Genomic DNA, 57671 nt, shown 5'->3' with positions numbered 1-57671 from the left:
AGGAGACACTGCGATGACCGCAGATAGCACAAACGAAGATAAATGGGCAATCGGTCCGAACTGCCCGCCAGGCGCAATGGTGATTGGCGAGGATGGCGAACCCAAGTTCACTCCATACGGAATGGGATATATCGCGGTAGAGGCCGCCAAATCCAAGGGCATGGCTCTAGAGGATGCGGCGACCTACGTCGCAGAGACATGTGCCCGCACATACGGCTCCTATCTTGAGAGCGGAATTCCCATGGAGCGGGCGCAAATTCTTGCAAACCGCGTGTTTGAGTAAGCCAAGATGAGGCTCGAGGATGTGTATCGGGGTTCAGGACTTGAGGGAGGCGCAGCATGAGCGCCAATCTCCCCGTCCCCGCCGAGTTTTCTGCAATCGCGACCATCTGTGTTGCAACCGAAAGCACCATTGGTGGCCGAAAGTGCCTTGCCGTCGATGGCCGTTCACTTCATGCCGGTCTGAAGATCGGCAAGGACTTCTCGACGTGGATCAAGGGCCGCATCGAGAAGTACGAATTCGCTGACGGAATGGACTTCGAAACATACGATGATTTGAGCTCCCCCAATTTGGTGAGCTCAAAATCAAGGGCACAGCAGACCAAGGAATACCGTCTCACGACTGACATGGCCAAGGAACTGGCCATGATCGAGAACAACGAAATGGGCCGTCTTGCTCGGCGTTATTTTCTGTGGGTTGAGCAGGCAGCTATCAGTGCAGCTCTTCCTCTAGGCGCAGGACAGCATGGTGGCATCACCAAAGCCGTGATCACTCGCGCCTTGCTGCCGGTCACCGCCCGGATGGACGCGCAAGAGGCGCGCTTAGCCACGCTGGTCGAGCGACTGGAAACCGCTATGACGGCGTATGACCCATCGGCTGGCTTCACCACCGATTATCGCCCCATGCGCTTCTTCGTTGAAAACGCCGGGGTGCTGCAAAAGGGCCGAGGCGGCCTCATCCGCAATATGTCGCGTCGGTGCGTGAACTGGCTTCTCAGAAACGATCTGGGCGGCAGCATCCGGCATAGCAGGGATCAGGAACGGCACTTGTTCCACGTTGATGCTGTTCCCCGCTGGATGCGGTTCGAAGGCGCAGAAATGATCCGCGCCCACATGGACAAGATGACCGGGCAAGGCACGCTTGCCCCCAAAGGGAAAAAAGGCCGGACGGAATTGTCACCGCGCCCTTTCTCCCGCTCGAAGGAGGCAGCGTCATGAGCGCTCTGACATTGGCGGGCGCGGCGGGTTCGAACAATTATGTCAAGCGGATCGATTACATGGGGCTATTCCCGACGCTGCGGCGGGGCGACTATGTGATCTGGCAGGACGTGGCGGGCTTCGTCGAGGAAGGGCTCTATGTCGTCTCGGCTGGCGGCGCGGATCAGGTCGATCAGGTGCAGAACTGCGGCGGTCGGCTCCGCTTGCTTTGGCCCGAGCGCGACATCGACCCGAGGACACGGGCGCTGAAGCAGACCGCGAGGCCACAGGAAATCGAGATGGAAGCGTTCGCGATGTGCTGCCGAGGCTTTGTAGTTGCCTCAGTGGCTGTTCATAAGGAGGCGGCGCTACTCGGGCGAGAGGCGTTGGCCCCGGTGCAGCGAATGCGCCCTGCCCTCGCCTAAAATCCCAACCAGGCAGTGATCGCGTCGTCGAGCAGCCAGTAAGCGAATACTGCAAACACGACCATGAAATAAATCACTACTGGTCCGCACACGATCAGCAGGAGCGCCGCTGAAGAAAGATCGTGCGGCGCCATCCTGCGCCCATGAGATGCTTGTTTGGGCGCGGTGGTAACAACACGCCTCACTTGGCCGGTAGGTTTTCGCGCCGAGGCCGTTTCAGGTTTGCACTCCCGCAGTTGCGGCATCTCAGCGACCATATCTGCCTGCATCTGACGCCACATAGGCGTTCCACCATCATCAAATTCGTCGTCTGTTTCGTCACGAGATGGGCGCATGTCCGGAGTATAGCATATGGCTGACGTCTATCGCATCGGTGTCGCGATCGGCATGACCGACAACTTCTCTCAGGTCTTGCAGACGCTCGCGGCTAAGGTGCTGGGCGTCAATGTCGCAGCCAAGGAACTCGAAGGCACGTTCGGTCGCGTCAAATTGCTTGTCGCAGGGCTCGGCGGTGTATTCATCGGCAGCGAGATGCTGCGCGGCGTCAACTCAATGGCCGAAGCTGGCGCCAAGCTTCAGCGCGCCCAGACTGCCATGCTTCAGGCAGGCATGACTCAGAAGCAGATCGCACAGGAAACGGCGGTTGCCTACAACTCGATGAGCCAGGTGCGTGGACCGGACATCGTTGACCGCGTGAATGCCATTCGTGAACTGCGCGGCATCGTCGGCACAGGTCCGAACGGCAACGATTACCGAGAGGTCAACGCTGTTCTTCCGAACTACCTGAGGGTCCGCAGCCTCTATGGGGAGCATGGATCGCAGCAGCTATTCCGCACGGTCGAAATGCAGGGAGGCGCACGCTACGACGCCAACGGCAATTTCGATGAGGGGCGGTTTGCCAGGTACCTCGACGCCGCGACCCGGACACTCCAGGCATCGGGTGGAAACCTCAAGCCACAAGACCTTCTGAATGTCATGCAAATGAGTGCGGTGACGGCGCGTGGGATGACGCCAGAGGCATTTTGGAACGCAACAATGACTGCGTCCATGGAAATGGGAGGATACAGGGCCGGCACCGCTTTAACTGCAATGTCTCGGGCTTTTTATGGCGGGATCATGCCGGAGCGGAATGCTCGCGAGATGCAGAGGCTTGGGATCTTCTCGGGCGCCGATGTCAAACATATGGGGCACCTTACCGCAGAGCAGGCGCACGATCTGCGGGCGCAGGGGTATCATGTCGGGCGCGGCGGGGTGGTATCCGTTGGACGGGGTGCAGTTGTTGGCAATGACGAACTCAACGATCCGAACCAAGGTTTCTTTCCCTGGATCAAGGATTATCTCACGCCCAAACTGCAAGCCGACTACAACACGCGCGTTGCCAGTAAGCCCGGCAACACCGAGAGCTTCGACGCCTATGTGCGGGACGAGCTCTACAAGCTTCTGCCAACAGAAACTGGCCGCCGCTTAGCAGCTATCATCGTTCAGCAGAGCACCAGCATTGAACGTGATGCCACACTTCGACAGCAGGCTTCTGGACTACCTGCCTATGAACAAGCACAGCAGAACTACACCCAACAGCTTGAGAACATGCGCCATTCGTGGGCGTCTCTCATGGAAACGCTCGGCCTCCCAGCCGCTAAAGATGCAGCGAGCATCATGCAGGGGATCAGTCGCGGGCTTGATAGTCTAACGAGGGCTGCAGCAGCGCACCCTGAGGCTGCACAATGGATGCTGCGTGTAGGAGCGGGTCTCGGCGTTCTTCTGGCGTTGGGCGGTACAGCGGCGATTGCCGGTGTCGCATTTGGAACCATGGCCGGAGGTATCCGCACAATCGGCGGGGTAGCCAACCTGGGCGTGAAATCGTTAGGGCTGTTGAGTTCGGGATTGAGTAAGATCGGCCTCGTTGCCGAGGGCGGATCTTTGGTTGTCGCTGCAACGGGGCTGACGGCGCTTGCGGTTGCAATCGGCGGTATCATCCTGGCCGTCAATCTGTGGAACCATCAGGATCAGATCAAAGCCGACCACGCTGCGCAGCTGAAAGCGCACCCTGAAATGCAGACGCCCATCTACGGCGATGCACCGCTGAATTGGTCAGATCTTAATCCTCGAACTTTCATGCGCCATTATCTCAACCGCAAGCCCATATGGGAGCATGGGCATTGGGTGATCGATCCCAGCGCCGCGAAGCAGCCGCTATTCTCGCCTCAGGACAGGCCTTTGACGCTGTATCAGCCCTCCGTATCGGGGCCTCGCATGGGTTCACAGTCAGTTCCTCCACGACAGGCCGCCCAAAGCCAAACGTTGCACCTCACGGTCCCCCTCACCCTCGACAAGCGCGAACTAGGCCGAGCAATCCTGCAGATCAACCTGGATGACGCCCGTCGCTCCAACCGGGCTCAGTCGGGCGCGTTCGACGGGCTTGCGAATGCCCAGGTGCCGGGGATGAGTGTGGGGTATTGAGGGAAGAATTCTGTATCTAAATATGTACTTTTAGCCGATAATGTAGTATATGGTTTTATATCCGGAAGTAGTTCGTAAATCTCTTAAAATTGATGGGTGGTCAAATGACAGGCAACTATACCGTTTGCGTGAAAGACTTTGGCGCCAAGGGTGACGGTACCTCGGACGATAGCGCTGCATTCAACGAAGCTATCGCAGCGCTTTCTACGAGCGGCGGCATGATCTACGTCCCCACAGGGATTTATATTGTCGAAAACATCGTGCTCAATGTCGACACGTTGAGCACTCTCGGACATCGGATAGGATTTTATGGAGACGGCTCGGCAAATTCTGTATTGTCTTCGTCGGAAGCAACTAATTCAAGCTTCATCGTGAAAGTTGAGTCGCATCCGTCGGAGGCCGCTAATTCGGTTATCTCGGGAGTAAGCTTCAGAGATATGCAATTCGCCATTCTCAACGGGCTGGGTACGCCGTTCATCTTGAAGAATACCGCATATGCCTCTTTTTACAGCTGCATATTCAGAGGTGGATCCAACACATTCCATTCTGATGGCTCTTTGAGCAGTTCGTTCATCAACTGCCAATTCACAGATGCGCACGACCATGGCCTGTTCGCTGACCCGGGTTCCTTCGCCTATCCCAACCAGCTCTCTTTCTTTCAATGCGTTTTTGGGGCGAACGGAATAACCGGTTTGTATGCAATCAATCCAGGTGGGATCAGGGTCTTCGGAGGCAGCATCGAGGGGAACGGTATCCGCAACGGAGATAATTCATGGGGAGGCGGCGTTGTCATCGATAGCACCGGAGGCGCCGGCAACAATAACTGCCTCTCCCTGTACGGTGTCTATTTCGAGAGCAATCGCGGAATGGCCGATATCATGATCGTGCATGCCGACAGTGCCCAGAACATCAACTTTAATGTGTCAGATTGCAGCTTTGGGAGGGGCAACACAATCGATGCGGTTAACAATATATATGTAAACAATGTCACAAGCACAACAGTCACTGGCCTTGTAACAAGTTGCAACTTCCATGAAATAAGCAACTACTCGCCCAGCAGCCAATATCGCTACATAGCCAAAGCTGGGTTGGGCATTACGAATATCATAGATACTGCCAACACATTTGGAAGCATTTTGGCCAACCCGGCACCGGGTGATCTCCTGTATAGCTCTTATGTGACTGAGCAACGTATAGCGAGCGATATCCATACGGGGCCGACCTCGCAAGACGGATCTATCCAAATCCAATTTAGACGCCCTTATGTCACGCCGCCCAAAATATTCGCTCAGATCATTGATGGGGGTCCCCATCTATTTTTCCACAAGGTCACGGCTTTGAGCTCTACCTGTTGTACAGTTCAGGTATTTTACACCGAGACTACTTCGTTTTCCCCGGTTCCCGCGTCGAATGTTACCGTTGACGTGCAAATCTCAGGCACAGTGGCTGGATAGGGTCGATTTTTAATAGTCACTGCGGGCTTTCCTCCATCCTCGGGATGATCGGAGTGCTCAGGCGCGTCGTCCTGCTGCGGGCTCGTGTCGGGATACGGCTCAAACGGCTCGTCGCTCCCCGGCTTGGCTGGGTTCGGCTTGTTTGTCATCGTCGTTTTCCAGAGGAGAGATGACTCAAGTCAGGCGGGGCGCAGGAGTTCCGTTAGGCGCGAGCAAGAAAGGGGGCTGCCGCCCCCTTGTATTACAGCATCCCATACTAATCACTCGGCTTACTTTCCTTGCGCGAAGCACACTCGCTCTCTCGAGAAAATGAAGGGACACGTAAGCCATATTACTACTCTGGGAATATCAAACACGTTCCCTCAGAGAGATACACCCAGCCTCGTTTATAGATCATATAAGCGACAAAATCATCGCTGTCTGAGGGTGATTTATCAGGAATGATCGGATTTTTTTCGAAAAAGTCGCCAAATATCCTTTCGGCTGCCTTTCTTGGCGAATCTCCAGAAAACACAGGGCATTGTTTTTCTAAATCATATTCTATTATTATATTTGCCGAGAGAAGATAGGCAAAGAAATCTATAAGCTCCAAAATGGATTTTTTGGTATCTACTGTCTCGTCCGATCTGGCATTAAGGTCATTCCATATGTTGTAAGCATTTTCTCCTTTGATAAATTTAACTAGAGCCTCGAATTTATCAGACATTTCATTCTCCACCAAAAAGAAATTTTAACTCTTTTACTCCGTTTGAAAGTCTATTTCCTAATACTATCGTCCAATCCCCTGCAGAGCTTGTAATGTTTCTCAGGACCATATCCCCTGAACTAGTTTTGATCTTATATATGATGCCACCATTTGGTATGTTGCTCGAATTTATTCTGATATCAGACAAATCCCCCGAATACCCTGACAGTTTTTTAAAATACCCAGATACAGCGTCGAAGTCTCCTCCCTTAAAAACGAGGGCTCCTGCTTTATCTAAGGCACCCTCAGTCTGAGTCACGATTGTACCATTCCCTATATCTAATGTGGATCCGCTAGTGCGTGGTACAAAACTGGAAAGACCTTCTAACTCTGAGGATGACGCGATGGGGATGATTTCGCTGGATCCAACTGCGCCTAGTGATTCAACAGCAACGTTGGTTTCATTATCTAGAGCGATAGCTAGAAGATCTTCCGCGCCTACCGCCAAAACTTCACTCGCAACCACAGCTTCTCCAGGCGGGGTCAATAGAAGCGCAAGATTAGCTCCAAGGCCGAGCCATCCTTGCCAGGTATTTGGCATGAGACTCTGAAGAAGGTTGCCTTGACCAAAGGTCGTCTTATAGCCATCAGCCAAGGACTGTAGCCCGTCGGAGGAATAGGATTGAAGAGTCTGATAGGCCTGAGCGAGATTGCTGAGGAGAACAGCGCCAGAGTTGCGCAGATCGTCCGTGACATGGCCGAAGCTGTTCTGGAGGAACGAATCGATCTTTCCCGTTGCTTCTGCAGAGGTCGCTATAGCACTCGCCACCTGACCGCGATCCATCGTGGTGCCTAGTGCGTCGGTGTAGGTCGTAAGGCCTGCCTGATCGGCGTCACGGCCGAGGATGATCTTGTAGAAATTCTTTATATCTGCGACCGCCCGATCGGAGTGGGCTTCGCTCCAGCGGTAGTCCTGCACGGACCATCCATTACCGATCATCGTTGCGGCATAGTTGCGGTCCGTAGCAACTGGCGCAAAGCCGTGCACAGTGGAAAAAGTCGAATCGTATTGACCGTCATTTGCGGTCCATTGTGCCAGGGACTGTCGTATCTGGAGGAGATTCTGCGCTCCGCTGGCGAGGGTGTTTTGCTGCCCACGTATCCATGTATTATCGCCAGCATTGGTCGGTCGATTCTGCACATCTGTAATGATCTTGCTCAGATCTGCTGCTGATCCGCTCGAATAGGCGTATGCGGACTGGACCTGCTGGCTGAAGTCGCTGGATCCGGCATTGCCATTCTGGGCGAGATCATAGGCAACGCTCATGATTCCATCGGTTGCCGACATTCCGAGTACCGCTCGAGCCGCCTCTTCGGCGGCATATTGTAGCATTGAATACGGTAGAGCATGCCAGGCGCCGGATGGGGTCTGATAGGTATCGAGGCCCTGTCCGTCTGGCGCGACGACATATGGTATCCCGTTTACGTTCACTGTTTTGATGGAATGCATCGGAGTGATTGTGACCGATGCGGGCATTCGCCCCGCCTCATCACGTGAGGTGCTATTACCGTTCGCATCGCCACCAAGTCCGCCGCCGGAGAAGCCAGGGACATATCCCCCTCCAGAGGTGGGAGGATCACCGTGGACGGTTATGGTCTCGTCGGGGTCTTTCTGACTCTCCGCAGCTTCAAGCATCTTCACGGTCGTGATGTTCTGCGCGCCCTGCGTCGATGTCGATAATATATCGGTCGAGGAGGAGGGCTTAGCCTCTGACGTCGACACCGCAGCGTTTGTCCAGGACGTCATGAGCACGTCCATGGCCTGGAGATGGGCATCGCGGCTGTAGTCGTAAGTTCCGGTTGCAGCCGCTCCATAATCCGCACTTTTGCCGGTCAATGTCAGCAAGCGGGGATCGGAGACCTGGCCGGGATTAAGTGCCGCGAGTTTGTCCCCACTCGTTACAGAAGTACTCCCTGCCCCGTTCAGATATTTGTGCAGCTGCTCGTCAGACAGCGCTGTCGGCGTGACAGGCGTCCAGGATGGAGTGTCTGTCATTTATGTCCCTCGCAGCGAAATGTAACTTTGTGACGCTATTTTAACGAAATATATCTGAGCATGGTCAAGTGTTTTTAACGAAATTTCTTTTTGTTCGCGGCTGTCAATTTCGATTAAACAATAGCCGTGAAGAGCATAATTTGACTGGCTGCGTGGACAGAGAGTCGCTCTCCCACATAGCCGGGATTCAGGTGCGTCTGTTTCGCTTAGGGGAATTGGCACTACCGTTGACACTGAGTGCGGCGCAGCGCCAGAATCTCCCCCATGAAATCCCCCCGTGCTCTGTTGCTTCTGGCGACATTCCCCCTCCTGAGCGGCTGCTACTTCCATAGCAAAAGCCCCGGCGAGACCGACGCGCGGTGCGTAAACCGGCTGCTCGGATCAACGCCCTTCGCCGAGGTTGCGGCGAAATGCGCCTCTGGTCCGATGACGGCGAGCGGGCAACGGATGCTAGACGTATGGCAGGATGGCTATGCGACCAACGTCGCCGCCTCGCAGCACTGGCCGATGGTCATCCCGTCACGCGAGCAGATCAAAGCCTATCTGGACGGTCGTTACGGTGTGGCGCCGGGCGGCTTCCGGCCTCCCACGGAGGAAAGCTGGGACAAGCACCTCATGGCTGTCGAAGCAGGCGAGAGCGCGTTCTGATCCTGATTTCCTCGTACTGCATGGCCATATGGGATAGGGATGTGTGGTTCGTGAAAGACCTGCGCCCATCGCCGAATGCAGGCTGCCCGGACAATCGGGCCTCTCTGAATGACAGGCAGGTTCAATGCTGAGATACCTTCCCCCTCTGGCACTTGCGGCGCTTCTCTCCGGCTGTGCTGGCTTGGGTCGCCTTCCGGGTACGACCGACGTCCAGTGCGTGCGCCAGCAAATGGCGCATGGCAGTTCAACGAATGGCACGCTGCCTTTCGATCAGGCTGCGAGCGCATGCATTCAGGTTGCCGGTCCAGATGGCGGCAGTATGGGCGGTCTCGGCGCACGATATCAGCCCCTCGATCTGCGGTCTGACCCGGAGCTGCAGCGGATGGTTGAGACCCCAGCACTGAATACGTCCGGTTATCCCTATATCCCGCGCAATTCATCAGCGCCGCCTGTCGGCAGGCGTTGGCAGTTGGTGCAGTAGTCTTCCAGGCCGCTTTCGAGCGGCTTTTTTATTGGACGTATCATGGCGAACACGCTCCTGAACATCGAGACGATGCTCGGTTCCGTGTCGCGCCTTGGAGCGACTGCGCCCGTCACGATCGGCTCGGTAACCCTCACTGGCATGGAAGTGCCAAGCGGCGTCACCTTTGGTGGTCAGCAGCAAATTACGATCCATCGCCTGCCAGGTGGCGATCGGGTGATCGATCTGGGCGGCAATGACCCCAACCGGATCGAAATGGAAGGTATCTTCCTTGGCCCTTCTGCCCAGACGCGCACAGTCCCTGGCGAAGATACGGCGCGCAGGGCAGCCGGTGAGGCTCCAGGTCGCCGGCATGTCCATTCAGGTTTATGTGCAGGCCTATCGCTACTCCTACGAGGCAAAAGGCGCGATCTGCCGCTATTTCCCCGTGCTCGAGCTTCGCGGTGAGTCGGCGAACACGAATACCGTTTCCACCTCCGCGCTTTCGCATCTGATTGGAGACGACGCAACGAGCGCCTTGACCTCTATCACCAGCACGGTCGGCACGATCTCCCAGAGCGTCTCACACTTTGCAGGGCAGGTGCAGACAGTCGTCGGGCAGGTTGCCCCTATCGCCAATCTGATCGGCGCTGGTGGCGCGTTGGCTCAGGTGTCTGACAAGCTGCAAATCGTACAAGGCGCGGCCACGGCCGGAACGAACCTGTCAGCCTTGCCGAGTGCTGCCTCATCCGTGATTGGTGGGCTGCAATCTGCTGGCGGCGGCCTGATGGATCTGGTTACGCAGACCGGACAGAACCTCGAGGGGATCACCCTCAACAATTCAGCCTCACTCACGGCTCTTTCGCAGAATGCCCAGCTGGCTAGCACGGCCGTCGATGCAGGCGGCGCTATCAATCGGGCCGCGATCAATGCAGCTACCGCGACAAACGCTGCCATTCCCTCTCCTTCCGTTCATGGCTGATCGGGCGCACCATGCAGACAATCCAGATCACGGCGGCCGATGTGTCGCTCTACCATGTGGCGGCCAGCCAACTGAATGATGCCACGCAATGGTGGCGCATCGCCCAGCTGAACGGGATGACTGATCCCGACTTTACATGGCTCCCCTCCCCCGTCCCCCTGCAGATTCCCAATATCGACCCGACGCAGAATAGCGGTGTGCCGGGACTTGCTTCATGAGCGAGACGATCACCGTTTCCGCAGGGCGCAGGATGGCCCGCAAGCCCAGGGCGCAAATTCTGGTCAATGGCCGTGCCGTCCCGGAAACTCGCCTCGAGCGGTTCGCACTTTCGCGAACGCGGTACAGCCGGGCCGACACGGCAGAAATCAACCTCGCGGTTGATCGTGCGGCGCTTGCGAAGATCACCGGCAATTATTGGTTTGATCAGGCAGTCACATCCGGCACTGCGTCGGCCGATACCGATGTGCAAATCCAGATGCGGGACGAGGCCACGGCCGGCGCGCAACGGGTGACGGTTTTCCAGGGCCTCATGGATCACGTCGAGTGGACTCCGACTGGCACCGCCCTTGTCGTCGAATGCCGGGATTACCTCGCGAAACTGCTCGACCTGCGCGTGCGGGATGCGTGGCTCAACAAGACCGGCGCCGATCTCATGACGACGCTGATCTCGGCTGCTGGCCTCACGCCTCAGGTCTCCTCTCCCGCCAGCATGACCGGTCAATACTGGCAGATCGAACACAAGCGTCTGTCACACAGCGCACATGGCCGTTTTCAGACGGCGTTCGATCTGGCCCGGTATATCGCCAATTCGGCGGGGTGCGACCTGTATGCTTCAGGCAAGACAATCATCTGCAAGCCCTATCCGACCAGCAATGACGGTTCGGCGGCGACACACACGCTGAAATATCAGGATTCTGGGCCGGACAAGGCGATCGTCTCCAACGCCCTGCCATTGAGCTTCAAGCGTGACTACCAGATCGCCAAGGGCGCGGTCGTGCATGTCGTGTCCTGGGACAGCCGGCAGAGGGCCAAGTTCGAGTATTACTGGTCAGCGGAAGGCGGGTCGCCGAAGAAAGCTGCGAACGCTGGCACGCTGCACTCTTTCAAGGTGCCGGGCCGCTCGATGCAGGACGTGCAGAACACGGCCAAGCAGAAATACGACGAGATCGTGGCTCACGGGCGCGAAGTCCATATGACGATCCCTGGACGCATTTCGCTTCAGCCGCGTGATTTCTTCACCCTGACCGGCACCAACTCGACATGGGATGGCCAGAGCTACACGGTTTACGCTGTTTCGAGCACGTTCTCATGGGATAGCGGCTTTGAGCAGGATGTGACGCTGCGAAATCGCGATGTGACACAGGACGAGACTGCTGACGATGCATGACGCAAGACAGATCGCCGCCGCTGCGAGCGGCATGATTGCCAAGACCGTGCATGGCATCATCACCTCGATCGACCCGGTGAACCACGCCGCCAAGGTGCTTGTGCAACCGGAGGGGATCGAGAGCGGCTGGCTGCCAGTCGCTGCCTTGGCTGCCGGTGATATCCGGATTGCTCGTCTGCCGAATATCGGAGAGCATGTCCTGCTCATCCCGATCGAGGGCGATGCCGAGCATATGCAGATCAACGCCTTTCAATACGATACGGCCGTCACGCCCCCTGTTTCACCGCAGACAGGCAAGTTAGCCCAGGCCGGTGAATTGCTGATCTTGGCCGGATGCGGCGCGCCGCCGTCTGGCGCGCAAACAGGTTCAGGATCTCAGGCTGCAGCTGCCGCCGCGCAAAACGCACCCTGGTGGCATATGACGCCGCAAGGCCTCTATTCCGGCGCCGGGCAAACGACCGAAACCATGACGAATGCGGGGCTGGTCTGGCGAATGGGGAGCGTGACGATGACGCTCGGGCCTTCGGGTCTGTCGATCACAGGGGGCACGGTCACATCGGATCGAGACGTGCTGGCCGCCGGCATCAGCGGCAAGTCCCATATCCACACAAACGGCAATAACGGCAGCAATACGGGGGCGCCTGTTGCATGACGGCTATCTCACACTTCTGCGGTGGCGATCTGAACCTTGATACTGCCGGTGGCCTCGCTACGGTCAGCGGCGCGGATCAGACCAGGCAGGCCATTATAAGACGGCTATGCACCAATGCAGGTGATTACATATGGCAACCGGATCACGGCGCCGGCTTGCCGTCGAAGATCGGCTCGCCAGCCAATCTCGGCGAGATACAGGCGCTTGTTGCTGAACAGATGGCACAGGAACCGGCTGTCGATCAGACCCAGCCAATCAGTGTCACTGATCGATAACCCGAGCGTCGGCGTTTATATCTGCAATATCCAGTATGTGGACCTGGAAACGCAGTCCGTGCAGGCGCTCGACGTCACGAATGAGCTCGTATATGGCCGCATGATATGAGATTTTCCGAAATCATGGCCCTAGCTGGCCAGGAGGCGTCCTTCGGGGCGCCTTTTTTTGTGGTGCTGTCACGTTGACTGTGGCGTGTTAGACGCGGGTGGTGAAAGCGTCATGCTTGAGCTACAAACGACACCGAGTTCCTCGTGAGCTGATCGCTCATGCGGTATGGCTGTATTTCCGCTTCCCTTTGAGCTTTCGCGTTGTGGAAGAGATGCTTCTCGCGCGGGGCATAGTCGTCTCGTATGAGACGATCCGTCGATGGAGCCTGAAGTTCGGGGCGGCCTATGCCCGCTCCCTGCGTCGCAGGAAGGCCTGGCCTGGTGATCTCTGGCATCTGGACGAAGTGCGGATCGTGATCCGTGGCAAGCTTAACTGGCTCTGGCGATCCGTGGATCAGGACGGGTATGTTCTCGACGAAATCCTGCAGCCCCGTCGGAACACCAAAGCAGCCAAGCGTCTGTTGACCCGGCTTTTGAAACGGCAGGGTTTGCGCCCCAGTCGCATGATCACTGACAAGCTGAAATCCTATGGGGCAGCAAGACGCAAACTTGGTCTCTCGATCCGGCATCTCTCGCATAAAGGCCTGAACAACCGGGCGGAGAACAGTCATCGTCCCCTGCGAAAACGCCAACGCATCATGCAAAAGTTCCGTTCACCGGGCAGATGGGGGGTCACAATACGAAAGTGCATTTATGTACGCGTGAAGTGCACACATGCGGAACCGGCCGCATTGAGGTTCGTGTCACAATAAAAGATGCAGCCTTTGCCTCTTTATCACTGCGTGGGCAGAACATTAGCACTGCTCACATTGCCGGCGTTGTTCCTGGCTCGTGTTGAACGGCTCGCCATTGCAAGCGCGATCCAGGCGCCAAGGCCGTATCCCCAGAGAAGCCACGCCGCGCCATAGCGTGTCACTGTGTCGTTCCCTGCATATACATGGGGAAACCAGCGGAGCGCAGCACCATCGATTATCATGGCGTCTCCAAGCACAACAAGACATCCCGCAAGAATCTGGTGCGGTTCCAGCCGAGCCAATCGGCAGGTTAACCAGATTGAGAACCAGCTCACAGGAATGCTGGTGAGAAACGTGAGGTTTCCTTGCATTCCGGCGTTTATCGCCACTGGGTAAAACTTGATGCAAAGCGTGGCTGATGCCCAGAAGGAAGCAGCCAGGAGAGCACAAATTACAAATTGCTTTGGGCGCAACATATCCATTCCTCTCATTTGTAGCACCCACTACGTATATTCTTTATGAAGCGAGTGCTACATGATTCTGATGAGAACATTTAAATTTTCCTCGCCGCCTGCATCACCATCGAAATCAAGAGATGAGATGCGATCCCGCAAATTCCAGTTTGCAAGTACTCTTGCTGACTTAGCCCTTGAAGAGGGAATTGCTACACTTGGTCTAAGAGCTATGGCCACGAAGATTGGAACAAGTGATCGTATGTTGATCTATTATTTCGGAACGAGAGAGCAACTTATTGTCGATGTCCTTGAGCAAGTCAGCACAAGGTTGTCCGCTCTACTTTTGCGGATTGATGATGGTTCTCGCTCTTCACCGGGACAATTTCTCATACGTGTTCTTGCAATGGTTCATGACCCTGAAATAGCTCCCTTCGTAAAACTATGGACGGAGGTTATAGCTCGAAGTGCACGTGGCGAAGCGCCATATGATCGGATTGGACCGGGAGCTGTGAAATCATGGACAGATTGGATAGACAGTAAGTTAGCGCCATCGCCAGGCCACACTGATAGCGGTCGGGCCGCTGCGCTTTTAAGCATCGTCGAGGGCGCTGTACTTCTGGAGATGGCAGCCCCAGGAAGCACTGAAAACGTTGCCTCTTTTCTTTCGAAAGCTTTGGATACGATTTCAAGCGGGTCTGATTCAGTTATTGGATCGGGTTAAAGCGTTAAAAAAATCATTCAATTCGCGCAGCAGGTAAACGGCCCATTGCTGACCGAAAATCGGAGAATACCTCTAAGGGAAAGAGCCAGATATATAGTCAGGAACCCACGCTACCTCTTTGTGAAGGCTTCAGAAATTTTGTCATGAGAGACCCACTGCGATCAGGAAGGCACCAACCTTGATCGAAGGGGTGATGTCACGTTAACTGACGTCAGTTAGGCGACGCCCGGGGAATGGGTATTTAGGCGCTGGGAGCGGTCGCGTTGTTCCATTGGGCGAGAGCCCGGACACGATGGATGTGACGCGAAAGAGCGGTGGTAATGGGCGCGGACGGGACGAAGAGATTTCGGATGGCTGAAAAGACAGAGACGAAACGCTGACACCCGCCCGGTGAACGGAACTTCTGCATGATACGTTCGCGTTTTCGCAAGGGAAGATGACTGTTCTCTGTCCTGTTGTTCAGACCTTTATGCGAGAGATGCCGTATCGACAGGCGCATCTTGCGTCTGGCTGCTTCGTAGGATTTGAGCCTGCCCGTGATCATCCGACCGGCGCGTAGCTTTTGCTGCCATGGTGTTTCGGCGGGTCTGCAGGATTTCATCGAGTACATACCCGTGCTGATTCACTGCCCTCCACAGCTAGTGAGGCTGACCCTGAATCACGATCCTGACCTCCTTCAGGTGCCAGATATCGCGGGACATGGCTCGCTTGCGACGCAGGAGCAGGCTCCGCCGAATTTTAGGATCCACCGACGGATTGCCTCATAGGAAACGACTATACCTCGCTCGAGCAGCATCTCTTCGACAAGACGAAGGCTCAGCGAGAAACGGAAATATAGCCACACCGCGTGCGCTATTAACTCGCGTGGAAATCGAAGCCACTTTTAGCTCCTGCAGAACGTTCTCAGCGCCCGCTTTTACCGTGCCAAAGTTAATGCAACAGCACGGCGGCCAGTTCTGAGCCGACACTGCGGGAAGGGCCAATCTAGACAAGTTTTTGTTCCTACACAGTCGAGACCTGAAGGACCCACCCTAGTAGTATCGATACCGGAATGTTTCCTAATCCGCGCCCGGCGCCAAATATAGTGCAAACACCCGCTTTCCACACTTTGTCCGCAGGTATACCGACCCATGTCCCAACTGAAGAGATTACTGAAGACAGCGTTGACCAGTACCGCTCTTGCCGCAATCGGCGCGATGATCGGACTGTGTAGCTCAGGCCGCGCGGCAGAAGTCAATCCAGGAGATTATGAACAGTTTCCCATTAATTCAACTATCGGAGTTGTCTATTACAACTACGTTAACACGGACACTCTGTATTCTGGCGCTACAAAGACCACAAATTTCAACGTTCATTCAAATCTCGGAATTGCGCGTCTCCTTCATGTCTTTTCCCTGACCGACCGCCTGACGATCGATCCGCAGGCACTTCTCCCGTTCGGGAGCATTTCTACCTCAGGGGCGGCAAGTGCGCTCGGCGGAACGACCGGAGTGGGCGATCTTATCCTTACCGCGCCACTGAAATACCGCCTCAATACACAGCACGATACGTTGAGCGGCACGATCTATCTGTACCTGCCCACCGGTAGCTATGACCGCCGACGCCCGCTCAACCTCGGACAGCATCGCGTGTCGCTTGATTTTCAAGGGGCCTACATCCATCATTTCGGAAGACAGTTCGCGTTCGATATGATGGGTGATGTCATCTGGTATGGCGACAACGACCGCTTTAATGAGCTTAATGGTCGGATGGCGCAAAAGCAGAGCTATTTCCTTCAAGGGATCGCCCGATATATGCCAGATCCCAAAACAACCTTCGCACTGGGAATTTCCCAGATCTGGGGCGGCAAGACGCTGCTGAACGGAGTTCCAAACACGGCCGCCTCCGCCAGCACGCGCCTGAACGCGACGGCGATCCGCTTCGTTGCTCCGCACGATCAGGTTCTTCTGCAGGTTGGCACGGATGTCGCCGTATCCAACGGCCTGGCCAGCAATTTCGCTCTTCAGGCACGCTACGCCCATATTTTCTAATTCCGGTCACGTCACGCCATTTATACGAGGTCCTCATATGGAATCCGCAGTAGACACCCATCTTCGCTGTCCGCGCACCATAGCCAAGCGCGTGTCCGATGATTACCAGCCTCCGTTTCCAATGTATGTCGCGCGCGCCGATACGGATCTTGAGCGCGTCTCGATGGGATACTTCGGGGTGCAATACAAGGACGTGGCGCAGCGCGAGGCCGCTCTTGCGGGCTTGCGCAAGATCGTCGGAGATTTCGACCATGTCGATGGACCGGGCAAGCACGATCTGACCTTCCACGAGGACAATCAGGGCTACGGCAATTTCATGGTTGTGGGTTACTGGCGCAACTATCAGAGCTATGAGCGCTGGTGCCACGATCCCGAAATCTCCGGGTGGTGGGCTTCGCCGGAGCGCCTTGATGAGACGATCGGGTATTTCCGCGAGTGCGTGGCGCCAGACAGCCGCCAGTTCGAGACGCTTTATGCATTCCAGAATAATTTCCCGGGTGTCGGCGGTATCATGGACCGCGTCAGCGATGAGATCCAAGAGCATGGATACTGGGGTTCGATGCGCGATCGTTTCGCAATCTCGCAGACCGACGCGATGCTGGCCAGCGGCACGCTGCACAAGGTGGTACAAAAAAGCAACGACGGCAGACGCGTTCTAGTTCACGCGCATGATAATCTCGCGCTGATCCGATCCGGACAGGACTGGAGCGACACCGGCGAAGCCGAACGTACGCTTTACCTGGACCGGATAGAGCCTACATTGCGCAGCGGAATGAACTTCCTGCGTGATCATGGGCAGGAAGTTGGCAATTACAGCAATCGGTATGTGCAATCAATCGATCTGGATGGCAACCTGCGCGATGAGAGCTATAATATCGGTCACTGGAAGTCGCTCGGTCATTTGGAGGATTGGGCGGAGAACCACCCGACGCACCTCAAGATTTTCGGCGTGTTCTTTGAAGTTATCGCCGGGATCCGAGAGCTTCGCCTCTATCATGAAGTCTCGGTTTTTGACGGACCGCACCAGTTTTACGAATATATCAACTGTCACCCGGCAACGGGGATGATGCGGGATGCAGCAGAATGACGATCGAACGTCCGGATCGCGCCAAGATTGCTAAAATCGCACGTGCCCTCGGCCTTGACATGCCGGAAGCCAAACTCGGCGCCTACGAAGCGGTGCTGCAATCCAGCTTCGATGCGTATGACGTGCTTGATGCCATGCCTGATTACCTGCCTGAGCCAACCTATGCGCGGGCACCGGGCTATCGGCCCAAAGGAAATGAAAACTCGTTTGGCGCATGGCACCGCAAGACGACGATCAAAGGGGCCCTAGCCGGACCCTTGAAAGGAAAGCGCGTCGTCATCAAGGACAATATCTGCGTTGCCGGCGTGGAGATGGATAACGGTTCTTCCACCTTTGCAGGCTATGTGCCCGATATTGATGCGACCGTAGTGACGCGCGTACTCGATGCCGGGGCGACCATAACCGGCAAGACCGTCTGCGAGTATTTCTGCTTCTCGGGCGGCTCCCACACGAGCTACCCAGCACCTGTGATCAATCCTCGAAAGGCGGGTCATTCCGCAGGCGGATCGTCCTCAGGAAACGCCGCCGTGCTGGCTGCGGGGGAGGCCGATCTCGCAATCGGTAGCGATCAGGGCGGGTCAGTGCGTATTCCCGCAGCTTTCTGCGGAATTGTCGGCTTCAAGGCGACCCATGGCCTGGTGCCATATACCGGCGCCATGCCGATCGAGCAGACGCTGGATCACCTTGGGCCAATGACTATTACCGTCGCGGACAATGCGGCCTTGATGCAGGTGCTCGCGGGTTCGGATGGTCTCGACCCCCGACAGATCGCGGTGCCATCCGCGCCTGATTACGCCGAAGCTATCGGCAAAGGTGTTAGTGGGCTGCGCGTTGGCATTCTGGCCGAGGGTTTTGTCTGGCCAGGGCTCGATCATGCTGTTGATGCGGCGGTCCGGTCTGCGGCGCGCCTGTTTGAGACACTCGGCGCGACGGTGGGAACCGTCTCGGTACCGATGCATGCGGCGGCAAACGCGATATGGCTTGCGATTGCAACCGAAGGCGCGCAGGCTCAGATGATGATAGGCAACAGCCATGGCCATAACTGGCGTGGCCTTTATATGCCCAGCATGATCGCCCATCATGCAGAATGGCGTGAGCAGGCTGATAAGCTGCCCGATACGATCAAGACGACCATGATCGTAGGCGCCTACATGCATCAGCGCTATGATGGGCGTTATTACGGCAAGGCACAAAACCTCGCCCGCAAGCTGCGGGCCGCCTATGACGAGGCCCTGCAGGATTATGATTTGCTACTGATGCCGACCCTGCCGATCCGGGCCAGCGTGCTGCCCGCACAGGATGCTCCAATGTCGGACAACCTCGCCCGCGCCTTCGAGATGATCGGCAATACAGCCCCTTTCGATGCATCCGGCCATCCGGCAATCTCGTTGCCCTGCGGTGTGAGCGACGATCTGCCGATCGGCCTGCAACTGGTCGGCCGACTGTTCGATGAGGCGACGATCTATCGTGCGGCGCATGCCTTCGAGCAGGCGGTCAATTGGCGCGAGCAGGTTTTCCCATAATCGGGCCTTTCTTTAACGAGCCTGGAATAGCATCTCATGAATAAACACCACGACGACCACGGACATCACCACGATCACGACCATGGCCCCCTGCCGAGCGATGTCGAATTGCGGGTCAAGGCGCTGGAGTCGCTTCTTGTGGACAAGAAGCTTATTGACACAAAGGCCCTCGACGACCTTGTCGACACGTATGAAAACCGCATCGGACCGCGCAACGGCGCGGCGGTCGTGGCGCGTTCGTGGACGGACCCCGCCTATCATGCCCGGTTGATGGAGAACGGCACGGACGCCATCGCGGAACTCGGATTTTCCGGCGTTCAGGGCGAAGAGATGGTGATCGTCGAGAATACACCCGACATCCACAATGTTATCGTCTGTACGCTGTGTTCCTGCTACCCATGGCCGGTCCTTGGCTTGCCTCCGGCCTGGTACAAGGCAGCCCCGTATCGTGCGCGCATCGTGCGCGAACCACGCACGGTCCTGCAGGAATTCGGCCTCTTCGTGCCCGATAGCATAGAGGTACGCGTCTGGGATAGCAGTGCCGAACTGCGCTACATGGTGCTGCCAATGCGCCCAGCGGGTACGGAAGGATGGTCTGCCGAGCAACTCGCTGCGATCATCACCCGTGATTCCATGATCGGCACCGGGATCGTTACCGCATCCGCGTCGATCGATACCGCTCTCGATGAGGCTTTGTGATGAACGGTATTCACGATCTGGGCGGCATGCATGGCATGGGCCCCGTCAACCCGACCGCCAGCGAGCCCGTCTTCTCGGCTGACTGGGAACGGCGCATCTTCGGTTTGTTTATCGCGACCTTCGCGGGCGGTCATTTCAACGTCGATGAATTCCGGCACGAGATTGAACTGATGGATCCAGCGACCTACCTCCGGTCGAGCTATTACGAGCATTGGGTCCATGCCATCGAGGACATTCTCGTCTCGCGCAAGGTCCTGACGCGCGATGAAATTTACGACAAAATGGAAAAGGGACTGTGAGCATGACGATCCTGACGCCCGATCTCGTGCCGGTCGTGGTGCGCACCGGCGCATCTGCCCGCGTCGACGCCGATATTGCACCCAAATTCAGCGTGGGCGATCGCGTGCGCGCCCGCAACATCAACCCGGCAGGCCATACCCGCCTGCCCCGCTATGTCCGCGGGCGCACCGGCGTGATCGTCATGGATCACGGCGTGTTTTCCTTCCCCGACACCATGGCGCATGGCGGAATCGAAACGCCACAACATGTCTACAATGTACGCTTCGAGGCGGCGGAGCTGTGGAGTGAGGACAACCCAGCCCGGGACTGTGTCCACATCGATCTTTGGGACGATTATTTGGAGCACGCCTGACATGCCGGTCAATCTCGCTTCCGCCATTCCTATGGACAGCGCGTCGTTCGGTGCGCCATGGCACGCCCGGATCTGGGGGCTTGCCGTGCATCTTCACCAGCAAGGCGCGTTCACCTGGCCGGAATGGGTAAAAACCTTTTCCACCGCAGTCGCGACCATATCGCCCGAGCCCGGTGAATGCGTCAACGATACCTACTATCGCCAATGGGCGGCTGCGCTAGAGAAATTGCTGGCGTGCAAGGGTATCATGACATCTGACATCCTCGGTGCACGACAGGTCGCATGGGGGCAGGCCCACGCCAACACGCCCCACGGCATGCCGGTTCTTCTAGAAAACGGACAAGCTTCCTACGTTCCTCCTGCAATGCCGAGGTCAACCCCGCGAGGCCGACCGATTTTCGTCAGCCCGCCCACGACCAAATGAGGAACCGAGGTGTCGGCGCATACGGGTCTTCATCAGGGGCGGCAATGATGGGAGGGAGAGCAGGCATGGTCGAACCGGATGATATCGCACGCAACGCCCGTTTCCTGATGGATGGAAACTGGACCGATCCGGTCGTGGATCTGTCGGTTCAACCCTCGGGAGAACGCCGGGTCGAATTTTGGCGGGAAATCATCCTGCGCCTGTTCGCGGACGTTCAGGTATCGTCGATCTCGAAAACCGATTTTTTTGGTACGGTGCGCTCGCAGCGTTTCGAGAATTTCCGCCTATCCAGCATCGCGGCCTCCCGACAGACTGTCAGCCGCCGCTTCCGGGAGGCTCGCAGCGAGCATGAAAACCGCTATTTCGCAGTCCTCATGATGCAGGGGCGTCAGGTGATAGAACAGAATGGGCACCAGACAATTCTAGGTCCGGGCCATGTCGCAATCTACGACGCGACACGGCCGCATAAGCTGTCTTTCGAAGGAGACTGGCGAGAAATCGTTTTCAGCATCCCCCGCCCGGCTTTGAACAACCTGATCGTTAATGCCGAGGACAGAGTGGCCACGTCCCTGAACGTATCAAGTGGCGTCGGCACCGTGCTTGCATCCTATCTAAACGCACTTACAGGCCAGATCGGGACGCTCAGCGAGACCGAGATGGTCCGGCTCGCAGAACCGGCAATGACAATGCTCGCCATGGCGCTTGGTGGAGTCTCAGCCTCAGAGGAGAACCATCAGCGCGTGCGTTCTGTCACCCTCCTGCGCGTAAAGCGTTACATCCAGAACCACCTGCACGATCCGAGGATGGATGCCAGCATGATCGCGGCTGCAAGCGGGCTGTCCATACGCTATATCAACAAGCTGTTTGCAACCGAGAACACGTCCCTGCTGCGTTACGTCCTCGCTCAACGCCTGCAGAGATGTGCCGAAGCCTTGGCTCTGAATGGGCCCGGCAGCGCCAGCATCGCAGAGATCGCCATGCGGTGGGGGTTCAACGACGTCTCCCATTTCAGTAGATCGTTCCGTGTCCAGTATGGAGTTACGCCGCGAGACTGGCGTCGGCGCGGATTCCAGTGAATCAATCCCAAATTACTGCTAGCGTCTGAAGCTTGTTACTACCGCAGGAAAGACGACCGACTGCAATCCACTCCAAATCGGCAGTCGGCGTGGCGCGACTTTAGGTATTCTGATACGTTATCTGAGTGAACGGTACCGAATCCTTCCGCAAGGTGACGTACCCTGATACATTATTATCAATAGTGTAATATCACACGCCGCCCCGTCGGTCTTCCCGCTCTGACTTGTTCCCGAAAACGCTGATCTTCCGGTCGATCCTGCTCTCCCCCGCAACGCGCTTGTGATACAGTTCTCACGGATAAATGCCCGAAGCGCTTAAAAAGGCCCCGTCCCGCCCCCTCACTCAGCTCTCTCTTCCCCGAAGAGGCCGATCTCGCGCGCATCGATGTTGCAGCCAATTGCTGGCTTTTCTATCGTCTCTCCTTGCAGGAAGATCTCTTCGGCGGGACCGCCCTCATCCGGCACTGGGGACGGATCGGCACAGGCGGTCAGTTGCGTGTGGCGCTCTATTGCGACCGGGGGGCGGCCCAGGGCGCGTTTGAGGCTCTGCTCGGGAAGAAGGTGAAGCGGGGCTATCGGGCCCGTAGGGTGAAAATGTGAGACAGAAAGGCATGAGGGCTCTGCCCTCACACTCCCGGCAGGAGGCGCAGCCTCCTGCACCTCGGATTGTTAAGCCTGTGTCGGGTGGGGGATGCAGCTCTTCGATCGGAAGGGGGCGCGGAAATATCTGACGATCGCCGAGCGCAACCGTTTCCTGAAAGCGGCCGAGCTGGCGCCGCGTGAGGCGCGGACCCTGTGCATGACCCTCGTCTGGTCGGGATGTCGGTTGTCCGAGGCTCTGGCCCTGACGGCCGATCGCGTCGATCTCGCGGCCGGGGTACTGGTGTTCGAGACCATGAAGAAGCGTCAGGCGGGGATCTACCGCGCCGTGCCTGTCCCCCCGGCCCTGCTCGACGCCCTCGATCACGTTCATGGTTTGCGCGCGCTTCAGCGCAATCGCGCACGTCATCAGGAGGTGCGGCTCTGGCCCTTGTCACGCATGACCGGCTGGCGGGCTGCGCATGCCGTGATGGAGGAAGCTGGCCTATCCGGCGTGGCCGCATCGCCAAAGGGGCTGCGGCATGCCTTTGGGGTCGCGGCTGTTTCTAATGCCATTCCCCTCAATCTCGTTCAGAAATGGCTTGGTCACGCCCAGCTCTCCACCACCGCCATCTACGCCAATGCTACAGGCTCAGAAGAACAGAATATTCCCAAGCGTATGTGGGGGTAGATAGCTTGGTGCTGGCATGTTGAGCCACCTTGATCACTTTCATCGCTTAGGCTCAGGAATCCTTGCCAGAATATGACGGTAGCGGCGAGGCAGATGGCTGAGAAGAAGACGGTCGGGCATCTGTTGTAGCGTGTGGCGACGCGCCTGCAGTCCTTGAGCCGGCCGAACATGATCTCGATACGATTGCGGTGCCGGTATTTGCGTTTGTCGTAGCTCACGGGCGTCGTGCGGGATCTCCGGCCTGGAATGCAGGGTCTGATCCCTTTTTCCTCCAGCCCGTCCCTGAACCAAGCGGCATCATAACCGCGATCAGCCAGGGGTCCCTTTGCAGCGGGCAGATCGTCCAGCAGGGCAGCGGCCTCATTGTAATCGCTGATCTGGCCTGCCTTCAGGAAGACCCTGATCGGGCGGCCATTCCTGTCTGTTACCGCGTCCAACTTCGTGTTCATGCCGCCTTTGGTCCGCCCGGTCAGGCGGCCTGGACCCCCTTTCTGATTCGCAGGCTCGAGCCCGTGCTGCGCTCCTTCAGGTAGGTCGCGTTGATCATGATCGTCTGGTGATCCAGTCTGCCGGCCGCCAGACCATCCATCATCCGGGCAAAGATCCCCATGGCGCCCTACCGTTTCCAACGATTGCAGAGCATTTTTGTGCGAGCCACACTCTCGCGAAGCTTCCCCCTAGCGCAGCCCGTTGCGGTTCACGAAGATGATCCCGCTCAATACACGCCGGTCATCAACACGCGGTCTGCCATGGCTCCTTGGGAAAAACGGCTCCAGACGCGCCATCTGTCCGTCCGTCAGCCAATACAGGTCGCTCATCTTCAGTCTCCTCAGGGAGCCTGAGTCAGGTTTACCCACTCAAATCAATGGCCCCTGAGCCTAGAGCTATCTATCTGTCATCAAGCCTGTAATCTATGAGGATTTTTGCCACAAAATCTTGAACTTAGGATTATAGATATGACGGACGAGATGCTCTAGATGAAGTACAGGCGCAATCTGGTTATCACTTGTGGGAGGAAAATGTGCGAAAAATATTGACCATCGCGCTTTCCCTTTTCTTTACAGCCAGCGCGAGCGCGCCTAAAAAGCCCCTTCTGGCTTACTACCCTGAAGATCTACTCAAAAAAGGCGAGACCGGCGACGTCACATTGGCCTGTGACATCGACACCAAGGGGCGGACTCTAAACTGCCGGATCGTATCGTCCACGAATGACCACTTCAATGCAGCCGCGTTGAAATTCGCCGGTAAGGCGCGGTACCAGCCTGCCGCGCCGAATGGTTATCCCGTCGTCGAATATGGTCACATTTTGCGCGTTAGTTATCGCTTGTATGATTGACTGGCGGAGGTGAACCGCCCCACCTTCGCGTGACCTGATGCCTGCATCCAGCATTTGAGGGTGCAGGCTTGCATGATTTACGCTTCTGCCAAAAAGCAGACCTTGAATATTGTCGATAATTGAAGTAGCCGCCTCCCCAATAATAATATTTCCTCTTTCGAAGAAGGTTGAGAGATGCGGAAGCATATCTTCGGGGCATTCATTCTAATGCTCTCGGGATGCGCCAGTAGTGGCCTACAGCGTGCGCGACCTGAAAGACCCCTCCAACATGGCCCCATATACCCCAGCCCCCTATTGGACAAAAATATACAAGGTAGCGTCTCAGCAGTATGTGATATTTATATTGATGGTCGTGCACACAATTGTGTCATTACATTTTCTACGCATCCTCTGTTTGCACAGGCTTTTTTAGACTACGTGCGCGAACAGCGCTACCATCCCGCCTCGAAAAATGGACATCCCGTAGTCGAGCACGGCTATACTATCCATATAGGCTTTTCAGTGGCGAAGGATTAGGCGAGAGAAGTATGGACAGCCCTGCCCTCGCTTAAAACCCTGACCAAGCGATGGTCGCGTCATAAAGCATACAGTATGCAATCACTGCGAGCACGATCATGAAATAAACTACTGCCGGTCCTAACACGATCAGCAGGATCACCGCTGACGAAACCTCGTGCGGCGCCATTCTGCGCCCATGCGTTGCTTGTTTGGGCGCGGTGGTCACAACATGCCGCAGGTGGCCGGTAGGTTTGCGCGCCGAGGCCGTTTGGGGTCGCCGCGCCCGAAGCTGCGACATCTCAGCGACCAAATCAGCCTGCCTCTGACGCCACATGGGTGTCTCCCCCCATCATCAAATTCGTCGTCTGTTTTGTCACGAGATGGGCGCATGCCCGGAGTATAGCATCTGGCTGACGTCTATCGCATCGGTGTCGCGATCAGCATGACCGACAATTTTTCGCAGGCCTTGCAAACGCTCGTGGGCAAGGTGCTGGGCATCAACGTCGCAGCCAAGGAACTCGAGGGCACGTTCAATCGCGTCAAATTGCTTGTCGCAGGCTTGGGGGGTGTTTTCGTCGCTAGGCTCAGGACTCATCGCCAGAACATGACGGTAGCGGCGAGGCAGATGGCTGAGAAGAAGACGGTCGGGCATCTGTCGTAGCGTATGGCGACGCGCCTCCAGTCCTTGAGCCGGCCGAACATGAGCTCGATACGATTGCGGCGCCGGTATTTGCGTTTGACGTAGCTCACGGGCGTCGTGCGGGATCGCCGGCCTGGAATGCAGGGTCTGATCCCTTTTTCCTCCAGCCCGTCCCTGAACCCGTCGGCACCATAACCACGATCAGCCAGGGGTCCCCTTGCAGCGGGCAGATCGTCCAGCAGGGCAGCGGCCCCGGTGCAATCGCTGATCTGGCCTGCTATCAGGAAGAACCTGATCGGGCGGCCATTCCTGTCTGTCACCGCGTGCAGTTTCGTGTTCATGCCGCCTTTGGTCCGCCCGATCAGGCGGCCTGGGCCCCTTTTTTATCCGCAGGCTGGAAGCCGTGCGGTGCGCCTTCAGTTAGGTCGCGTCCATCATGATCGTCTGGTGATCCAATCTGCCGGCCGTCAGACCATCCATCATCCGGGCAAAGATCCCCATGGCGCCCCACCGTTTCCAACGATTGTAAAGCGTCTTGTGCGAGCCATACTCTCGTGGAGCATCCTGCCAGCGCAGCCCGTTGCGGTTCACGAAGATGATCCCGATCAATACACGCCGGTCTTCAACACGCGGTTCGCCATGGCTCCTTGGGAAAAACGGCTCCAGAAGCTCCATCTGCTCGTCCGTCAGCCAATACAGGTCGCTCGTCTTCAGTCTCCTCAAGGAGCCTGAATCAAATTTGCCCACCCAAATCAATGGGTCCTGAGCCTAGAGCTATCTATCTGCCATTAAGCCTGTAATCTATGATTGCATTTTTTTCTTTTATTGCCCATGGCTTCATATTCACTGTTCCAGCGGGATTTCTCAATGATTATTTCCAATTGTCAACATATTTAGCTTCTACCGCAACTCTACCTTTCGGCACCGCGATCGTCAGATCAGCGACGTCGGACATCCTCTCACCCGACGATGATATCATATCGTCTATCGGGCATGGCGCTGTCTTTTTTGTAAGATGCACGAATTGCAGCCTCGTAACTCGGCCCTTTTTCGGTTGCCTTGGTTCCACTGATCTGCTCCGGTGGTGTTTCTTCGAAAGACGCACCCAAGCTCGGCTGGGTGGAATTCGGGGACAGATCGGCGCGCTCGAATATGGCTTCCTTCGCTTTTGTATCAGTAACCACACGACCTTCTGGCGTGCGTATTCCAGTGTCACCTTCGCTGTTTCTCACCCAGTTATAGCCGTCGGGAAGTTTCCGAAGCGACGCACCAACAGTACCGTTCTCCCAAGGTACCCATTTTTGCCGCAGGCCTGATCGGGCCGAAGAGGCTATACGCTTGAGCGCCTGAGCGACCGTTGGAGCCTTCTCTATCGCAACGCGAATTCCTTTCCCGACAACCGGGGGAGCAATTATACTAACTGCTGTAAACGCGGCTTCCGTCGCCGCCGGACGAAAATTTCCTTTCTGCGCCTCCAGCCCGGCATCCCATAGGGTCATACCCACCTCCACTGGATAGAACGCCTTCCTGAAGAGCATTTTGTCATCGTCGCTAGGAAGGTGTAGGCGCTTATGGTGGATAAGCTCTATCTCCATTCCATTATTAGTTACCATTCTGAAGAGCAGCGCGTTACCATTCTTGTTTTCAAGTGCGATCAAAGGACCAGAGGATGAATGTACTTCGATGTGTTCATCACCTGCTATCGCGTTAGAGCCCTCTTGGAAATTGGGGGTATGGTGCTTTGCACCGGGTCTGACAGGTGATTCACCCTTGGGATGTGGACACCTCAAGCCCGAGCACGCATGGCCGCTCTATCCCGCAAGACGGAGCGCTACCCATCTGATCTGACCGACGAAGAGTGGGGACAGATTGCGCCTTTGATGCCGCCTGCGAGCCCGCGAGGGCGCAAGCGGAGCGCCGATTTTCGAGAGATACTCAACGCCCTGCGCTATCTGGTGCGCTCAGGCTGCGGGTGGGAGATGCTTCCTGTTCATTTCGGCCCTTGGCAGACAGTCTACTGGTGGTTTCGCCGTCTGATGCGCCGGTTCTTGTTCCGCACGATCCATGACGTCTGCACGATGCTCGATCGTGAAGCTGAAGGGCGTGAAGCGAGCCCGGCGGGCGGTGTGATCGACAGCCAAAGTATCAGGGCGCCTCACGCAAAGACGCGAGGCTATGACGCAGGCAAGAAGATCGTCGGGCGCAAGCGGCATATCGCCGTCGATACCGACGGCCGCCTGCTGATGGTGCGCCTGACGCCCGCGGATATTTCCGACAGCGCCGGCGGCCAGATGATCCTGGACGCGATCCGCAAGCGCTGGCCGTGGGTGAAGCACCTGTTCGCCGACGGTGCCTACGACCGGGCGATGCTCATGGACAAGGCGGCATTCCAGGACTTCAGCGTCGAGGTCATCCGGCGCTCGGACGGCGCGAAAGGCTTCGAGGTTCTGCCCCGCCGCTTGGTCGTCGAGCGGACCTTCGGCTGGAGGACCCGCTGGCGACGTCTCGTGCGGGATTACGAGCAGCGCGTCGATGTCTCCGAGGCCATGATCCACATCGCCATGGGCAGCCTCATGCTACGCAGAAACGCCCACCCGTGAATTTCCAAAAAGGCTCTAACGTGAGAACATATCACGCATTGTAGCAAAACGAATCTACTATTGCTCAGTGATCTAATTCATCATTTATGATATAAATTTATCCAGGTTATCTTCAACGTTTTTTACAGTATACTCAGGATTTCCTGTTGACATTATACTTTCGTATATTGCTTCCTCAATGCTTTCCGCAGAAGCTTTTTCGTAAAAAAATGCCAATGCAGAAGTCAATCTCGCAAATGAGAAATAAATACTACCCGCATCCTTATCGCCACCATCTTCACAAGAAAAATATTTCTCATCATAATATTCAGAAATTTCTTTGTATTCTTCTATTTCCGGAAATTTCTCTTCAAAAATGAATTTTGGAACGTCACTGACAGAAGGCATCAACTCCAACCTAGTATTTACTTCTTTTCGACAATGGAAAAATATTTTTCTAAATAGAGTAATGAAATTACCTCCGCTTTGTACGTATTCATGTAGAATTTTGCTGATGTTTGTCAGTCTCATTTATTGAGTCATTTCATTTGAGTCACAATGCTTGTATGTTTAGGGATTACTAATTGGCATGATAAGCAGACGGGCCTTGTTGCTGCGATTGCAACAACCTTGAGATTGTGTTCCTTGGCATATTCTACGATATCGTTCTCAGCATGGCTTCCTCTTGGACCAGATACCAATTCCTCTCCTTCTTTTCATGACACGCCAGGGCGTAGATATCCATTAGGCTCAAAGATGCTTATCAGCGTTTTCTGGTTCTCTGCTTCGTCCTCGACAAGAGCGATCCCCATCGTAATCCTACCTCTGGAGTTCTGCGGGATCTGGGACTCTAATTCAGATACTCGTGATGAGATGAAGCTCGAGGGTGTGTATTCAAGTGGTGCATGGCCTTTGAGGTCTTCAAGCGTGATAGGATCTTTTCCGAGTTTTTCGTTCGCAACTTTCTCGGCATATGGCCTCAGCTCCTCGACGCTAGTCGTGCCGATGGGGGCTTGGTCGATAAGCGGTGATGTCACGTTAACTGACGGGAGTTAGCCGAAGCCCGTGGAACGGGTATTCAGGCGCTGAGAGCGGTTGCGCTGCCCCACTGAGCGAAGGCGCTGATCCGATGGATGTGGCGCGAAAAAGCGGTGGTGATGCGAGTGGGAGGGACGAAGAGATTTCGGATGGCTGAGAAGACAGAGACGAAACGCTGACACTCGCCCGGTGAACGGAGCTTCTGCATGATGCGTTCGCGTTTCCTAGAGGGAGATAACTGTTCTCTGCCCGGTTGTTCAGACCCTTATGCGAGGGATGCCGGATCGAGAAACCAAGGTTGCATTTCGCTGCTCCATAGGATTTCAGCTTGTCGGTAATCATGCGACCGGGGCGCACCCTCTGCCGCTTCAAAAGCCGGGTAAGCAAACGTCTGGCTGCTTTGGTATTGCGTCGTGTCTGGAGGATTTCGGCGAGAACATACCCGTCCTGATCGACTGCGCGTCACAGCCAGTGAGGCTCGCCACGGATCACAATCCGCACCTCGTCCAGATGCCAGAGATCACCAGGCCGGGCTTTGATGCGACGCAGAGATCGGGCATAAGCCGCACCGAATTTCAGGCTCCATCAACGGATCGTCTCGTGTGAGACGATTATACCTCGCTCGAGCAGCATTTCCTCAATAAGACGAAAGCTCAGCGGGAAGCGAAAATACAGCCATACCGCATGCGCTATCAGTTCACTTGGAAAACGGTGCCGTTTGTAGCTCACTGATGATGCTCTCATCGCCCGCATTTACCATGGCGCACTTAATGTGACATCACCCCTCAACCTCGCCACCGCAAGGCACTGAGTCAGATCTTCTGTCAACGCGGCTTAGAAAATTAAATGAAATCACAGCACTTTACACGGTCTCCATATATAGATGATATTACCATAAGAGAAACTACGGATTTACCTCTTAGCTTTGACATATTATTATTTATTAAAGCAATAATACATTCTAATGCCACGAGATATTCGCCATGATCGATAAAGTCTGTATAATCTGCTATACAATCAGATAAGGGACGCATACCATCTGGTATACTCTCTGCCAGGTCTTTTTGAATGGACAGCTCCTTTGAAACAGACAATAAATTGCGCTCTATATATGATGGATCGGCAATATCACGATTAATATTCTTGAAGTTCACCACTAAGCCTTCGAGTTTTACGGTTTGGGGTTTCTAGGCGTATTTGTAGGGTATCCAGTCACTATACGGTTTTTTTAATATCATATATTACTCGCATATCCACACCCCCTCTGGTTCCGTCTCCCACTATGTACCCTCGATTATCTGGAGGGCCCCCCTTTGTATTTGAATCCGTGACAACCTCAGATACCTCATCCTCAATTTTTCCATCGCTCCATCCAAAGGGGAATTCACTCTTCCCTGGTTTTCCAGTGCCTGGACGGTGTCCTCCTCCATTTTTAGGAGGAGCGTCACCGTCCAGAATATGTTTTCGTCCCTCTGTATCTAATAAAGAATTATCGCCTTCCTTCGGTTCCTGAGGAGCTGTCTTTCTGTCGGGATCTTCGTCATTAGGCGGCGGCGAATCTGCCCCGACGGTCTCAGCCGCTGCTGGTTGCTTGTGCGGCTGAGCGTGAGCATCGTTTCCCCGGTATGACCGGTGGCTTGCAGGCCGCCACTAGCGGCGCTTGTGTTCTGATAAGCAAGATAGGCTTTCAAAGCGATGTCGAGTGTATTTCTTGCTTCTCCCTAAGTGAGTGGCGATTTCAACGCTTCTGCGATATCCCCAGCGGTGACAACGCCGCAGCCTTTTACGAGGAAATCGATGTTGTTTGTAGATCATGCAGGCCGCTTTCATCATCCGCATTCAACACGGCAGACCAAGTGTGACTGCTCGCCTCTAGCATACCAAAATTCTGAGATCAGGAATCCAGCCGGTTAGACAGAGGTTCTTCGGTCTCTGAGCTATGTCGTCATTTTGCGCAAATTGTCACACGAGGGATGGCATCGCGCAGGCGAATCCGAAATCGGAAGATTTCGACCTTTTTACCTGACAACACCTTGCGCTGAGATCGACCTGTGATGGCAGATACTCTAAGTGGAGCGGTTAAAGCGTACCAACGCCAAAAGTCAGAGTGATTCAAAAAATATTTCCTAATGAAAGCCTAAAATATATCCACTCTAAAAATCGTAATAGCAATATTTTATTTAGTTTGACATAATAGAATTCACTTCGAAGTCAGTAAATGTTACCTCGCCTATTTTTATAAGAGTGTCCATAACATCATATATTATTCCATTATCGAGATGGACCGAGGATATGACAAAGGATAATACCTCTTTATATTTATCCTTTTCAATAATCAATTCTTTTCCGAGCTTCACTTCCATTATCGCAATATATTTTCCATCGAGCATTAAGCTCCACCTCTTTGTGGCGCCGCATATAGGAAATTTATTTGTTTTCTCCGAAAAAAAAATCACTGTTGCAAGTGCATCAAATAGAATATTCATTTCAGCGCATCCTCAATCTGGATAATGGCCCGGTTAAATTCGCCTAGATGATCGTGTGGAATCGTCACTATACCATTCTCGAAAATAATGGTGTCGACATTAGTAAAATCTCCTATCTTGCGAACAACGGACGCGGGTATCGTAATGTTAACAATACCAGACGTTTCTTTTGCGAAATCAGAAAACTGCAACACTTCGTCCAGTTCGAAACCGAATTGTTTTCCTGTGGCAAAAGAACTTCCTCCCGGTTCGACCCTAAATCCATTTTTCTCGGATATGTCTATATACTTCTCTGGGCTTACAGCACGATACAACATCATATTTGGATCTTCGGGTACACTTGCCACTTCGTCTAAGTGCTTCACACCGCCTGCCAAATCGAGGCCGATGAGATTGGGCGCCCCAAGCGCGAGCGTAATAGCCGCTCCGGCTTTATCTCCTTGCCTGATTTGATAAGCAGCTTCCGCTACCGATGCCGCAGCACCTGCCCAGCCTAGTATGGCGGTAGCGCTGCTCAACGCAAACTCGGCGCCCAAACTCACTATCGATGTCGCTTTATCGGCGCTGGCAGTTCCTGGCACATGTCTGCGCGCACCGACAACCTTAACCTGCTCGACATTATTGGCGTCAATATAGTCCGATACCGTAGTCCAGTCTTTCGGCCATAGGTAGCTTCCTCCATAGTCACCATCCCCTGACACGTTCAATTTGCTGGAATGGCTCATCAGAAGAGCGTTGCTCCCACCGCCCGAGGACCCATTTCCATCATTCAGAGAATGAGCGGTTTGATCGTCCCCGCCTTGTGGGCCACCTGTAATCTGGGTGTCTCCTGTATCGCTGGGTCCTTCAATATCTGGCACGGAGCTACTCGCATTTTTGTGTAGCCCCGAATTAGATTCTACTACTGTGTCACGCTGACCGATTTTTCAGGATGTCAGTGAATTTTCTTGCCTATATTTGTCATAAGCGGCTGCGCCGACCTCAACAGCGCTTTCTGCCAGTGTCTGTGCGGCGGTCTGAATCTGGAGCGTTGTGTTCAGCTTCCTTGCGTCGAAATCATTATCCAGATGCCCGTTCGCGCCAGCAAGATCGGTGCTGTAATACCCAATCGTGCTGCTGCTCTGCACATCGATAGTGCCCGTGATGACCGATTGCGTGACGCTGCTCTCGCTGTGGTCTTCATGACCCACAGCAAACGTCGCCGTTTTAAGCACATCGCTCGGCGCCTCGTCTTTCGAATATCTGTCTCCTACCGAGACGCTCGTGCCGCTCCAGCGCGAGATGTTGTCCAGGCTCTCCGCCGTCAGGCTGCCGGTATTGAAATGGTTGCGCGCCGCTTCTGCCGTGCTGCTGATTACGCCGCCGGTCAGATGCGTGTTGCCGGACACCTCCACATCAACACCATCCTCACCCGCATCAAGGCCCGACTGATCCTTTCCGGTCGAACGGTATTCGTCCGTGATCGACGTATGCGCCATGCTCGCGCCGCCGCCCGCAGGGCCAAGCCCCGCTCCCGGTGTGGGAACCGTGATACTGGCTCCGCCCGATGTCGCGTTGCTTTTGTAATGCGCCGTATCCTGCGGGCTCCTGATGACCAGATTACCCGTCTTCACTTCGATATGACCGCCGGAGACCGAGGCCCCATTGAGCGTCGTCGTGCCGGGCGTGACTATGGTGACACTATTCGTGCCGTTCACTGTCGTCACAACATGCGTCGTGCTGTCAGACTGGCTGTGCTGCGTCGAACCACCAACAGACGCTGTGACACTGGCGCCTGCATGAGCTCCTTTGGGACCCGCGCCTACACTTGCGACAGCACCAACCGAAACGCCAAAGGAACTGCTCGATCCTTCCTTCTCGCCTTTTTCCACGCCCGATTGCAGCGTGATGTCCTTGCTGGCAGCAAGAACCACATCCTTGCCCGACAACTGACCCGCCGTGACACTGATCGCACCGTTCTGCGCATCCGCAACATTGTCACCACGCGCCACCATGGCAAGCGTGCCACCCGCGCTGGCAGACGAGCCCTGCAGCGTCGTCTGGCTTTGCTGCGATGCCGTCTTGCTGGTCGAGAAACCAACACTCGCCTGCACGCCGATGATGTCGTTCTTCCAGGCACCGCTCGGATAGGCACCCGCCTCACCCACCGCCGTCTGAAGGCCGCCAAGCACTCCGAGCACACCGTTTTCCTGCTTCGATGCCGCAAGAGCGCTATTGACGACCTGCCCAACCACCGAACTCGGTGAAAGCCCGATGCTCTGCCCGATCGTCTTGTCTTTGTGCGCCATGCTCTGTGTCTGGCTGTTCTCCTTGGCCAGCAACGAGACGGACGAGCCCGAGAGCGTCAGGTCGTTCGCAGCGGACAGGGCTGAACCATCGATCGTGAGTGCCTTGCCCGCATTGAGCGCCACACTGCCGCCCAGCGAGGCCAGTACCGACGGGGTCCAGACCGTGCTCGACGACGATGATCTGTCGTCGCGCATGCCATAGCCCAGCGTCCCCTGCGCGCCCTGGCTGCTCAGCGAGATCCCTGCCACGTGATGCGAGGCACTCGCTTCGCTCTGCGTCTTCGTGGCCTCCAGCGTCAGAGTGCCGCCTGCCGAGAGCGTGACATCGCCCTGCGCGCCGATCAGACCCTTGAGGCTCATATCCCCGCCCGACAGACCCGTCAGCGTGCCGCCAGACGTCACATTCGAGCCGCGCTCGACCGACAGGCTCCCCGTGTCGGTAAAGCGGCTATGCGTCAGGAAGCCCGACTTGCTGCCGGAAATGTCATGGCTCGTGCTGTCGGTGACAGACCCGAGATCGAGCGATTTCGCCGCAGACAGCACCATATTGCCTGTGCTGTCGATCGTCGCCCCCGCCGATTTCAGATCGCCCCCAAGGGCCGCCAGAACCGCATTCCCACCCGCGCTGATCGAGCTCGTGTAATTCTGCGTCTGGCTGAATGCGCTGCTGACATTGGCGCCCTTCACCGCCGTGGCCTGACGCACCGTCGCAGCCCCAAGCGTCAGGCTGTTGCCCGCCAGCATCGACAGATCGCCACCCGAACTCAGGCGACCGCCATTGAAGGTGATGTCATTACTGGCCGAGAGGGACGCCGCACCACTCGCCGTGATCGTGCCGACCGAGCCCAGCTGGCCCTGATTGCCGCCATTGACCAGATAATCATTCAGCGTCGCGCTGTTGATGATCGACCCGTTCTGCGCCACCAGACTGACCGAGCCACCTGCCAGCGTGCCCGTATTGGTGATGTCGCCATTGCGCGCCAGAAGGCTCAGGCTGTTGCTGCCCGAAATTGTCCCGCTATTCGTGACGCTCGAGCCCGCAAGCGACACGTCTTTCGCCGCAATCGTGCCACCGCTCAGCGCCACATTGCCCGGCGCCAGATAGAGCTTTGGCGCCAGCACCGTCGCACCATTCACCTGCACCGGCACATACCAGACGATGTTCTGCGTCAGAGACGCCTTTTGCTCATCGCTCAGCGCCTGATATGGATAAAATTATTTACATAATAAGACTTCTCTTTCATGGAAGTTTGATAGAAATTTGTGAGTGTCTTCCACAACACTGTCAACAAGTCCGTAATCAAATACTTCTACGTGAAAATTATCTCTGTATTTATAAAGAACCTTTGATTCTCTGTTTTTTTTTGATACTGAGAATATAACGTCGTCAATCATACTCTCTACATTAATGTTTATGTCAAAATTCCCAGGAAAAACCCTCTCCTCTAAATACGTATAGATATCTTCGCGCCCTTCATACATTCCATCTTTTATAAGATTGAATACTTCATAATCATCCATATTGTACAAATATTCATTATTACGAGCCTCACTGCAGCTTAGTATTGACTCACTTATGTACATTGCATCCCTTAGAGAGCAGAGCTCGGGTTTGCCGAGGAAGTTATTATTTATGATATAATGGAGTTCACCAACCATCCATACTCCAGAGTACTCCTTTTCTATGGTGGTTATTATCGCGAATTTGGATTCGTCTCCTGAAATATGTTTAAGATTATTTCCCACCCAGCGAACTCCTAATTTTATTAGGTACTAACTCTTTCCTCACAACGCCGGAAAAATGTACTCCTCCAGCGTTGTCCTCAAAATAACGATACCACCCATCTTCCCCCTTTCCGAACCACGATTTCTGACTTCTGTCTGAAAGTGCTCCCCGTATCGCATGTTCGTACACCTCTTCAGCATCATGAGGCTCGGGTGATTTCCTTGGGTTATAAGGGGGCGATTTGGGATCATGTGCCGGATTTGCCCGGTAAGGCGGCTTGACGCGATTCTGAACCGTGTCAGGATTATACGGACTGCTATTAAGGGCAGGGCTCTCCGTTTGATCCCATTGCGGCCTACTACCCGCGAGTCCTCCAATTTCGAGATTTTGGGCTTCTAATTTTTCGTTCGCAACTTTCTCGGCATATGGCCTCAGCTCCTCGACGCTACTCGTGCCGATGGGGGCCTGGTCGATAAGCTCCTGCATGCCTTCTGGCGTAGTGAGCAGCCGGTCGACCTCCTGCGCCCGTGCGAGAGCCGCCTCGATATTCGCAATCTCGGCGTCCGTTGGTACCCAGGTGGCGTCAGCAGGTGTGAGCGTTTGCAGGGCCAGATTATGCGGGTCGACCTCCGCCAGCTTCCTCTAGGCACCTCGATATCTGCCGGAGTTCACCTGAGCTTCCCGCAGTGATGTCACGTTAACTGAAGTGAGTTGGCTGAAGCCCGCGAAAGGGACATTGAGACGCTGAGAACGGTCGCGCTGTTCCATTGAGCAAAAGCCCTGATCCTCGGATCGCCACAGTCAGTGAGCCTCGCCCCGGATCATGATCCGCACCTCGTCCGGGTGCCATACATCGTCCGGTCTTGCTGCCTTGCGAGGCAAGGAACGAGCGTAGGCTGTGCCGAACTTCAGGCTCCATCGACGGATCGTCTCATATGAGACGACAATGCCCTGCTCGAGCATCATTTCTTCGACAAGACGAAAGCTCAATGGGAGGCGGAAATACAGCCATACCGCATGCGCTATCAGTTCACACGGAAAACGGTGCCGTTTGTAGCTCACAGATGACGTTCTCATCGTCAGCGTCTATCATGCCGCAGTTAATGTGACGGCACCCCTGAGCCTGACGTGACATCACCACTATTTCTTCGGAATACGAGATGTCTGCATTATTCGCGGAGTATATCCTTTAGAAAAATACACATCACTTTCTGACGATTCGTCATACACCCATTTGCACCAATTTTTTATCAACCATTCTACGCTTATGCTGCAATCATCATATAAGCACTCTCGAGGTAGATTTAGGAACGTTATACCGGACTTATATCCGGTAGTTACGATAAGTGAAAAACCGCTACTGCTGTCGTAATTCTCGCATATCATAAAGTCGACTACGGATTCATAGGGATATTTAGCTGGAAGTCTAAAGACGCCGCCGCGCACCACATATGGTATCCTGAGTTCTGTGAGTCTTGTAAATTTATTCATTATCTTACCTTGAGATCATGACCGCCGGTTTTATCCATTTTTCCTTTGGGATTCAAATTAAAATCAAACTCTCCTAGATGTCTTCCTCTATTTGGATCTATTTTTTCGAATCTCCCGTGCCTCGTATCTACAGAATACAACTCTCCCTTAGGCGTCTGGTATACATCTCTATTATTTATTTTAGATATATTAGTATTTTTCTTCCATCCATTGCTTTGAGCAATTTTGGCCGCCTGTGTTCTCACGAGGCCAACGCGCTCGTTAGAAGCCAAACCAGATAGACTAGCCTCGAATTCTTTAGCGTCGAAAGACGACGCGATTTCCTTGGTGACATTTTTAGCTCCCAGTGCCGCTGCGACTGCAGCAGCTGCGGCAGCCTTTTTTAGATTACCATTCGGATCTTCATCAGGATTGGGCAGTTTTTGTAATTCTGGCTGCGCCTCTGGTGTAGATGTCTTTGACGTATCTCCTTTCTGCTCGGCATTGACCGTCGTATTACCCGAAACCTCCGCCGGAGAGCGGAGATAAACGTAATATTTGTACCCACCATAAACCGTGACTGCAATCGCAGCACCAGCCAAGACCTCTGGGGTCGCAACGGCAGCAACCACCGGGCCTGCAACCGCTATAGCGCCCTTCGCAACAATAGGCGCCGCCTTTACAACTGCCTCACGCCCCGCCTCTACTGCAAACTCGAGTTCCGAGGCCACAGCTTCTCCGATGTGACCCCCGAGATTATATTGCTCGATGCTTGAGGCCTGTGACGCACCGTTGAGCGCATTGATGCCCGTGCTGCCAGTTCCCGCCCCTCCGATCATACCCCCTAACGCGCCAGCGCCGGAACCAATCAGGTTTTCCATCGCCGAGGCGAGCATGACCGCATCGTCAATATTGCCATTACTATGAGCCAGAGCCCATCGGGATACACCCGCCAATGCTGCCGACGTTGCCAGTCCACCCGCTGCGGTCCCTGCTGCAGCTGCGCCGATATTACCCCCTGAGACAGCGGCCACGGCTGTATTCGCCGCTGTCTCAAGCGCGATACGACCGTAGCTGTTCGCGATCCCTTTCTCGCCAAACCCTGCGACGCCAGCCTTTTCCAATTGATCGGCCACAAGCCCGCCGATCTCACCAGCCAACTGGCTACCTAGCCGCTGGGCCTGTAGCTGATTACTTAGCTTTTTCGCATCGAAGGCGTTTTCCAGTGCTGCATTGGCCTTTGAGACATCCGTGATGTAATGGCCCGTGATACTCCCTGCATTGACCGTGACATTACCGCTGATGGCAGACTGGCTCTCGCTCGTCTCGTCATGCGTGCGGCCCCCGCCCATCATGCCCGACGCGCCCGAGGCGAGATTCGTCCCCACAGCACCCAGAATGCCCATCGTGCTGCCCAGCATGTCCGTGCCGAGGCTCATCGACATGCCTGTCTGCGTCGCCTTCCATTGCGACACATTCGTCACGCTGTTCGCAACAAGGCTGCCCGTGTTGAAGTGGTTCTTCGCCGCATCCGCCTTGCTGTCGATCACACCCGCCGTCAGGCTGGTCTGACCCGCCACATCCACGCCGATGCCGTTCTCACCCGCATAGAGTCCTGAGAGGGTCGAGCCCGTCGTGGCAAAATGATCGGTGACTGTCTGGTTAAGTCCACTGCCACCAATACCGGTCTTGTAGCCAAGGCTCAGTTGGCCACCGCTCTGGCTCGCTGTGCTGCGATAATCGGACGTATTCTGCGGGCTCGTGATGTTCAGGCTGCCCGCAGCCAGATCCAGGCGCGGGGCCGTGACCGTCGCCCCGTTCAGCGTCACACTGCCCGGGCTTGCAATCGTCACACTCTGCGCGCCATTGACCGTCGTGTTCACAGCCGTCGCACTGTCGGAAACGACATGCTGCGTCTGCTTGCCAAACGACGCACTCAGGCTGGCGCTATACCCACCAACACCCACACCAATATCGAGACCGACTGAAGTCGATTTCGACTTCATGTCGCTTTCGCTATGGGTCGTATCCCAGCCCGCCTGCAGCGTGATGTCCTTGCTGGCAGCAAGAACCACATCCTTGCCAGACAGACTGGACGCCGTCGCACTCAAAGAGCCGTTCTGCGCATCCGCAACGTTGTCGCCTCGCGCCACGACAGAAAGCGTATTGCCGGCGTTGAGCGTCGTGCCCACAGCCTGGGTCTGCGTCTGGGTGCTCGACTGATGCAGCGACGACGAGCCAATGGATTGGCGTACGCCCACAATATTACCCGCAACTGCATCGCCCCCTTTTATGATCGAGGTGGCAATAATCGCCGCGCCCTGCATCGCATTCAGCGCAGCAAGCGTTCCGCTGCCGCTACCTGACGTCTGGCTTGCAGCAAGCCCCGTATTGACCACCTGCCCGACAATGGATGTTGGAGACAATCCGATACTGGCGCCAATGCTTTTCTCCTTATGCGCCATGCTCTGGGTCTGGCTGTTCTCCTTGGCCAGCAACGAGACGGACGAGCCCGAGAGCGTCAGGTCGTTCGCAGCGGACAGGGCTGAACCATCGATCGTGAGCGCCTTGCCCGCATTGAGCGCAACACTGCCGCCCAGCGAGGCCAGTACCGACGGGGTCCAGACCGTGCTCGAAGACGATGATCTGTCGTCGCGCATGCCATAGCCCAGCGTCCCCTGCGCGCCCTGGCTGCTCAGCGAGATCCCTGCCACGTGATGCGACGCACTCGCCTCGCTCTGCGTCTTCGTGGCCTCGAGCGTCAGAGTGCCGCCCGCCGAGAGCGTGACATCGCCCTGCGCGCCGATCAGACCCTTGAGGCTCATATCCCCGCCCGACAGACCCGTCAGCGTGCCGCCAGACGTCACGTTCGAGCCGCGCTCGATCGACAGGCTCCCCGTGTCGGTAAAGCGGCTATGCGTCAGGAAGCCCGACTTGCTGCCGGAAATGTCATGGCTCGTGCTGTCGGTGACAGACCCGAGATCGAGCGATTTCGCCGCAGACAGCACCATATTGCCCGTGCTGTCGATCGTCGCACCCGCCGATTTCAGATCGCCCCCAAGGGCCGCCAGAACCGCATTGCCGCCCGCACTGATGGAAGACGTATAATTCTGCGTCTGGCTGAACGCGCTGCTGACATTGGCGCCCTTCACCGCCGTGGCCTGACGCACCGTCGCAGCCCCAAGCGTCAGGCTGTTGCCCGCCAGCATCGACAGATCGCCACCCGAACTCAGGCGACCGCCATTGAAGGTGATGTCATTGCTGGCCGAGAGTGACGCCGCACCACTCGCCGTGATCGTGCCGACCGAGCCAAGCTGGCCCTGATTGCCGCCATTGACCAGATAATCGTTCAGTGTCGCGCTGTTGATGATCGAGCCGTTCTGCGCCACCAGGCTCACCGAGCCGCCAGCCAGCGTGCCCGTATTGGTGATGTCGCCGTTACGCGCCAGAATGCTCAGGCTGTTGCTGCCCGAAATCGTCCCGCTATTCGTGACGCTCGAGCCCGCAAGCGACACGTCTTTCGCCGCAATCGTGCCACCGCTCAGTGCCACATTGCCCGGGGCCAGATAGAGCTTCGGCGCCAGTACCGTCGCACCATTCACCTGCACCGGCACATACCAGACGATGTTCTGGGTCAGAGACGCCTTTTGCTCATCACTCAGCGCCTGACCGAAGGTCAGACCAAGGCGCTGCGCCTGATCACCGGCATTCGTGACCAGTTGCTGCATCTGCGACGACGCATTGACGAATGTCCCGCCAAGGAAGGTCTGGCCCGTCGCCGAAACAATCTGCTGCTGCACATATTGCTGGTCGAAATAGGAGTCACCCAGGAACGTGTAATCCGACGGTGACTTGCCCAGACGATCCACAAGATATTGCGAGCCGTGAAACGCCGTCAGGCTGGTATAGGCCGGGTTCGTCTCGACCAGATAATGCGCCTGGGGCGACGGGTTAGGCACATAGAGCGCAGTGCCCGCCGGAATGGAGGTAATCACCTGCATGACCGACGGATCGGCGCTGTTCAGAAAGCCGGGAAGCCGCAAATTCTGCGCTGCATCCGCTGCCGTCTGGACGCCTTCCTGCGGTAGAACGCCCCCGCCCGCCAGTGACGGGCCCGACCCACCTGAGGCGGGCCGATGACCGGAAAGCCCACCCCCCTCCTGGCCCGGCTGCAGGCCACCAGGAGTGAGTGTGCCACCATTCGGCATCCCGTTTCCGCCTTGGGCGAATGCGCCCGCATCGAACGCCCCAAGGCCTTCGTGTCCTGCCTGTGCCGCAGCCTGCTGCCCGGCACCCGTTACGAACCCGCCAGTGAGACCGCTGCCCGAAACACCGCTCTGGGCGCCAACCCCGCCGGACATGCCCAGATCGATATTCCCTGTCGGACGATCCGTACCGGGCAGAGTCAGGGCACCACCGCCTACCGCCTGACCATTCATGCCAGGCGCCGTCACATCGCCCGGCATATTGCCCTGGTAGTGCGATGCTGCGGCAAGCTGCTCGGATGTCGCGTGCTGGATGATGGTACTGTTATTGATCTCCCCGGCGAAATCACCGATCAGACTATTGGCGGCCACGATCGTGCCAGACAGCCCGTTCGAACGGCTGCTCCCCCAGATCTGGCTCGGCCAGGGCCAGCCACCGCCGGATCCGATCTGCCACCCACCGGGAAACCAGGGATTGGCAGCGTCTTCAGGGGGCATGTACCAACGGCAGGAATTTCCGTTATAGCAGGTCAGCGTATAGGTGACGCTGGTATCGTAACCGACATTGTTCAACGAGCCGCCCTTGAGCGTCATGTCGTTGCCTGCTGCCAGATGGCTGGCATCGTTGGTGATCGCACCGCTGGTCGTCACCACCAGATCGTGCCCGGCCGAGATGACAGACGGCGCGTTGGACGCGGTGGCGAGTGACCCCACCCCTGTCACTACGACCTTGGAGGCGTCCTTGCCGCCATAAAGCGCGACAAGCACGTAGCCTGAACCGGGTTTTCCATCTGCTGTCAGCAGGCCAGCGGGGGTCTGCACAGCCAGAATCTTCTGGCCCCAGTAATACTGGCCGGTATTGCCGATATTCGAGGGCGTCGGCGGATTGGCCAGAGCCTGATCATAGGTCTGGCTGTAAACGACCTGTCCCTGCTGATAGGTAACACCGCCAATGATATCATTGGTGAGGGAGCGCGCGCTGATAACGACATCGCCCTGGGCACTCCCGGTCAGGATCTGACCGGAGCTGTTCGTGACATCCCCGGCCAACTGACCGGATCTGCCCCCAATCGTCAGGTCCCCTGCGTCGGACAGGATCGCGCCCTGGCGGTTGAGCAGATTCCCGTCCAGCGCAATCTGCACGCCTTGAGTGCCGCTGATCAGCCCGGTGTTGGTCACGCTGCCCGGCGTCGAGAGAGACAGCATGCCCCCCGCAATAAGAGCCCCGTTATTCTCGATTTCCGGGGCTGTGGCTGTGAGCCCGCCACCGGCAATGACACCCGCCCCGGCAGCGATATGCCAGCCGGAATCCAGAGCAAGGCGCGCGTCACCCCCGGCAGAAAACAAGAATCCCCCGACATCCTGCGCCGTCGAAAAGGCCAGATTACGCGTGGCCTGAACCGTGCTGGCTCCCGCAATTGCACTGGTATAGAGCGTCAGATCGCGCCCCGCCTGAAGCGTTCCGCCAGTGAGATCAAACTGTCGCATGCGCGCGCCCTGCCCGGCCGTGAGGACGAGGTCGCCCTCTTGCGTCAGGATCGTGCCCTGAGCGCTCTCGACCTGCTGTGCGGCAACGGAAAGATCCAACCCTGCCTGCAGACGCCCCCCATTGTTGAGGAGGTCGTCAAGCGCATGGCCTGCCGCATCTCTGGCCACGGATAGCGAGCCGCCCACGGCAAGAACCTGACCCGCATCGTTCGACAAACGGCCGGTCTGAAGCGTGATGTCGTGTCCCGCCTGCACCAGGCCATTATCATTCGCGACGGTTCCGGCCGAGATACGCACCGACCCGTCAGTGCCAATAATGCGTCCGCCTTGATCATTGCGCAGGGCAGAGGCTGTTAGCGACAATAGGCCCTGACCAGAGCCAATTTGCCCGGCATGATTATCGGCATTGGCAGTAGTCACTGTGACATCCGCCAGACCGTAGATCAGGCCGCTATTGGTCAGATCTCCTGGCAGGGCGAGCGAAAGAGACCCGCCTGAGAGCATCAGATTACTGTTGGACAGGTGCAGAGCGTTCAGCGTCATCTGGTCGCCGTGCGCTGTCACCTCGCCAGCGTTATCAAGCCCGCCTTGCAGGGTGAGCGCGGCGTTGCCATTGGCAACGATCCCCGCTTGGGCGGCATTTTCCAGCGAGCCGGCATGGATGGAGAGAAGCCCCCCCGAGGACTCGGTCTGGATCAGGCCCTGATTTGTCAGGGCGCCCTCGCTTGTGAGCGCAAGATTACCCTGAGTGCTGGCAATGATGCCGCTCTGATTATTGCTGAGGCTCCCCGCACGCAGCACCATGTCGCCAACCGAGGCGATCTTGCCCGCGCTTGAAAAGCCGTTTGAAACTGTCAGTCCCATGGCTTGACCGCTGGTGACCTGACTGCCTTCTCCGCCCTGATAGGAACCAGTGGTCAGGGTGAGCGCGCCCGTTGCCTGGATGGCCCCGTTCGTGTTCGTGACACTGCCGGTGCCCATCCCGTGCAGCGTGAGAGCACCGGCTTGAGCCAGTATCTGGCCATTGTCATTGGCGAGGTCGGCAAAGCCGATGGAGATTGGGCCGTTCCCCTGGATAATCCCCTGTGTGTTGGTTACGAGACCAGGCGCATTATCAGTTCCGACAGAGACACCTGCCGACTTCGACAGAGCAAGCCCGAGCGTATTATCGAGCTGTGCCGCGACGAGCGCCACAGAGCCGTCTGCCTGAAGAACACCGCTCCTGTTGTCTATGACGGCACCGGTCAGGGTGAGCGCGCCACCCTGGGCAATGATCCGCCCCGACTCATTGGAGAATTGTGCGGCATCAAGCGCGATATCACCGTTCGCTGTTCCGATCTGCCCGCCAGTGTTATCAAACTGACCAGCCATGCGCGCCACGACGCCTGCGTCAGCGTAAACCACGCCCGTATTCGTCGCACTGTCCCCGACGATAAGCTGGGTCTTGGCAGCACTTCCGAGAAAGCCTGAATTCGCGACATCTTGTGCGTTGAGTGTCAGCGCGCCCTGACGCGAGACAAACGTGCCTGTGTTGCCCAAACTTCCCGTTATCGACGTGCCGATATCGCGCTGCGCGGCAATTGTGCCACTATTCTGCAGGCTGCTTGCCTCAAGCTGCAGGGTGCCGAGATCGCCCGAGGCCTGAATGGCGCCCGCATTGGTGACGGTCTGGGCCGTAAGCGCGAGAGTCTGGCCTTTTGCAGAGATGACAGCAGGCGAGTCAGCGCTTTGACCGGTCAGATTGGTGATACTCTGGGCAGTTAGAGTGAGGTTCCCACCGGCATCGATATGACCCGCATTGACGACGTCACCACTCAGGAGCAGCCCCATATCGCCGCTGGAAGTCAGCATCGAGGCGATGGAACCGGTATAGGCGCCCGCGCCAAGGCTCAGATTTCCGGCACTCTGAATGATCCCGCCCGTGTTATCGAGCGCGCCATCACGTGAGAGCGCGATATCCATCGCGCCTGCGGTGGTCAGGATCGTGCCATTGCCGTTTGTCAGGGAATTTGCTTTGATCGACAGCGATGAGGATGCCTGCAGGGTGGAGGCGTCATTCACGATCGCTGTGCTTGGCACGCCCTGTCGGCCAGCAATATCGAGTACGCCGTCGCGGGTCAGGATCTGCCCGCCTGCCCGATTGATCAAGCGGGCAGTTTCAATGCTCTGGCCCGTCTGGCCCTGCAGGATACCGCCCTCATTGATGAGGCTATCCGTTTGTATCGAGAGATCCCTGCGCGTCGAGAGGATTGTTCCACCCGTATTGGTAAATGTGCCTGTTGTAATCGACACAGTTCCCGTATCTGCACCGATCTGCCCCGCGTCATGGTTTTCGAGCCCGTCTGCCGTCAGGGTGACGCCTTGAGTACCGTATAACGTGCCCGAATTATCCGCCGAAGTCGCGAACTGCAGCGACAGAAGGGACGATGCTGCCATGGTCCCGCTGTTTTGCAGCGATGACGCAGCAAGGCCTAGACTGCCCCCCAGAGCACTGAGCTTGCCCGAATTCACAAGCGTATCGCTGGCCGAGACGGAAACGTCTCCATTGCCCAGAACACTTCCGGCATTGAACAGGCCTGCCGTGACAATCCTGAGTGTTTTTCCGGCAGCCGAACTCTGGATGATCCCGCTATTGGACAGCGCGTCTGCGGTTTGCGCGGTCGTTCTGAGCGTCAGATCGCCATCTTTGGCGGCAATCAGCCCTCTGGCGGCATTGTTCAGCCGCGCGACGGTCAGGGTAAGAGCGGTTCCGCTGGAAATGAGGCCCAAGTTATCGAGAGCGCCAGATACGGTGAGCGCCACACCGTCATTGCCGAGAAGGGAGCTTCCGGAATCCGACTCGTAGCGCTGGGCCGCGAGCGTGAGTGAACCAGTTGCTCCGATCGTGCCCCCCTGGTTGAGCACGTTAACGAGCGCGCTGCTCCCGTTGGCAATATCCAGATCTGATCCCAGAGAGAGCACAGTCCCACCGTCGCGGTTATCCAGCGCGCTTATGGTGGCCGCGACCCTCTCCTGCCCCTGTATCGTGCCAGCCCGGTTATCGACATCTCCGGAGATCAGCGAGACGCCCCCGTTCGGAGCGATGATTTTCCCCTGGACGTTGAGGAGCGCTGCTGAAGTGATTGTCAGAGAGCCTGTGCCGTTGCCGATCTGACCACCGCTGTTATCAAGCATCCCTCCCACCCGGAGGATCGTGCCGCTCGCACCGTAAAGTGTGCCGCTGTTCCGCAGGGTGTTGCGTGATGAGAGGGTGAGCACTCCGTCTTGCGCGCCGATCTCTCCTGAAGACGAAAAATCATCGAAAGAGAGAGTCAGATCTCCTCGACCTGCCAGAAGCGAGCCTGTCATCGCGACACTACCGACCGCGTCGATATCCAGCCCGTCAGCAGACTGAATCAGACCTGCTCCGGTCAGAGCCGACGAGCGAACGTGCACCACCCCCGCATTCAGTGTGCCGATCTGGCCGTCATTATTCAGGCCCGCCCCATGGGCGACAAGATCGAGATCGCCGTTGGATGCGATGATGCGCCCGTGAGAGCCGTTATCGAGCCCAGTTCCGGCCTCGAGTGTCATGGCATCTGACGATTGCACCAAACCCTGGTTTTGTATGCTTCCGGATGCCTTCAGCGAGAGTCCGGAATCCGAAGCCAGGGAGGCATCTTGCGCGGATTGATACTGCGCCAGTTCGGCGTTCAGGGGACCTGAAGCGTAGATAACGCCCGCCCCGCTATTTGTCAGAGCCTGCCCTGTGAGTGACAGGGGGCCATTCTTGGCTGAGATCGTCCCATCAGTATTGTCGATGTCGCCCGATGCCGTCAGACCCAGTGCATCTGATGTGGCAATGACCCTGCCCCGGTTATTGGCAACAGAACCTGCCACGACGGACACCGCACCACTCTCCGCGCCGATCTGGCCGTCGCTATTATCAAGCGCGCCACCCGCCCTGATCGTCGTCCCTGTTGCGCCATAGAGCGTGCCGCTGTTACGTATCCTGTCCTGAACGGACACAATCAACGAGCCGGTCTGGGCGCCGATCTGACCGGTTGAGGACAGAGTCCCAGCAGTCAGCGACAGATCACCCTTGCCTGCCAGCAGTGACCCATCCACCGATGCCGATCGGTCGAGATTCAAGCTCAGGCTATCGACAGACTGTACGAGACCAGACCCGGCATAGCTCTGCCCCGCGAGGGTGACAGCGCCGTTAGTCAGGGTACCGAGCTGTCCGTTATTCGTCAGGCCGGTGCCCTGTGCCGTGACGGACAGGCCGCCAGTAGTTGCGACAATCTGCCCATGGGTATCATTGACCATTCCCCCCTGTGCACCAAGCGTCATGCCCTGCACCGACAGGATCTGGCCGTCATTCTGCACAGCACCTGATGCCATCAATTCCAGCGTCGCATCCGATGCCAGGGAGGCTCCCTGCGTCGCGGAATACTGTGTCAACTCGGCTTTAAGGGGGCCAAAGGCATAAATCACTCCTCCCCCGGTATTGGTCAGAGCCTGCCCTGCCAGAGACAGCGCGGCGCCAGTGGACGAGACCGTGCCCGCGCTATTGTCGATATTACCCGCCGCGGTGAGCAAAAGGGCACCCGATGACGCGATGATGTTACCCCGGTTATTCGCGATAGACCCTGCGTTGATGGAAAGCGCGCCCGTTCCTGCGCCTATCTGGCCATCGGAATTGTCGAGCGCGCCGGATGTCCCGATGCTCGCTCCTGAAGCTGCATAAAGCGTGCCGCTATTGCGCAGCGTCGACTGCACCAAGAGGGACAAGGCGCCGGATTCTGCCTGAATGGTGCCCGTATTCGTCAGAGACTGCAGAGCCGCACCCGAGAGGCTACTGGCCTGAATAGTGCCGGAGTTGACAAGAGCTGGGCCATTGTCGAAAGACAAATCCTGTCCGGCAATAATGGTTCCAGCATTATCGAGCTGCGTCGCCGTGATCCGCATGGCGTCACGGGCAGTTATACGCACCGTAGCATCATTGCCGATCGTATTGGCCCCGATCGAGAGGGCACCTCCCTGCGCGGCGACTTCACCACCGCTTTGAGTCAGTCTTCCGCCTGCCCTGAGCGTGATCAAACCATTCTGCGAGGCGATTTGTCCGTTATTAGCCATATCACCTGCACTTTGCAGGGTGACTGGTCCCTCCGCAGCGAAAACGCCGCCAGCCTCATTGACGAGGGATTGCCCGGATGCGGCGAGCCCGCCGTTACTCGCAGCGATCGTGCCACTGTTGCGCGCGTCGTTACGCGCGGCAATGTGGATACCGCCATTGCCCGCAGATTTGAGGGAACCCGTGTTATGCACGCTTCCGGCAGAGAGAGCGACTTCTTGTCCGGCCTGAATCTGCCCGGATTGAGTGAGCGTCCCCGAGGATGTGAGCTGCGTTGAGGCTCCTGACTGTATGGATCCCGCCTGCTGCGTGTCCTGCCCCACAATCTCGATCCGGCCAGTCGCGCTCAGCGTCCCGTTCAGGACCAATTGCCCGTCAGCCGTCAGTGTCATGTCACCAGCATTGGCGGCCATAGTCCCGTTGACACGAACACCCGCTCCGGCCTCATTGACGAGCATTGAGATCTGCCCGGCATAGAGACCGCCCAATGCCGAGCTGTCGATCGCAAAGGCGGGGGCAGCGCTGCCATCCCGATTCAGCGCCTGTACCTGTCCGGTTTCATAATCGACCCTGTTCTGCCCAACGACGAGGCGTGCATTCTGGGCATTGACCGGAGCATTGAATGTGACACGTCGACTCAGGATATCGAGAACGGGAACCGCCGTGAAATTGCCCCCCTGTCCTTCGAACGCGACATAGCCATCCTGCACCCTGAGAGCAGAAAGCTTGCCTGTTGTATCGATTTCGGAATGACCTGTGGCGAGCGTCACCCGGCTCGTGTTGATGAAACCGCACCCGTTACACGTGATGCCGTTTGGATTGGCCACCACAACATTGGCGCTCTGGCCCGCAACCTCGGTAGCGCCCAGCATCTGACTAGCGTGCGGACCGGTTACCTCATTGAGGATGACTTTTGCGCCCGTCCCATTGAGATTGGCATTGCCGTAAACATACCCCCCCAGCTGAGTCTGGGTCGCCTTGGTCGCGTTATTGAGGATTAGGCCCTTCTGTTCGACTCCGTATTCCGTGAACATGTTATGCGACAGACCTGCCCCATTGGGTGTCGCAATATTGAGTTGTTGAACACCGTTGGATGTTCGGTCCAGATTGGGCGCCGGAGCACCAGGCATTGAATGATTATCAATGACAATCGACGGCGCGGCCTGTTGGGCACTCGCTATGGCCGGTAACAGTGCGAGGTCCGCTGAGAGAAAGACAGCAAGGATCTTGCGAAGATATCTCATGGGGTGGTCGTTCATCAGAAGCGCACTCCGGCCTGAAATGCGGCAATCCAGCCCTCGTCAGGGAGCGGGCCATGGGCAATCGCATGTGTCGCAGAGGCCCCCCAGAACACGGGCCCGGATACTTTGCGCAGTCCAAAGCCCGCCCCGGCAATAGATCCCCCCCGTAGCGCTGGCGGCAAGTTGTCTGCGCGATATCCGAGCTTGACGAACCCGCCATCGATGATCCCGTAGAATTCAGTGCCGTCGACGAACAGGCGACAAAGAGTCCGATACATCCCACAGCGCTCGTGAAGATCGAGGGGGGCGAGGCGGTACGAGATATCGTCACGCACATAAAAGCCCTTATTGCCCACGAGCATCTGACTCAGGAAACCGCGCACGGTGTAGGGGCCGCCAAGCTGCAGTTGTTCGGTCGCAAACTGGTTGCGCGAACTGAATTCACCGTGGAACGACACATGCCACGACAATCCGAGTGGCAGAGGCTCGTAACCATCGATATCGAGGGCGGGCTTGACGTATCTCGTATGGGGCTCGCTCTCGATCGGATGCGCAAAACTTGTTCGGGTCCCTGCGCCATCTGTCCCGAAGCGCACACCGAGCGTTAGGTACCAAAGCCCGCCCAGGGCTTTGAGTGATTCACTGGCTTGCGTGACAACGGACGCCTGGCGCGCGCTCTGCGTTTTCAGCCGGACATGATCGAGGGTTGAGTTGAATGATTTCAGTTCATAAAGTGCCTGTAGGGTGGTCACCCCGATACTGTTGCGCGCGACAACGCGTGAGACGCCAAAGCGGAAATCCCGCCGGCGACCGCCCAGCCGGTAGTCCTCGCCCAGAGTCTTCAGATGATAGACATCATCAGACATCCAGAATCCGCTGAAGACAGACCATTTTCCGTAGGGAACCGAGCCATCGGCCGAAAAATACTGGGTGCCACGGTGTCCGGCAGATCCCACCAAGGAGTGGTCATACTCAACCGACCACATATCCAGCAGACCGAGCGCGTCCTGAGCCGTCAGCAGCGCATGGCCCGTTTCATGCCCCGTCTGGTACTGTCCGTTATTATCTGCCCATATCTGCCCGTGCACGACGCCAGGGTTCATCTGTTGCACCACGACTGACGAACTACCGGGCTTGTCACCAGGCACGATCTGCATTTTCGCCGACCAATTGGGCATACGGTTCATCTGGTCCAGCCCCTGCTCGAGGTCGCGCAGGTTCAGCAGATGATCTCGCAGACCAGGGAATCCCATGAGTTCGTGATGTCGCGCAGAGATACCGGCGAAACGGATTGACGAGAGCGTGCCCTCGATCACGACAATGCGCAGGTGTCCAGACTGCAGGGATTGCTCTGGCAAATACGCTCGTGACGTTACATTGCCCTGCTGCACATAGGCCCGGTTGATATCGTCCAGCGCATGATTGAAGTCGCTGACACCGAGACAGCGCCCGGTGTAACGCTGCTCGACACCGCGTTTTGCCGCATCGCCGAGATGGGGAGCATCCTCGATGGACACCGCCCATACACGGACACAGCTATTCCCGCCCTTCATGGGAGCGGGATTGTTGAAGTGCGTATCGCTATCGGGTGGAGGCAACATGTCGAGCTGAAGCTGGCGCTGCCTGAAACGCTGGAACTGGTCCTGTGATGAACCGGGGCCGGCTGGCATCACAGCCGGTGGGTTGGTCCGCATGGGCACCTGAGCTTGTGCCGTGACACAGCAGAAGAGAGACAGACCACCCGTCAGGGCAAAGCGGGTAACGCGCGACGCAAACATGAAAACAGGCCTGATTTAGATACGCTGGAAAATGACGTCAGTGCGATGAAGGCCGAGCCATCAGTTGCTCGGTGGCGGCCATCGCATTGTCGAGGCCATCAAGCGCAAAATTGATCGTCAGCACGCCGTCGAGGAGTTTGTTGATCTGCATGTGTCCCTGCTTGCCATGTCGCAGGGCGCGGGCCTGCAGATCGGTCAGCTCGAGCACGGAAAGGCAGCCCGTCGGGATGCAGCTCTGCCAGGCAAGCGTCAGGGGAGCGCTGGTGTCTGTCACCAGCCGAGCGGGGGTGACCAGCGACAAACCCAAAGGCGTCATGAGTGTCAGACGCCATGGCCGGCTGGAAATCGGCATCTTGATGGCATCCGGCGTTGCTTTCGCCAGAATGATCCCGCCGATTGGCACGTCTTTCTTATCGGGCTCCTGCTTGAACAGGCGCTGTTCAACCGTGCAAATATTCGGCGCCGCATTCATAGAACCGGCGGGATAGATACAACGATACGTCCAGTTACCCACCGATCCAGAGACAGTCGCAGGAGACGCAGCCGGCGTGTTTGCGGCCGGCGCCTTTTCCGTGGCGGCAAAACTTGGAACCGTGATAAGTGTGCTGGAGATAGCGGAAAGGAGAAAAAGACGCGCAATACTGCGTTTCATAGTAGATACACCTGCAACATTCCTGTTGCGAGGCGCCTTACGCCTTTTCCATTATAAATTCAGTATTAAAATGGACGTCGCTATCAAAACTGATTGATCATTAACGGTATTATCGGAATTTGATACTTTGTGACGATATCATTAATGTCAAAATTAACTAGATAGAAAGCCCATCTTATTGATCCGCCAGATCCCCCGAAGGATGAGCCGATTGCGATCCGAATCTTTGCCCGCTTCCTGAGAGACGAGACAAACCGAGATTCTGGCGGCTCCCGCAAAGGGTCATCCATAAACTCTGATTCTGAGCCACTCGGGGGAGGGCAAACAGGCGCGGCACCGATGTCAGCCTCCGGAGGCCGTCACGGTATCTCGTGGTCTTTCGGAGCATCGTTTAAAGTGGGTGGCCACTGAAGTATTCCTGTCCTGGGCCTCGTCAACCAGGAGGAGACGCCCCCTTACCAACGGGTCTGGAAGGGATGAACAATGAGGTAAACATCGCTATGCGGGGCGATCACACTCTTGCAACGCGAGGATTCCATTCGCTCAAGCCCTCTTGCTCGTCCGGACATCCCGCACGAGATGCCAAGCGTTGCTCGCGATCAGAAGCGCGATATGGGGAGCGTCAACCTCACACGCTTCTCGATCTGCACGCGATCAGCCGCAACTTGACCACGGGCAAGATCGGGCCTTCAGGGCGAGAGAGTTGCGCGCCTTGGAATTTGCGGCCCCGGACAAACAATTATGATAATAAAGGGCCTCGGCCCCAAAGCGCATCTGAGCCGTTGTGGTATCAAGTCGTTCGGGAACAGGAGCGTCGAGCCAGCGCGCGAAATCCCGAATGAATGCTGCCGCTTCGACAGGTTGGTCGTCCACGATATTGTAAATGCCCGTCGGGGCTGACAGCGCGGCCAATGTGGCGTCTGCCGCGTCCTCCACATGGATAAAGGAGAAAACCGCAGTCCCATCGCCACAGATCGGGTTGTTGCCCGATCGGACACAGTCACTGAGCGGACCATCCCTCCAATACCAGGTTCCCGGGCCGTAAAAGAAGCCGTAGCGTAACGCTGAGCCAGCCACGACAGCAGAGGACAACACCCTGGCTTCAAGCTCGGCGTACATCCTGGCGCTTTGTCCGATATGTCCGGGCGCCTCGATCCGCAAGCGTGAGTGCTCGGTCGCGAGGCCTCCCTCCCCATCCAGATAGAAACCGGAAGATTGCTGAAGATAGCGCTGGACGCCGAATGCCTCTGCCGCTGCCAGGAGATTAGCACCTCCTTCCAGGCGAAGCTGTCGATCGAACGGCAACCGTGCGGGCAAATCCGCGGGGTCAGCGGGTAGCGAGGTAAGCTGATCGATCACGACGTCCGGCCTTACGCGATCGATCGCCGAAAACAGACTGTCTCGATCAAGGGCGCCGCTCGCGCCCGCAACAAATATACGCATCGACTCATCCTCTCACGGCTTGGCAGGCATGACGAAAGGAGAGGCTTGGTCTTTTACGAAAAAGGCCAGAAACTTTGCCGGTTCGGACTTGCTGGCATTGCGCCCGACAAGGTGCACATCTTGTGGACCTTCGAAGAAGGTTTGCCCTTTATTCAGGGTCACCGCTTTCTGGCCCTTGACCTGCATGACCACGGAGCCCTCGAGCACATAGACGAACACTGAGGCGTTGTGACGATGAATTGGGTCGCTTCCGCCCGGCGGATAGTCCACTACGAGCATAGCGCCCTCCTTGCCCGGGACCCCTTGGAGTTCATGTGTCAGCAGCGGCGTCACCGCCGTTTCGGCTCGTGCGTAATTCGTACTGACGAGTAACAGCGCCGTGGCGGCGCCCAGTAGCTTCATCATTTGTATCGTCCTCGCTCTGGTTATCGTTTGGCGCTCTTTTTCTTGCGGACCGCTCCGTCCTTGCGCGTTTTCACGCGTGTCCCGAACCATGATTCGGCGTCCGCCCGGAATTTCGGCGGAGCTTTTTCCCGAACCAAGCCGGCCAGATCAGCCAAAGTCGTTTCTGCAAGCTCCTGCCTCATGGCGTGCTCGGCACGAAGCATGGCCGCATGAATTCCACAAACTCCATGAGTAGCCCATGTCGGTGCGGCATCGGAAAACAGGGCACAGCGCGCCCGGATTTCCCTACAGTTGAAAAGGCTTTTCCTTCCCTCGATTGCATCCACGACCGAGAGAATACTGATCTCCTGCGCAGGCCTGGCCAGCGTATATCCGCCCCTCAGCCCTTCAGAGGCGTGCAAGATGCCCGCCTTTTCAAGCTTGGGAAGCAGCTTTGCCATGAAGGCCCCCGGTATCTTCTGAAGATCAGCAAGATCAAGGCTGCTGACAGGTTCAGTGTGTTCAACGAGCCAGATCAGGCTGTGAAGAACGTATTCGGTGCTTGCGCCATAAAGTGCCATAACGCGGACAATATGAGTCTGCGTTCTGATTCGCAAGTGCGGTGTGTGAGAACTCGCGAGTATGTCGGCAGGGCGCGTTTGGCGGAGCAAGCGTCACTTCAGAGAGGCATTGCGCCACTAAGCATATGAGGCATGTGACAGGGGCATCGCACTGGGCATCGCACTGGGCAATCCTCGCATCAACGCGTTATTCATGTTCTGCGAACCGACCACGGTTCAACCTGCCCCGGAACAAGCTTTTCTGCCCGCCGCGTTGCAGCTCTCGGCAAATGGAATCTAAGCGGGAAGCAGGGAGCCGTCAGACGCATTTCATGCCCTAGGTATCGAAGGTGACGCAAAGCCTGCCCGCGCAAGTCGCGCTACCTGAACAGGCCAACCCTAGGAGGTCAGGCACGCTTTCGGTATCGAGGCCCGCCTTGCGCCGTCAACGCCGCAACCAGGGTGCCGGCTCAAGGAAGGCGGGCCCGCGAGTTCCTCCCTGTTGGGGGCAGCTCCACGCGTGCGGCAGAAATCGCTCAATCCTGCGACGAGAGGAGCGCCTCATCAAGGGCGCGAGCGCGTATGGCCGCAGTGCGCGATGTCAGCCGATGAAGATATTCCCCATTTTCGGATGCTAGCGTCATGCAGCCGAATTTCGCGCCCCACTGAATTGGGGAGCCGGGATAATCATCCGCCCCACTAAAAGAATTCCCTGTAATATAGTCCCTCCCATCACTGAGAATGCCGCGAAGCGTATCGATGACAGATTGAAGCAAGCCATAGCCAGAGCGTCCCCGTGCTTGGGGACTGTCTGGAACATGCAGGCCCAGCGACGAAAAACATCCATCGATGGTACGCTGTGCTCTCAACAGTCCCCGGAGCGGGAGAAAGCCGACGTTCGGGAAATGTTGACGCGAGATAGGCGCGGCAGGCAGCGACCTCGGTAAAAATCGCCTCACCATGCTCGGGCACAGGAACCTCGCCCATGGGATTGGTGGCGAGATAGTCTGCTGATTTCATTTGCGGCCCGAACGCCAACACTCCGGTCTCTTAGGGTTGTCCCGTTTCTTCGAGCATCCAGCGCACGATCCGCCCTCGTTGAAGGGGGGTGTAGAAAATGATCCGAGATATGGAAGCCTCCCTCCCTGATATCTCCAAGGCGCGCCTCGGGCAGAATGATATCCTGTCCTCCGCGGCTATGACCGGATGGAGCGCTTAGCCTGCCATCAACGCCCAGAGAACCAGCAGCAAGCCGATCAGAGAGCACATGAAAACGAGCGTGCGTATGACCGGAATACCCGCAGCATAGAGCGGCAGATAGGCAATGCGCGCGCCAAGATAGATAAATCCGCCCCACATGGTCTTCCAGCCTTCATGACCTGCCAGAAGGGCGCCCAGCATCGCCGCAACAAAAAGCGGCAGGGTCTCGAAGAGATTGGCCTGGGCGCGGGCCAGGCGCGCAGGAAGCGGCTGCAACGCGGGCATCTCCGCATCGCGTGCGCCCGTGTTCCATTTTGTCCCGTATTGCCGTGTCTTTGCAGCGCCTGCCCAGAGGATATTGACCAGCGCCAGTATAATCACGCCAGCGATTATATCGTATTCCGGATGGACCATGGGGCCTCTCGATGATGGTGTGGATGAACTGTGAGGGCGCAACAGATGCTGACACCGTCCGCACGCGCGGTCATTACGTTTGATCACAGACGATGTTCCAGCCCCTGAGAAAGCTTGTCCCGAACACCGGGCTTAGGGAGTGACACGTGCAGAAGATCGAAAGGGAAGTGGTTCGCGGGTTTCCGGAAGTCTCGCGTCGGGCGACCGCATTCACGGATAACCTTCCGGGGAGCTCTGTCGTCACCAACGTCTCGATGGCTGGGCAATCGTCGTTCGGCGCCGCGCTCCGAACGCCAAATGAACGACCTGCTCGACCCCACGTGCCGGTCCGGGCCACGGCCTTGCTTGATTGCGTTGGTCCCGTTGCTCTTGAGATGCGTCCTGACTTTTCTCATCAACCATGGGAAGGCTTCCAACGAGTTGGCATCCGGTCACGGCACGTGCTGTATAAGGCCCATCTCTGTCTGAAGGGCCAGATTATCCTCCAGATGCCAGTTATCCGTGATCCGTCCCCTGGTTACCCTCAGCAGATCGGTTGCGATGAAATGGATCGTCTGGCCCCGTCCAAGATGCCCCCCCATCGAGCCGGTAAAATGACCGTCAAAATGCATGTGTACAGTGACATAGGGTCCCGACAAGACCATCCGTGTCACGGTCACCTGAAGATCTGGAATCGCCTTCAGGAACTCCCGGGCGGCAAGGGCCGGACCCTCTGGGCCGGCAACGCGGCCCGGCGGCGGCGTATGATCAACGAAGCCTGGCGCGATAGCCCGTCTCAAAAGAGACCGGTCTCCAGTATTCCAGAAATCATAAAATGCGCGTGCCGCCTCAAGCGTTTCCCGCGCGTCTTCGGGTTGCTGCGGCGCTGGAAGCACGATCCCTGTGATGATTGCCGGAGTGCCGACAGGTGCAGCACGCGCGTAGGCAGGAAGCGCCGACAGTGTGAGGGCGAAGAGGATTTTACGCATGAGTCAGCCTATCGCTCCGCCACCATCGACGCGCACCGTAGAGCCCGTGGCGAAGCCGTTACGCATTACAAACAGGATCGCCTGCGCGATATCTTCAGCGTTGCCCACCCGACCTGCCGGAAGGTGCTCCCCTGCCCGCGCGAACATGGCGGCGCGCTTGCCCTCGTCCATCTTGGCCCAAAGTGGCGTATCAATAAGCCCCGGCGAGACGGCATTCACGCGGACGGGTGACAGTTCGAGCGCCAACCCACGAACCAACCCTTCAAGAGCAGCATTGATCGCCCCCTGGAGTACGGAGGATGCGGAGGGGCGAACGCTCAGGAACCCTGACACCAGGCTCAGGCTGCCCGAAGCCGAGAGCCGTGCCGCCTTGGCGACGTGATAAGCCCCCCAGAATTTGCTATCAACCGCCTGACGGGCTTCCTGCATCGACAGGCTCCTTATCGGCCCGCTGGGTGTCTGCGCTGCCGAAATGACGACGTGATCCCATTCGGGATATGCGTTGAAGAAGGCTGCGACAGCATCGAAGTCTCTTATATCGAGCACCGTGCATCGGCAGGCGTCACCAAGCTCGGCGCGAGCACGTTCGAGTTTCTCCAAAGAGCGGGATGCGATCGTGACAAGCGCCCCCTTCATCAGGGCGGACCGGGCGGCCGCGAGCCCAATGCCCGAACTGCCACCGATGACAAGAATCCGCTTAC

Annotated in this window: 50 protein-coding genes and 5 pseudogenes (1 of these 55 only partly in view); 27 read left to right on the top strand and 28 right to left on the bottom strand. The window is 56.8% G+C overall.

What is annotated here, in order from left to right; all coding sequences use genetic code 11:
- The first annotated feature begins 13 nt into the window (after positions 1 to 13).
- From WFJ47_RS12690 to WFJ47_RS12680, 3 genes are read left to right on the top strand one after another with little or no spacing between them, the layout of a single operon-like run.
- The gene (locus WFJ47_RS12690) at positions 14 to 283 is read left to right on the top strand and encodes a hypothetical protein (RefSeq protein WP_336763450.1); all 270 of its coding nucleotides are present in this window, start codon (positions 14 to 16) and stop codon (positions 281 to 283) included.
- A gap of 56 nt (positions 284 to 339) precedes the next feature.
- Positions 340 to 1218, top strand: a complete 879-nt coding sequence (locus tag WFJ47_RS12685; RefSeq protein WP_336763448.1) for an antA/AntB antirepressor family protein — start codon at positions 340 to 342, stop codon at positions 1216 to 1218.
- The gene (locus WFJ47_RS12680; RefSeq protein ID WP_336763446.1) at positions 1215 to 1622 is read left to right on the top strand and encodes a hypothetical protein; all 408 of its coding nucleotides are present in this window, start codon (positions 1215 to 1217) and stop codon (positions 1620 to 1622) included. The genes WFJ47_RS12685 and WFJ47_RS12680 overlap by 4 nt, the downstream gene beginning before the upstream one ends.
- On the opposite strand, the gene WFJ47_RS12675 is transcribed toward WFJ47_RS12680, so the two are convergent.
- The gene (locus tag WFJ47_RS12675) at positions 1619 to 1903 is read right to left on the bottom strand and encodes a hypothetical protein (RefSeq protein WP_336763444.1); all 285 of its coding nucleotides are present in this window, start codon (positions 1901 to 1903) and stop codon (positions 1619 to 1621) included. The two genes, WFJ47_RS12680 and WFJ47_RS12675, sit on opposite strands and share 4 nt — an antisense overlap.
- Before the next feature lie 70 nt (positions 1904 to 1973).
- Here WFJ47_RS12675 and WFJ47_RS12670 point away from each other — a divergent pair, with 70 nt between their 5' ends.
- Both WFJ47_RS12670 and WFJ47_RS12665 read left to right on the top strand, forming a co-directional pair.
- Positions 1974 to 4082: a hypothetical protein gene (locus WFJ47_RS12670; RefSeq protein ID WP_336763442.1), complete on the top strand. Its 2109-nt coding sequence runs from the start codon at positions 1974 to 1976 to the stop codon at positions 4080 to 4082.
- Positions 4083 to 4186: 104 nt separating this feature from the next.
- Positions 4187 to 5536: a glycosyl hydrolase family 28-related protein gene (locus WFJ47_RS12665; RefSeq protein WP_336763440.1), complete on the top strand. Its 1350-nt coding sequence runs from the start codon at positions 4187 to 4189 to the stop codon at positions 5534 to 5536.
- Positions 5537 to 5870: 334 nt separating this feature from the next.
- Here the strand turns inward: WFJ47_RS12665 and WFJ47_RS12660 are convergent, their stop codons facing one another.
- A complete protein-coding gene (locus tag WFJ47_RS12660) occupies positions 5871 to 6242 on the bottom strand; it encodes a hypothetical protein (protein WP_336763438.1) in 372 nt (123 codons plus the stop codon).
- 1 nt (position 6243) lies between these two features.
- Positions 6244 to 8277: a DUF4214 domain-containing protein gene (locus WFJ47_RS12655; RefSeq protein ID WP_336763436.1), complete on the bottom strand. Its 2034-nt coding sequence runs from the start codon at positions 8275 to 8277 to the stop codon at positions 6244 to 6246.
- A gap of 264 nt (positions 8278 to 8541) precedes the next feature.
- Between WFJ47_RS12655 and WFJ47_RS12650 the strand changes: the two genes are divergently transcribed.
- Together WFJ47_RS12650 and WFJ47_RS12645 are read left to right on the top strand one after the other, a co-directional pair.
- Entirely contained in the window at positions 8542 to 8925 is a 384-nt protein-coding gene (locus tag WFJ47_RS12650) for a hypothetical protein (protein ID WP_336763434.1), read from the top strand.
- A gap of 124 nt (positions 8926 to 9049) precedes the next feature.
- Positions 9050 to 9406, top strand: coding sequence for a hypothetical protein (locus tag WFJ47_RS12645; RefSeq protein ID WP_336763433.1), 357 nt, complete (start codon positions 9050 to 9052; stop codon positions 9404 to 9406).
- Here WFJ47_RS12645 and WFJ47_RS12640 read toward each other — a convergent pair.
- Positions 9365 to 9760, bottom strand: coding sequence for a hypothetical protein (locus WFJ47_RS12640; RefSeq protein WP_336763432.1), 396 nt, complete (start codon positions 9758 to 9760; stop codon positions 9365 to 9367). The genes WFJ47_RS12645 and WFJ47_RS12640 overlap by 42 nt on opposite strands.
- Between WFJ47_RS12640 and WFJ47_RS12635 the strand changes: the two genes are divergently transcribed.
- From WFJ47_RS12635 to WFJ47_RS12610, 6 genes are all read left to right on the top strand, one after another.
- Positions 9759 to 10367, top strand: a complete 609-nt coding sequence (locus WFJ47_RS12635) for a hypothetical protein (protein ID WP_336763430.1) — start codon at positions 9759 to 9761, stop codon at positions 10365 to 10367. The two genes, WFJ47_RS12640 and WFJ47_RS12635, sit on opposite strands and share 2 nt — an antisense overlap.
- A gap of 11 nt (positions 10368 to 10378) precedes the next feature.
- Positions 10379 to 10585 (top strand): hypothetical protein, encoded by a 207-nt coding sequence (locus WFJ47_RS12630; RefSeq protein WP_336763428.1) that lies wholly within the window; start codon positions 10379 to 10381, stop codon positions 10583 to 10585.
- Positions 10582 to 11754 (top strand): hypothetical protein, encoded by a 1173-nt coding sequence (locus tag WFJ47_RS12625; RefSeq protein ID WP_336763426.1) that lies wholly within the window; start codon positions 10582 to 10584, stop codon positions 11752 to 11754. Before WFJ47_RS12630 ends, WFJ47_RS12625 begins: the two co-directional genes overlap by 4 nt.
- Positions 11747 to 12406, top strand: a complete 660-nt coding sequence (locus tag WFJ47_RS12620) for a phage baseplate assembly protein V (protein WP_336763425.1) — start codon at positions 11747 to 11749, stop codon at positions 12404 to 12406. Before WFJ47_RS12625 ends, WFJ47_RS12620 begins: the two co-directional genes overlap by 8 nt.
- The gene (locus WFJ47_RS12615) at positions 12403 to 12681 is read left to right on the top strand and encodes a phage tail protein (RefSeq protein WP_336763424.1); all 279 of its coding nucleotides are present in this window, start codon (positions 12403 to 12405) and stop codon (positions 12679 to 12681) included. The genes WFJ47_RS12620 and WFJ47_RS12615 overlap by 4 nt, the downstream gene beginning before the upstream one ends.
- Before the next feature lie 206 nt (positions 12682 to 12887).
- Positions 12888 to 13541, top strand: a complete 654-nt coding sequence (locus WFJ47_RS12610; protein WP_408868656.1) for an IS6 family transposase — start codon at positions 12888 to 12890, stop codon at positions 13539 to 13541.
- A gap of 23 nt (positions 13542 to 13564) precedes the next feature.
- On the opposite strand, the gene WFJ47_RS12605 is transcribed toward WFJ47_RS12610, so the two are convergent.
- On the bottom strand, positions 13565 to 14005 hold the full coding sequence (locus WFJ47_RS12605; protein WP_336763423.1) for a hypothetical protein: 441 nt from the start codon (positions 14003 to 14005) through the stop codon (positions 13565 to 13567).
- Between the two features lie 52 nt (positions 14006 to 14057).
- Here WFJ47_RS12605 and WFJ47_RS12600 point away from each other — a divergent pair, with 52 nt between their 5' ends.
- Complete coding sequence (locus tag WFJ47_RS12600) at positions 14058 to 14699, top strand: TetR/AcrR family transcriptional regulator (RefSeq protein ID WP_336763422.1); 642 nt, start codon at positions 14058 to 14060, stop codon at positions 14697 to 14699.
- Between the two features lie 241 nt (positions 14700 to 14940).
- Here WFJ47_RS12600 and WFJ47_RS12595 read toward each other — a convergent pair.
- Positions 14941 to 15570: pseudogene (locus tag WFJ47_RS12595) on the bottom strand (IS6 family transposase); the annotation flags it as partial.
- Between the two features lie 259 nt (positions 15571 to 15829).
- On the opposite strand from WFJ47_RS12595, the gene WFJ47_RS12590 reads away from it, so the two are divergent.
- From WFJ47_RS12590 to WFJ47_RS12545, 10 genes are all read left to right on the top strand, one after another.
- Positions 15830 to 16729, top strand: coding sequence for a transporter (locus tag WFJ47_RS12590; RefSeq protein WP_336763421.1), 900 nt, complete (start codon positions 15830 to 15832; stop codon positions 16727 to 16729).
- Positions 16730 to 16766: 37 nt separating this feature from the next.
- Positions 16767 to 17816 carry a phenylacetaldoxime dehydratase family protein gene (locus WFJ47_RS12585; RefSeq protein WP_336763420.1) on the top strand — a complete coding sequence of 350 codons (1050 nt, stop codon included), beginning with the start codon at positions 16767 to 16769 and terminating at the stop codon, positions 17814 to 17816.
- Complete coding sequence (locus tag WFJ47_RS12580) at positions 17813 to 19339, top strand: amidase (protein ID WP_336763419.1); 1527 nt, start codon at positions 17813 to 17815, stop codon at positions 19337 to 19339. Before WFJ47_RS12585 ends, WFJ47_RS12580 begins: the two co-directional genes overlap by 4 nt.
- Before the next feature lie 36 nt (positions 19340 to 19375).
- Complete coding sequence (nthA, locus tag WFJ47_RS12575; protein WP_336763418.1) at positions 19376 to 20038, top strand: nitrile hydratase subunit alpha; 663 nt, start codon at positions 19376 to 19378, stop codon at positions 20036 to 20038.
- Positions 20038 to 20337 carry a hypothetical protein gene (locus tag WFJ47_RS12570; protein WP_336763417.1) on the top strand — a complete coding sequence of 100 codons (300 nt, stop codon included), beginning with the start codon at positions 20038 to 20040 and terminating at the stop codon, positions 20335 to 20337. The genes nthA and WFJ47_RS12570 overlap by 1 nt, the downstream gene beginning before the upstream one ends.
- A gap of 2 nt (positions 20338 to 20339) precedes the next feature.
- Complete coding sequence (locus WFJ47_RS12565; protein WP_336763415.1) at positions 20340 to 20690, top strand: SH3-like domain-containing protein; 351 nt, start codon at positions 20340 to 20342, stop codon at positions 20688 to 20690.
- A 1-nt stretch (position 20691) separates the two neighbouring features.
- The gene (locus WFJ47_RS12560) at positions 20692 to 21114 is read left to right on the top strand and encodes a nitrile hydratase accessory protein (protein WP_336763414.1); all 423 of its coding nucleotides are present in this window, start codon (positions 20692 to 20694) and stop codon (positions 21112 to 21114) included.
- 65 nt (positions 21115 to 21179) lie between these two features.
- Positions 21180 to 22190: a helix-turn-helix domain-containing protein gene (locus tag WFJ47_RS12555; RefSeq protein ID WP_336763412.1), complete on the top strand. Its 1011-nt coding sequence runs from the start codon at positions 21180 to 21182 to the stop codon at positions 22188 to 22190.
- Positions 22191 to 22613: 423 nt separating this feature from the next.
- The gene (locus tag WFJ47_RS12550) at positions 22614 to 22790 is read left to right on the top strand and encodes a WGR domain-containing protein (RefSeq protein WP_336763411.1); all 177 of its coding nucleotides are present in this window, start codon (positions 22614 to 22616) and stop codon (positions 22788 to 22790) included.
- 91 nt (positions 22791 to 22881) lie between these two features.
- Entirely contained in the window at positions 22882 to 23460 is a 579-nt protein-coding gene (locus WFJ47_RS12545; protein ID WP_336763409.1) for a tyrosine-type recombinase/integrase, read from the top strand.
- 65 nt (positions 23461 to 23525) lie between these two features.
- On the opposite strand, the pseudogene WFJ47_RS12540 reads toward WFJ47_RS12545, so the two are convergent.
- Positions 23526 to 24278 (bottom strand): annotated as a pseudogene (locus tag WFJ47_RS12540) (IS5 family transposase); the annotation flags it as partial.
- A gap of 215 nt (positions 24279 to 24493) precedes the next feature.
- On the opposite strand from WFJ47_RS12540, the gene WFJ47_RS12535 reads away from it, so the two are divergent.
- The gene (locus WFJ47_RS12535; RefSeq protein WP_336763407.1) at positions 24494 to 24796 is read left to right on the top strand and encodes an energy transducer TonB; all 303 of its coding nucleotides are present in this window, start codon (positions 24494 to 24496) and stop codon (positions 24794 to 24796) included.
- A 174-nt stretch (positions 24797 to 24970) separates the two neighbouring features.
- Positions 24971 to 25312, top strand: coding sequence for an energy transducer TonB (locus WFJ47_RS16565; protein WP_408868655.1), 342 nt, complete (start codon positions 24971 to 24973; stop codon positions 25310 to 25312).
- Positions 25313 to 25667: 355 nt separating this feature from the next.
- Here the strand turns inward: WFJ47_RS16565 and WFJ47_RS12530 are convergent, their stop codons facing one another.
- The 3 genes and pseudogenes from WFJ47_RS12530 to WFJ47_RS12520 all read right to left on the bottom strand — a co-directional run bounded on the left by WFJ47_RS12530 (position 25668) and on the right by WFJ47_RS12520 (position 27592).
- Positions 25668 to 25889, bottom strand: a complete 222-nt coding sequence (locus WFJ47_RS12530) for a hypothetical protein (protein WP_336763406.1) — start codon at positions 25887 to 25889, stop codon at positions 25668 to 25670.
- Positions 25886 to 26609 (bottom strand): annotated as a pseudogene (locus WFJ47_RS12525) (IS5 family transposase). The gene WFJ47_RS12530 and the pseudogene WFJ47_RS12525 overlap by 4 nt, the downstream one beginning before the upstream one ends.
- A gap of 284 nt (positions 26610 to 26893) precedes the next feature.
- Complete coding sequence (locus tag WFJ47_RS12520; RefSeq protein ID WP_336763404.1) at positions 26894 to 27592, bottom strand: hypothetical protein; 699 nt, start codon at positions 27590 to 27592, stop codon at positions 26894 to 26896.
- 117 nt (positions 27593 to 27709) lie between these two features.
- On the opposite strand from WFJ47_RS12520, the gene WFJ47_RS12515 reads away from it, so the two are divergent.
- Positions 27710 to 28534, top strand: a complete 825-nt coding sequence (locus tag WFJ47_RS12515) for an IS5 family transposase (protein WP_336763403.1) — start codon at positions 27710 to 27712, stop codon at positions 28532 to 28534.
- An 84-nt stretch (positions 28535 to 28618) separates the two neighbouring features.
- Here the strand turns inward: WFJ47_RS12515 and WFJ47_RS12510 are convergent, their stop codons facing one another.
- From WFJ47_RS12510 to WFJ47_RS12430, 18 genes and pseudogenes are all read right to left on the bottom strand, one after another.
- On the bottom strand, positions 28619 to 29044 hold the full coding sequence (locus WFJ47_RS12510) for a hypothetical protein (protein WP_336763402.1): 426 nt from the start codon (positions 29042 to 29044) through the stop codon (positions 28619 to 28621).
- 547 nt (positions 29045 to 29591) lie between these two features.
- Positions 29592 to 30295 (bottom strand): annotated as a pseudogene (locus WFJ47_RS12505) (IS6 family transposase).
- A gap of 98 nt (positions 30296 to 30393) precedes the next feature.
- Positions 30394 to 30705, bottom strand: a complete 312-nt coding sequence (locus WFJ47_RS12500) for a hypothetical protein (RefSeq protein ID WP_336763401.1) — start codon at positions 30703 to 30705, stop codon at positions 30394 to 30396.
- A gap of 1026 nt (positions 30706 to 31731) precedes the next feature.
- Entirely contained in the window at positions 31732 to 32037 is a 306-nt protein-coding gene (locus WFJ47_RS12495) for a hypothetical protein (RefSeq protein ID WP_336763400.1), read from the bottom strand.
- Positions 32034 to 32897: a hypothetical protein gene (locus WFJ47_RS12490; RefSeq protein ID WP_336763399.1), complete on the bottom strand. Its 864-nt coding sequence runs from the start codon at positions 32895 to 32897 to the stop codon at positions 32034 to 32036. The genes WFJ47_RS12495 and WFJ47_RS12490 overlap by 4 nt, the downstream gene beginning before the upstream one ends.
- A 66-nt stretch (positions 32898 to 32963) precedes the next feature.
- The gene (locus WFJ47_RS12485) at positions 32964 to 35468 is read right to left on the bottom strand and encodes a hemagglutinin repeat-containing protein (protein ID WP_336763398.1); all 2505 of its coding nucleotides are present in this window, start codon (positions 35466 to 35468) and stop codon (positions 32964 to 32966) included.
- A gap of 72 nt (positions 35469 to 35540) precedes the next feature.
- Positions 35541 to 36071 (bottom strand): Imm42 family immunity protein, encoded by a 531-nt coding sequence (locus tag WFJ47_RS12480; RefSeq protein WP_336763397.1) that lies wholly within the window; start codon positions 36069 to 36071, stop codon positions 35541 to 35543.
- 784 nt (positions 36072 to 36855) lie between these two features.
- Positions 36856 to 37092: pseudogene (locus WFJ47_RS12475) on the bottom strand (IS6 family transposase); the annotation flags it as partial.
- Between the two features lie 99 nt (positions 37093 to 37191).
- Entirely contained in the window at positions 37192 to 37542 is a 351-nt protein-coding gene (gene imm45, locus WFJ47_RS16560) for an Imm45 family immunity protein (protein WP_408868654.1), read from the bottom strand.
- Positions 37542 to 49574, bottom strand: coding sequence for a hemagglutinin repeat-containing protein (locus tag WFJ47_RS12470; RefSeq protein WP_336763393.1), 12033 nt, complete (start codon positions 49572 to 49574; stop codon positions 37542 to 37544). Before WFJ47_RS12470 ends, imm45 begins: the two co-directional genes overlap by 1 nt.
- Before the next feature lie 14 nt (positions 49575 to 49588).
- Positions 49589 to 51349 carry a ShlB/FhaC/HecB family hemolysin secretion/activation protein gene (locus WFJ47_RS12465; RefSeq protein WP_336763391.1) on the bottom strand — a complete coding sequence of 587 codons (1761 nt, stop codon included), beginning with the start codon at positions 51347 to 51349 and terminating at the stop codon, positions 49589 to 49591.
- Positions 51350 to 51386: 37 nt separating this feature from the next.
- On the bottom strand, positions 51387 to 52001 hold the full coding sequence (locus WFJ47_RS12460; protein WP_336763390.1) for an invasion associated locus B family protein: 615 nt from the start codon (positions 51999 to 52001) through the stop codon (positions 51387 to 51389).
- Positions 52002 to 52655: 654 nt separating this feature from the next.
- On the bottom strand, positions 52656 to 53444 hold the full coding sequence (locus tag WFJ47_RS12455) for an NAD-dependent epimerase/dehydratase family protein (RefSeq protein WP_336763388.1): 789 nt from the start codon (positions 53442 to 53444) through the stop codon (positions 52656 to 52658).
- 12 nt (positions 53445 to 53456) lie between these two features.
- Positions 53457 to 53849: a cupin domain-containing protein gene (locus WFJ47_RS12450; RefSeq protein WP_127102143.1), complete on the bottom strand. Its 393-nt coding sequence runs from the start codon at positions 53847 to 53849 to the stop codon at positions 53457 to 53459.
- 20 nt (positions 53850 to 53869) lie between these two features.
- On the bottom strand, positions 53870 to 54409 hold the full coding sequence (locus WFJ47_RS12445; RefSeq protein ID WP_336763387.1) for an Rrf2 family transcriptional regulator: 540 nt from the start codon (positions 54407 to 54409) through the stop codon (positions 53870 to 53872).
- Positions 54410 to 55603: 1194 nt separating this feature from the next.
- Entirely contained in the window at positions 55604 to 56002 is a 399-nt protein-coding gene (locus WFJ47_RS12440) for an MAPEG family protein (protein ID WP_336763386.1), read from the bottom strand.
- Between the two features lie 431 nt (positions 56003 to 56433).
- The gene (locus WFJ47_RS12435) at positions 56434 to 56970 is read right to left on the bottom strand and encodes an ester cyclase (RefSeq protein WP_336763385.1); all 537 of its coding nucleotides are present in this window, start codon (positions 56968 to 56970) and stop codon (positions 56434 to 56436) included.
- Positions 56971 to 56973: 3 nt separating this feature from the next.
- Positions 56974 to 57671, bottom strand: partial view of an SDR family oxidoreductase gene (locus WFJ47_RS12430; protein WP_336763384.1) — the 3' portion only. The gene runs 19 nt beyond the window's last position; 698 of the gene's 717 nt are visible here — the last part of the coding sequence; the start codon falls outside the window, past its right edge; it ends in the stop codon at positions 56974 to 56976.

Source organism: Asaia sp. VD9, assembly GCF_037150015.1.
Classification (GTDB): domain Bacteria; phylum Pseudomonadota; class Alphaproteobacteria; order Acetobacterales; family Acetobacteraceae; genus Asaia.
Note: the sequence above shows the minus strand (reverse complement) of the source record. Positions and strands in the feature narration are given on the sequence as shown.

Excerpts from the sequence above, each read along its gene's own strand:
- WFJ47_RS12690 (WP_336763450.1), top strand. The coding sequence starts at position 14 with ATGACCGCAGATAGCACAAACGAAGATAAATGGGCAATCGGTCCGAAC.
- WFJ47_RS12685 (WP_336763448.1), top strand. The coding sequence starts at position 340 with ATGAGCGCCAATCTCCCCGTCCCCGCCGAGTTTTCTGCAATCGCGACC.
- WFJ47_RS12680 (WP_336763446.1), top strand. The coding sequence starts at position 1,215 with ATGAGCGCTCTGACATTGGCGGGCGCGGCGGGTTCGAACAATTATGTC.
- WFJ47_RS12675 (WP_336763444.1), bottom strand. The coding sequence starts at position 1,903 with ATGTGGCGTCAGATGCAGGCAGATATGGTCGCTGAGATGCCGCAACTG.
- WFJ47_RS12670 (WP_336763442.1), top strand. The coding sequence starts at position 1,974 with ATGGCTGACGTCTATCGCATCGGTGTCGCGATCGGCATGACCGACAAC.
- WFJ47_RS12665 (WP_336763440.1), top strand. The coding sequence starts at position 4,187 with ATGACAGGCAACTATACCGTTTGCGTGAAAGACTTTGGCGCCAAGGGT.
- WFJ47_RS12660 (WP_336763438.1), bottom strand. The coding sequence starts at position 6,242 with ATGTCTGATAAATTCGAGGCTCTAGTTAAATTTATCAAAGGAGAAAAT.
- WFJ47_RS12655 (WP_336763436.1), bottom strand. The coding sequence starts at position 8,277 with ATGACAGACACTCCATCCTGGACGCCTGTCACGCCGACAGCGCTGTCT.
- WFJ47_RS12650 (WP_336763434.1), top strand. The coding sequence starts at position 8,542 with ATGAAATCCCCCCGTGCTCTGTTGCTTCTGGCGACATTCCCCCTCCTG.
- WFJ47_RS12645 (WP_336763433.1), top strand. The coding sequence starts at position 9,050 with ATGCTGAGATACCTTCCCCCTCTGGCACTTGCGGCGCTTCTCTCCGGC.
- WFJ47_RS12635 (WP_336763430.1), top strand. The coding sequence starts at position 9,759 with ATGTCCATTCAGGTTTATGTGCAGGCCTATCGCTACTCCTACGAGGCA.
- WFJ47_RS12640 (WP_336763432.1), bottom strand. The coding sequence starts at position 9,760 with ATGCCGGCGACCTGGAGCCTCACCGGCTGCCCTGCGCGCCGTATCTTC.
- WFJ47_RS12630 (WP_336763428.1), top strand. The coding sequence starts at position 10,379 with ATGCAGACAATCCAGATCACGGCGGCCGATGTGTCGCTCTACCATGTG.
- WFJ47_RS12625 (WP_336763426.1), top strand. The coding sequence starts at position 10,582 with ATGAGCGAGACGATCACCGTTTCCGCAGGGCGCAGGATGGCCCGCAAG.
- WFJ47_RS12620 (WP_336763425.1), top strand. The coding sequence starts at position 11,747 with ATGCATGACGCAAGACAGATCGCCGCCGCTGCGAGCGGCATGATTGCC.
- WFJ47_RS12615 (WP_336763424.1), top strand. The coding sequence starts at position 12,403 with ATGACGGCTATCTCACACTTCTGCGGTGGCGATCTGAACCTTGATACT.
- WFJ47_RS12605 (WP_336763423.1), bottom strand. The coding sequence starts at position 14,005 with ATGGATATGTTGCGCCCAAAGCAATTTGTAATTTGTGCTCTCCTGGCT.
- WFJ47_RS12600 (WP_336763422.1), top strand. The coding sequence starts at position 14,058 with ATGATTCTGATGAGAACATTTAAATTTTCCTCGCCGCCTGCATCACCA.
- WFJ47_RS12590 (WP_336763421.1), top strand. The coding sequence starts at position 15,830 with ATGTCCCAACTGAAGAGATTACTGAAGACAGCGTTGACCAGTACCGCT.
- WFJ47_RS12585 (WP_336763420.1), top strand. The coding sequence starts at position 16,767 with ATGGAATCCGCAGTAGACACCCATCTTCGCTGTCCGCGCACCATAGCC.
- WFJ47_RS12580 (WP_336763419.1), top strand. The coding sequence starts at position 17,813 with ATGACGATCGAACGTCCGGATCGCGCCAAGATTGCTAAAATCGCACGT.
- nthA (WP_336763418.1), top strand. The coding sequence starts at position 19,376 with ATGAATAAACACCACGACGACCACGGACATCACCACGATCACGACCAT.
- WFJ47_RS12570 (WP_336763417.1), top strand. The coding sequence starts at position 20,038 with ATGAACGGTATTCACGATCTGGGCGGCATGCATGGCATGGGCCCCGTC.
- WFJ47_RS12565 (WP_336763415.1), top strand. The coding sequence starts at position 20,340 with ATGACGATCCTGACGCCCGATCTCGTGCCGGTCGTGGTGCGCACCGGC.
- WFJ47_RS12560 (WP_336763414.1), top strand. The coding sequence starts at position 20,692 with ATGCCGGTCAATCTCGCTTCCGCCATTCCTATGGACAGCGCGTCGTTC.
- WFJ47_RS12555 (WP_336763412.1), top strand. The coding sequence starts at position 21,180 with ATGGTCGAACCGGATGATATCGCACGCAACGCCCGTTTCCTGATGGAT.
- WFJ47_RS12545 (WP_336763409.1), top strand. The coding sequence starts at position 22,882 with ATGCAGCTCTTCGATCGGAAGGGGGCGCGGAAATATCTGACGATCGCC.
- WFJ47_RS16565 (WP_408868655.1), top strand. The coding sequence starts at position 24,971 with ATGCGGAAGCATATCTTCGGGGCATTCATTCTAATGCTCTCGGGATGC.
- WFJ47_RS12530 (WP_336763406.1), bottom strand. The coding sequence starts at position 25,889 with ATGAGTCCTGAGCCTAGCGACGAAAACACCCCCCAAGCCTGCGACAAG.
- WFJ47_RS12515 (WP_336763403.1), top strand. The coding sequence starts at position 27,710 with ATGTGGACACCTCAAGCCCGAGCACGCATGGCCGCTCTATCCCGCAAG.
- WFJ47_RS12510 (WP_336763402.1), bottom strand. The coding sequence starts at position 29,044 with ATGAGACTGACAAACATCAGCAAAATTCTACATGAATACGTACAAAGC.
- WFJ47_RS12495 (WP_336763400.1), bottom strand. The coding sequence starts at position 32,037 with ATGAATATTCTATTTGATGCACTTGCAACAGTGATTTTTTTTTCGGAG.
- imm45 (WP_408868654.1), bottom strand. The coding sequence starts at position 37,542 with ATGAATAAATTTACAAGACTCACAGAACTCAGGATACCATATGTGGTG.
- WFJ47_RS12470 (WP_336763393.1), bottom strand. The coding sequence starts at position 49,574 with ATGAGATATCTTCGCAAGATCCTTGCTGTCTTTCTCTCAGCGGACCTC.
- WFJ47_RS12465 (WP_336763391.1), bottom strand. The coding sequence starts at position 51,349 with ATGTTTGCGTCGCGCGTTACCCGCTTTGCCCTGACGGGTGGTCTGTCT.
- WFJ47_RS12460 (WP_336763390.1), bottom strand. The coding sequence starts at position 52,001 with ATGAAACGCAGTATTGCGCGTCTTTTTCTCCTTTCCGCTATCTCCAGC.
- WFJ47_RS12455 (WP_336763388.1), bottom strand. The coding sequence starts at position 53,444 with ATGCGTATATTTGTTGCGGGCGCGAGCGGCGCCCTTGATCGAGACAGT.
- WFJ47_RS12450 (WP_127102143.1), bottom strand. The coding sequence starts at position 53,849 with ATGATGAAGCTACTGGGCGCCGCCACGGCGCTGTTACTCGTCAGTACG.
- WFJ47_RS12445 (WP_336763387.1), bottom strand. The coding sequence starts at position 54,409 with ATGGCACTTTATGGCGCAAGCACCGAATACGTTCTTCACAGCCTGATC.
- WFJ47_RS12440 (WP_336763386.1), bottom strand. The coding sequence starts at position 56,002 with ATGGTCCATCCGGAATACGATATAATCGCTGGCGTGATTATACTGGCG.
- WFJ47_RS12435 (WP_336763385.1), bottom strand. The coding sequence starts at position 56,970 with ATGCGTAAAATCCTCTTCGCCCTCACACTGTCGGCGCTTCCTGCCTAC.